Genomic DNA, 57,671 nt, shown 5'->3' with positions numbered 1-57,671 from the left:
CACGATAAAATTGGCACAACACTTGCGATGAATTCACGATCATCTTTATCACCTGCATTAGCGGATGTATGGCGTTTAACATCTGAAGCTCGCTCAGATGTAGGACAACTACCTTTAACATTAATGCCATTTAATAAAACGGAAGAATTTTTAGCGAATATCGGTGATTTCAGTTACCGTGCAGCCATTCGTGATTTAGAAAAAGAGCCGTTAAATGAGCAAGAATATAAAACGCTACAAACTTTATATTCAAATGCAGGAAATATACAAGATGAACTAAGAAAAGTACAACATCTTGTTTTGAAAAATAATTTACGCTGGATGGATGTAGAAATGGCACTTGCATCAAATCGCGATCCAGCAGATAACACAATTATTGATGGATTGAAAACTGTAGAGAAAAACGTAACATCATATTCTTCTACAAACTTCGGACCGACCTTTACAAGTGCGCAAAAAAATAAAAAAGGTGGATTTGAAGCGGAAGGAAAGGCAATTTCTAAAGATGAAGCGGCGAAAATTGCCAAATCGTTTTTGAATTTAAAAGAAAATGAAAAAGTAGATGTTGAGAAAAGCGGAAAAGGTGCGAAAGAATCCTTCTATAGTGTGAAAATTAAAGATGAAGCAACGAACAATGAGTTCTATATGGATATTACCGGAAAAGGCGGATATCCAATTTGGGTTATGAATAACCGCGAAATTAAAGAACAGAAAGTTAGTTTAAACGATGCAGGTAGTAAAGGTTTGAAATTTTTAAAGGACCATAAGTTTAATAATATGGAGCTTTATGATAGCTCTCAATATGATAATGTTGGTGTATTTACGTATGTAGTAAATGAAAATGGAGTACGAATTTATCCAGAAGCAATCCAAATGAAAATTGCTTTAGATGATGGTTCTATCGTTGGGTTCTCCGCAAAAGAATACTTAGCGTCACATCAAAAGCGAACAGTTCCATCGGCAAAACTAACTGCAGCAGAAGCAAGAAAGAAAATCAATCCGGATGTAAAAGTCATGGAAGAACGTAAAGCTTTAGTAGTCAATGATTTGCATAATGAAGTGCTTTGCTATGAATTTGTAGGCACTTTAGGAAAAGATACGTACCAAATATTCATTAATGCTAATAGCGGGGCCGAGGAAAAGGTAAAGAAAATGCAAGCTGTTGAAAAAATTTATGATTAAACCTTAATAGTGAAGTGGTGAAAATAATGAAAACTCTAATATATATATTGATGCTTTGCTTCGTTATAACTGGATGCAGTATTGGAAAAAAAGACAATCCAAACGAAAAGCCGGAACAAAAAAATGTTTCAATGAAAAATGTTAATTATACGAATAAATCAAATAAGCCAAATGAAAAAGCAGCAGATCATTTAGCATCTTTAGCAGCAAGTGTGCCAGGTGTGAATGATGCAACAGCGGTCGTTGTTGGAAAATATGCTATTGTAGGTATTGATGTAAAAGCAAAACTTGATCGAACTCGAGTTGAATCAATTAAATACTCTGTTGCAGAAAGTTTAAAAAATGACCCTGACGGTGCTAATGCAGTCGTTGTAGCAGATGTTGATACGTATGAACGCCTCAAACAAATCGGAAAGCAAATTAAAAAAGGAAAAACAGGTGAAGGTATACTAGATGAATTAGCCGCTATTGTGGGCCGAGTAATGCCACAAGTTCCAAATGATATGATAGAAAATAGAGAAACGAATCCAATTAAAGATAATGATAAACAATTACCAAAAGATGAAGAACAAGAGTTAAGAAAAGAACAGGATGATCAATCAAATAATCATTTGAATAAATGAAATTAGCCTCGTACTTAATTGTACGAGGTTTTTAAATATAATATTAAATATTCAGTTTATTTTTAAGGGAATATATGGTTTAATTATCATAGGAGGGACAACTGTTATGATGAAAAAAAGCGCATGTATATTGTTTAGTTTATGCTTAGGTTTCAGTATGACAGCGTGTGAACAGAGAAAAGAAGTGAAAAACCAAACAGCAACTTCTTCTACTGTGATGGAAAGGCAACAGAAAGAGTCTATCAATATAAATCATTTCTCAAGTATAAATGAAGGAATGACTTATACAGAAGTGAAAGATTTAATTGGTTTTGAAGGAGATTTACTTATAGAAGAAGGGGTAGAGCATTCTACACAAATTAAACAAATTTTTGCTTGGAAAGGGAACGATCCAAATTCATTTGTTGAAATTACCTTTTTAGATGGAAGAGTGCATTCAAAAGCACAGCAAGGTATAAGTTAATAAGCTAAAAAATGGGAGAGTTTAGCATGAACATACACACAGGGGAAATTCAATTAGCTCCGTATAAGGAGAAATATAAAGAAGTTATACAAACATTTACTTTACCAAGTGAACAAGTTCAGTTTACATCAGATCCAAGCGCATTACTGGAGAAAGCAAAAAGTGATTATACAAAAAATGTGATTGTTATTTTAGATCACAATGGGGTACCGGTGGGTCTTTTCGCATTGGAAACGGGAGATAGAGTAAAGGAGTTCACAGATAATGAGGATGCTTTACTTTTAACGTCATTTTCTATTAATCACAATAGACAAAGAAAAGGATTCGCTAAAAAGTCATTGTTATTATTAGAAGAGTTTGTAAAACGTTATTTTCCAATAAAAAATGAAGTTGTACTTGCTGTGAATGAAAGAAATATTCCTGCACAAAATTTATATGCAAAAGTTGGTTTCCAAGATAAAGGTTTTAGAAGAATGGGACCAATTGGCCAACAAATAATAATGCATTTACCTATAATGAAATAATGAGATAGAAAACTTACTCTTGAATATTCAAGTAGTAGGTTTTTTTATTTTAACAATATATAATATATGTATATAAAATGAAACAGGAATGAAGGATATAAAAAATGAATCAAGATAGAAAATGGAATATCGTTGGACGAAGAGTGATTAAAACTGGGATTGCAGTTTTTCTTACAGTGTTAGTTTGTGATTTTTTTAACATCCCAACTATTTTTGCTGTAATAACAGCAATTGTTACAATTGAACCAACTGCAACAGACTCAATAAAAAAAGGACTTATTCGCTTTCCGGCCTCAACAATTGGATCGGCATATGCCATGACTTTCACATTTTTCCTAGGCCACCAAGCAATTTCTTATGCATTAGCTGCAATGTTTACGATCGTTACATGTCAAAAACTAAGGTTACATGCGGGAACTTTAGTTGCAACTTTAACTGCCGTAGCAATGATTCCAATTACGGCAAATCATTATTTTACTGCATTTTTAATTCGTTTAGCTACTACATCTACTGGTATTATAGTATCTACTTTAGTGAATTTTTTCATTTTTCCACCCCACTACACGAAAATGATTTTTGGATGTACAGAGGATCTATTTGCTAAAACAGCAAATATTATGGAAGAATGGATTCCTGCATTAGTTGCAGGAAAAGGTGTGAAAAAGGAGACTGCTCAGGATTTATCTAAATTGACTTTATTATTGCATAAGGCGATACAATTTGTTCAATATGAGCAGAAAGATTGGAAATATCATCAACATACAAAGAAGGAAATGAGAAGCTTTTTAACGATGCAGAAGCAACTTCATATATTACAGCAAATCATTTACCATATAGATAATTTAGCTCGGGTATCAATTGAGACTTGTGACTGGTCACAAAGTGAAAGAGAAATATTACAACGAACAATTCATTCTATAATTGCTATATTGAGAAACCGTTGTAATGAAATTGATGAGGAACATTTCAAACTTATTGCTGAATTAGACAAGCAATTTTGGAGTTATAAAAATGATTTAAAAGATTATAAACCAAATCATTATCATCACCATTTTTCAAGTGAATCTATTATTTTATTTGAGGTATTATCTATTCATGATATGTTAGAAGAATTAAAACAAATATCCGAGAAATATGAGTGGGAAAACCGATTCAATTGATAAGTTCATTTTACTGTGGGGGGGATAATATGACACTTTATATTGCATTACTAAGAGGAATCAATGTCGGTGGCCATAAAGTAATCAAAATGGCTGATTTAAAACGAGTGTTTGAATCAATAGGGTTAAAACAAGTGAAAACATATATACAAAGTGGTAATATTGTGTTCGAATCTGAGGAAGGTATAAACTTTCTAAAGGACCAAATACAATCTGAAATAAAAAAAGAATTTGATTTCGATGTTCCAGTCATGCTAAGAACACATGATGAATTTATAAATATTATTAAACAATGTCCATATGAAGTTCATTCATTGTTAGAAGGAGAAAGTGTTCATATTGCTTTTTTAGCTAATGTACTTTCTGAAGAAGAGAGTAGTCAATTGCTTACATTTAAAAGTGAACTTGAAGATTGCTATATAGATGAGAAGGTCGTTTATTTATTTTTCAAAAATAGCATTCGAAATTCTAAATTAATGAACCAGTTTCAGAAGTTACATACACCAGCTACAGTTAGGAATTGGCGGACTGTGAATAAATTAAAAGCAATTGTAGAGAGTATGTAAATATAAAAAGATGAGGTTTTCTACATGTAGAAAACCTCATCTTTTTACTTATATTGTTTTGCAACTATGAGTTCGACAATAGGATAAATAAAGAATGAAGAGCAAATTGCGATGAACAGGGGGAGGTTTTTTACTCCATCTAAATTAGCCCCCATAGAAAATCCTTCGGAGAAGATTAATAAAAGGAACATTACAACTACAAGCACAAAATACGCAATTTTAAAGCTTTTATATGTAATTTGTTGTCCCATCTCATCTTGACTTTCTTCTGACACACCGTGGGGATCTCCCCAAGTAATGTGATTAATTAAATTACTAAGTATTAACGAAATAGCAAAAATCGTACCACCTAAAATAGAACCTTCAGTTATGTATTTATATGTGCCATGTACTAGTATTGCAATTAATGCTAAAACAATGATTATAAAAATAGTTTTTTTAGTATTCAATAAATAATTGCCCCCTCGATTGTAAAAAACTCTTTACAAATATAAGTATAAAATTGGAAAAGTGTCATGTCAAATACTTTTTACACACAATATGTAAGTATGCAATATTTTGTTTTTATGATAAATAAAAAATTACAATACATTTGAATGTAAAAGAATGGGCTCGCATATATTTGGAAGGGATGTCAGATTAATTTAGGGGGTAGTTATGTCTATACTTTTAAAAGCTGGTGCAGATGCAGGAAACAACGGTTTGAAGTTAATGGTGAAAGGGCAAGACCCTATTTTTATTCCGAGTATTTATTCTTTATATATAGGTGAGCCTACAGGACTCTTAGATGAGGTAGATGTTTCATTATCTGAATTAGAAAACCACATTGATGTGACTATAAGTTCGCCATCGTTAATGCTAAATAATGTACGATACATCGTTGGAGAAAAAGTTATTCAAGATCAATTAAAAGGTACTGAGGTAGAGAAGAAATCGAATAAGTCAACGGATGAGTTAATGGTTATTACAATACTATCAGGTTTGGCGGTAAGCGCTATGCGTCAAAGTCCAACTTCTAGCCATATTAATATTCGTTATGATTTATCTGTCGCTCTTCCTATGCAGCTTATTACACAAGAAATAGCTGCTGAAAATGCAAAACGTTATATGGGAAATCATAAGGTTATTTTCCATTATCCGAACGGACGCGATGTGACAATTAATGTTTCAATTGAGTATTGTAAATGCCTGCCTGAGGGCGCTTCTGGTACGTGGGGCATTGTATACGATGAAGAAGGAAATGTTGTGAAACATAAAATAGAATGTGAGCAAAATCAAGTTTCTGAAATTGATTTTGTAGATAAAACTCTACTCTCTTTTGATATTGGTGCAGGGACGACAGAAGAAGTCGTTTCATTAGGGGTGAATTTCCGTCCGCAACTAAGTAAAGGTTTATCTTATGGTGTAAAAGAGACGTTACTACAAATCATTACGAGATGGAACCGGAAGTATCCAACTAAAACGATTGATAGTATTACAGAATTCAATCAAATTTATTTAAATGATAAGCATCCGAGAAATACCTTATTAGTTGAGGAATCACAGCCAGCGCTATTAGGTTTAGCAGCACGTGTTGCAACAGATATTATAAATAAAATTGATGATATGAAAGACGATCCATACGTGTTTATTTATGGCGGGGGTGCAGTAATTATTAAAAACAGTTTAAAAATGATTTTAAAGCAAAAAGGACGACTCAAAAATGTAATCTTTGTAGATAATCCGTTATTTACAAATGCACGAGGATTATTAGTTTATACTTGTTCGCCAAAATATAGAGAGCATAAGCAAAAAGAGTTAGGATTTACAAACTTAACGATAAGTTAGTTGGTGGAAGTATGCGATCTAGGCGATATAAACGTGGTGATCGAGTAAAAATCAATATTCATAAATCGGTATCACCTGAAATGCTTGCGTGGCTGAATAAACAATCAAATCCAACTAATTTCTTCTTTTTTGCTGCGCAGCAACTATTTAAACAAGTTGGAGATATTGACGTTTCAAAAGCTTTACCAAGCAGCCATGTTTTCTCATTATATGTGGAGCCTTCATCCTTATTAAAAGTCGAAGTAAACCCTTTTAAAAACATGACACTAGACACAAATACATCCACCGAAAATGCAAAAAAAAAATTATGGGAATCTGTTGATCAATTAGATTGTCCATTTTTTTAAACATAGAAAAATATAAAAAGTCCCCATCACTATACATACGAATACAGTGATGGGTTTTTGTTTGTAACTAGAAGGGGGCACAATTTGTGCCCCCTTCCATTAGTTATTTATCTAAATTTTAGATGTATGTTTAGAAACAGCGTTAATTATGCTTTCCCAGTCATCTGGATGGTTTTCATGGCCTGCCCCTTTAAGAGTTAATAGTACTGAGTTTGGAATTTCATCAATTAGTGCGAGGCCATGTTCAAATGGGAGTGCTGTATCGTCTGTTCCGTGAATAACCAATGTTGGTGCTTGTATGGAGTGAAGTACACCTTCATATGCATCATCACCTTGAAGTAAAGCGTGATTAAACATACTTAATAAATTGTTTGCGCGTTCTATTTCTTGTTTTACTTGTGTATAAACTCTATTTTCATCAAATATTCGTTCTGATCCACATAATAGACGAGATCCTGAAACTAAATATTCTGCCACATCATTTTTATTTGTCCAATCTATACTTGCGCTCTTTACATGATGTGTTAAAATCCTTTCATCCATTGGGGGTAAATCGCGAGTATTATTATCAGATCCTATTACACTAGTCGCTAGTAAAGTTAGCGTCAAAATTCTTTCGGGATGTTTTACAGCGGCAATTTGAGCAATCATACCACCTAATGACATACCAAAAAGATGGGCTTTATCAATATGATAAGCGTCTAATACTCCGATTGCATCTTCAGCCATATCTGTTACTGAATAATTTGAAGTGCCAGGTTCATATGTAACAGAGCGTCCAACATCGCGATTATCAAAGCGAATAACAAATTTTCCTGTGTTCGCCAACTGTTCACAAAATTCTTCATCCCAATATATCATTGAACAAGTAGCTCCCATAATTAATAAAATAGCGGGATCATTAGAGTTACCGAAGCTTTCTGTACATATATCAATACCGTTTATTTTAAATATCTTTTCACTCATAAAGTTAGCCCCATTTCTTTTGAATTTAATTAATAATACAGTTTTGAATAATTCTAAGATGTGTGTAAGATTCTTTTTGAAATTCATCCCGCTATTTGCCGGGCAGTAAGAGCCCGATTGGTGAGGAATGATTAAAGTTTCACTTTATAATGCTTTTTGCATAATTACCCCCAAAAATAAGTATATGGTAATTCAAGGCAAAAAATTTTGAGAAATAATTGTATGTTATTAAAATAAACAGCAAGGAGGAGAGGAAATGAAAGCAATCGTTATTGATCGATATGGCAGTGTTGAAGAATTGAAAGAAAGACAAGTTTTAAAACCGGTTGTTAAGAATAACGAGGTATTAATACGTATTTATGCAACATCTGTTAATCCAGTTGATTGGAAAATAAGAAAAGGTGACTTACAAGAACAGTTACGCTTTTCATTTCCAATCACTTTAGGATTAGATGTAGCTGGAGTTATTGAAGAAGTTGGAGAAGATGTAGAGTGTTTCAATATAGGAGATAAAGTGTTTACGAAACCTGAAAATATAGGAAGCGGCTCTTATGCTGAATTCATTGCAGTACAATTAGATTTAGTATCACATATGCCTAATAATATTAGTTACGAAGAAGCAGCTTCTATTCCTCTTGCAGGACTTACAGCGTGGCAAAGTCTTGTAGATTACGCAAAAATAAAAGAGAATGACCGTGTATTCATTCATGCTGGAGCTGGTGGCGTTGGAAGTTTGGCAATCCAAATCGCAAAATCATTTGGAGCTTTTGTTGCCACGACTGCTAGTAGTAAAAATAAAGAATTTTTACAGTCTTTAGGAGCGGATCTCGTTATTGATTATAAAAAAGATAAATTTGAAGAACTAGTATCAGATTTTGATATTGTGTTAGATACAATAGGTGGCGAAGTGCAAGAAAAAAGTTTTCGAATTATTAAACCTGGTGGTGTTCTAGTTTCCATTGTTCATGAACCACTACAAAAAGTAGAAGGAATAAAATCAGGATTTTTATGGCTAAAACCAAATGGAAAACAATTAGAAGAATTATCAGCTTTAATTGTAAACGGAAAAATCAAACCAATCATAAGTAAAGTGGTGCCATTTAATGAAGCAGGAGTTCGAGAAGCTCATATTTTGAGTGAAGGACAACATGTTAGAGGAAAGATTGTAGTTAAAGTGGAATGATAATAAAGATTACAGCTTATAGAGTAACTAGATTTGAATAACGAAAAAGCTCAACAATAGATAATATCCCATACTATACATTTTCATTTGCGGGTATTATTTATTGTTGGCTAATGTGATATTGCTTCTAACAAATACTTTTTCGTATTGTATCATGTAATTTCTCTAATCCAATTTCCATATCTTTCTCGTTTAACATTGAATAGCTAATTCTTAATTGGTTATCATTTGTTTCGTAGTTTAATAGACAAGCTGTTCCTGGTAAAAAAGAGACATCTACTTCATTTGCTTTTTGTAATAAGGTAAAGGGATCTATCGAATCAGGCAGTGTCACCCATAAATTAAAACCTCCATTTGGTATTTCAAAGTGTAGTTCTTTTAATGGCGATAATATATCAATTGTTAAATCACGTCTCATTTGTAAAGCTGTACGTAATTTTTCTAAATGGTTTTTCATACGTTCTGCACGTAAAAACGGTAGAAGTGCCTTTTGTGTTAATAAAGGACTACCGATATCCATTGAACCTTTTACTGCATATAGCCATTCAAAAATAGGACCATCGGCAATAAGTGCCGCGATACGCAGTCCTGGTGCTAACGTTTTACTAAATCCTTTTATATATATTACGTGGCCATCCTTATCAAAACTTTTGATTGGGGGCGGGACTATAGCATCCTCAAAATATATTTCTCCGAAAGAATCATCTTCAATAATAAAAAATTGATATAGCTCCGCTAGTTCTATAAGTTCCATTCTTCGTTCTTTACTCATTACTGTACCTGTCGGATTCTGAAAGGTGGGATTCGTATACAATAAAACGGGATTTTTACTTTGACAAATATCATCAATTAAGTCGGAGCGAACTCCATGATTATCAAGAGAAACGGGAATGATTTGAACACCTTTATTGATGAAAACATCAAGCGCGGCACTGTAACATGGACTTTCTACTAATACGATATCTCCAGGTTTTAATAATGTTTGAGCAATTAAATCAATTCCTTGTTGTGCTCCGCTTGTAATTAATAATTGAGATGGGTCTGTCACTAAATTCTGGTGTTCATATAAGTAATTTACTATTTCAACTCGCAATTCATAATCGCCTTGAACTGGCCCATAAGTTGCTAACAACATCGGATTTTTATCCAGCAATTTATGCATTTCGTCTGCCAAAAATGGATTTGGTAACAGACGGGGATACAGAATTGCTTGTGAAAAATCATAATATTTACGGTGTTTATTCATTGCATATTGAGAACGCATAACATTAATAGATCTTGATTGTTGCCATTTATACGGTATCGGTTTGAAATCTTTCTTTACACGTTTATATATGTAAGCACCTTTTCCTTGTTCGATGCGTATATACCCTTTCGTTTCTAACTGTTTATAAGCTTTACGAACAGTTAATACATTGATTTGTAAATCTGTGGCCATACAACGTAAAGAAGGAAGGGATTCACCATGTGAAAGCATACCACTTTGTACTCTTTCAACAATTTGCATATATATTTGCTTGTAATACGGTATGTTTGATTCTTTACGCAATACAATCTTCATAGGTTCACCTATTTTTCTTTTTAATTTAATTAAAGCGAAAAATATATAGGGAATCAACTACAACTTGAAGTAACTGTTATATGTACCGATACACTGTTATACACCATAGCCTCTATACTCATTTTAAGAGTAAAAAGGAGGAAGTAAAATGGTCATTTTTAATTACATTTTAGTATGTATTATTTTCGGGACAACATTTTTAACGATTAAAATTGGAATTGAAGCAGGAGCGCCACCGTTGTTTTCAGCAGGAATTCGTTTCTTTTTAGCGGGTATAATCCTTATGATTATTTTTAAATTAAAGCGAAAAGAAATTATGCCACATATATTTTCAAAACGTATTATGTATGCTGGATTTTGTTTAACATTTATGACATTCGCAAGTTTATATTGGTCAGAACAATATATTTCTTCGGGATTAGCTGCTGTTCTTTCTGCTACGGGACCAATGATGATTTTATTAATACAAGCAAAGAGGAATAGGGAGAAATTACAAAAGGAACAACTCGTTGCTTTAGTTATTGCACTAATAGGTGTTATATTTGTTTCTTTACCAGGAATGCATCAACAAGTAAGTTTCATATGGAGTATTGCTTGTATTGTTTTAGTTATAGGGGAGCTATTTTACGGAATAGGCTCTATTCGTTCAAAAGAAATACTGTCAGATTTATCAAATGTATCACCATTTCTTATTAACGGTATTCAAATGTTTTATGGAGGGATTTTACTACTCATCGCATCTATTATTGTAGAACAACCAAATGTAACCGTATTAACTTCATGGAGTGTGCAATGGCCTATTTTATATCTCATATTTATCGGATCGATTGGTGGACACGGATTATATTACTGGCTCTTATCAAAAACAAATCCAGTATTTCCATCGACGTGGTTATATGTATCACCATTAATTGCAATAATTGTGGGATATATCATTTTAGGAGAGCCTTTAAATCCTACAATGGGAATGGGGGCTTGTCTTATATTGATTGGTGTATTTTTGGCCAATCGTTCAACACTACGGACTTATTTCAAAAAAGGGCGGTTATTAGAGAAGGAGATGTAGTTTAATAAAGCAACAGCCCTGTATATTACAGGACTGATAAAATCAAAAACACAGTTGGAAAAATAACCAACTGTGTTTTTGATAATTAATTCACTTTTTTAATAAAGCCTTTATAATGACGTTTTACAAGCTGGCTTTCTAACGTCTTCATAGTTTCTAGTGCTACACCGACAATGATAAGTAAGCTTGTACCACCAATTTGAGCAGAAGGTGGTAACGTAGCAATTTTCGTGAATACGAGCGGTAATATAGAAATTGCACCTAAGAAAATTGCACCAATAAATGTTAAACGGTATAAAATTTTAGTTACATATTGTTCAGTTGCTTTACCAGGACGAATACCAGGAACATATCCATTTTGCTTTTTCAAATTCTCAGCCATTTGTTCAGGATTTACTTGAATAAATGCGTAGAAGTATGTGAAAGCAACGATAAGACCGACATAAAGTGTCATTCCAATTGGATGTGCGAAATCAAGATTTGCAACTAACCATTTTGATACGCTTGAATCAGGGAAGAGCTGCGCAATTGTACGCGGCGTCATTAAAAATGCAGAAGCAAAGATAACTGGTATAACACCAGCACTATTTACTTTAAGCGGTAAATGAGTGTTTTTTGCTCCTTGATATTGATTGTTTCCTGAAACAGCTTTTGCATATTGGATCGGTATTTTACGTACAGCTTGTTGAATGTAAATAACACCAACAACTATCGCTAAAATTACGAGTCCAATTAAAACAATTTTTATTATGTGCATAAATAGCTGATCGCCAGCATTTTGGAATTGTTGTAAATAAATTTGATTTGCAACATTTGGAATCGCGGCAACGAGACCTGCGAAGATAATCATCGAAATACCATTACCAACTCCGTTAGCGGTAATTTGTTCGCCTAACCAAAGTAAAAATGCAGTACCTGCAGTTAAAACTGTCGCAATAAATAAGTATGTAGTCCAGCTTTGATCTGTTATTAATTGTCCACCTGCTATATTATTAAAGCCATAAGACATTCCGATGGCCTGTATGAATGCGAGAATGATTGTAAAGTATCGAGTGAATTGAGCTGATTTCTTACGGCCCATTTCTCCTTGCTTTGCCCATTCCGAAAACTTAGGTATAACATCCATTTGTAGTAATTGTACTATGATGGAAGCTGTAATATATGGTGTAATACCTACAGCAAAGATTGAGAAATGTTGCAATGCTCCTCCACCAAATACGTTTAACATACCTAGAACGTTAGCTTGATCTTGTACTTTTAATACCTCTGCGTTAGTATGAGGAACTGGAATAAACGTGCCAATTCGAAAAACGATTAACATCGCTAGTGTAAAAAGGATTTTCCTTCTTATCTCAGCTACTCTCATGAAATTTGAAATCGTACGAAACATTATGTCGCCTCCTATATTTTTATCAGTAAAAAACTGATTATTATACCCTATGAAGTAACCACAAACCTCCTTCCGCACTAAATTCATTTGACAAATGGATTTTCATACACTTTGTAGTTTTCACGGATATAAAAATATAAGGTGTTATATAAGCGACCTTTACACTTTACGTAATCATTCAATACCCATAATATATCGAATAAATTAACAAATGTACATACATACGCATTAAAAATGAATAAATAGGGTCATTTTTTACATTTATTTAATGATAAATTGATAGGACATTATTATTCAAGATTGTTATACATGTTATAAAAATAAAAGCGAGCCATTATGATTTATAACTAATATTCATTCAAATGTGTCAGCTAATAGCGTCTCCCAATCTTTAAAGGATAATTTATCAGTTATATGTTTTAGTGCGTTAGGTACAAAAATATGACAAATAAGTTCTAAGCTATTACCATCTGGATCAATAAAATAAACAGATGCATTACCTTGATGTGGACGGACAAATGGTTCAATAGATTCATTACTCCCAAACGGAACAGCTTTAATTTGAAGTGAGTGTAACCAATGTAATGATTCTTTTAAATCCTCATAGGAAACTCTAAATGCAATATGACGTAAAGAAGGATGATATTTTGTTTCGTATTCAGAGCCCGCCCATAATCCCAGCCAACTTTTCCCATCCTCAATCCAAAAGAATGCTGTTGATTCATCGCTCCAGGCTAACTTCAACCCTAGTTTTTCATAAAATTCGATAGATTGTTGTAAATTACTCACTGGTAAATGCGCTTCGTATATTCCTTTAATCAATTAAAATCCTCCACCTTTTTATTTTCTTACAATTAATATATCGATTTAAAAAGAATGTAAAATCAAATAAAAGTATGAAAGTACATACTACTTTAGTAGTAATAGTAATCAATTATATTTCAATTCAAATTCATCGCCCGCTGATTAAAGTTTCACTTTATGTGATTAGAAAATTCTTTTTGTTTAAGAAGGAATAAATATTAAAGAAAGCTAAATAAACAGTGTATATATTTATAGGGGAGAAGATGTAAATGAAAGTTGTTATAAAAAAAATACCACCATTAGAAGTAGCGTATATAAGACGAACTGGTAGCTACTTTGAACCGCAAGATCACTGGGGAAAGTTACTGAACTGGTCAATTGAAAATAAACTGTATCCACCAGAGCAATCATTTATCGGAATATCATTAGATAATCCTGAACTTGTTGCAAGTCATAAGTGCCGGCATGATGCATGTGTTACGATTCCTGAAAACTTCGATAAAGAAAAGTATCATGATGTGCAATTTAAAAGATTAGATGGAGGTACATATGGTCTATACCAGTTCTATGATGAACCTCATAAATTAAGTGAAGTGTATCAATACATGTATGTAGAGTGGCTACCAAATAGTGAGTATGATGCAGATTATGATAGAGATAATTTAGAGTTTTGCTTAAATAATGTTGCTGAAGATCTAGACGGAAAGTTAAAGGTTGATTTATTTGTGCCAATTAAAAAGATATAAAAAAACAAATAAGTTCATTTGTGGCTTTAAAATAAAATTGGAATAGTAGTGAAAGAAAAACTTTTTTTGAAGATAATATCTCTAGCGTAGAAATTTAAGTATGTAGGTTGCAATGAAAGGAGAATCCACATGGATACATTTGTAAATGACAAGTTTTATGAAACGAGAGATCAATTATTTGAGGAAATTACTTTGTTGAGTGATGCTCAATTTAATAGGAAACCAGATAAGGATAAATGGAGTATTGCACAAGTTTGTCATCATTTAGTTTTATTAGATGAGAGAGTGATAACAGTTATTTCCTCAGGGTTAAAAAAGTTAGATAGTACCCAAAATGAGCGTAAAGAAATTCACACTATTTTATTAGATAGAACGAAAAAGTTTATAGCTCCAGAAATGATTGAACCAAGTATAGAACCATTTGAAGTGGAGCAAATGCTCAATATGCTAAACGAATCAAGAAAAGAATTGATGCGTTTCCTGAGTACAATAGAAGATGAGTCTATATTAGCGAAAAAATCAGTGATGCATCCAGCTCTTGGAGAATTATCCCTTGATCAGTGGATAGAATTGATTTATTTACATGAACAGCGTCATATTTCACAAATAAAAGAGATAAAATTGCTTTGTGAAATTGAAAAGTAAAAATTATTCCCTATTTATTGATACGTATTATAAACAGGGGAAACGGTTGATTCATATTGATTCAGAAGAAAACAAAAATAGAATGAAATTAGTTGAAAGTGACCAATAAGCTTAAGAAAATATGAAACTATCCGATTTTCTGTATAAGTGTAACCCCGTCTTAAATGAAGAGCGGGGTTATTTTTTTTTGAAAGTGTTTTTATTTAGAAGGAAATAAATCAGCAACAAAATTCAAAAAATAATCATCATAACATATTGTATATGCCCGTTTTAATAAATTGAAATGGTGATGAATGATATGTCCTTATTTTGAAAGTACACTTCACATCCTTAAGGAAGGTGTATTCTGTCAGGAAATGATAAAATACCATTCTGTTAGGGGATGTATGCAATTTATTCTCTTTATTTTTGCAACAGAACCACCTTCAAAATTATCTTTTGTAGTTGAAGTTTCCTGAATAATAAGTTACATTTTTAAAGTTCAAGCAACTTTATGAAAGTACAAAAAGGGGAGAAATATTATTATTATGCAAAAAATGAAATGGAAGAACTATGTATGTTACTTTGTAATTTTATTACTGCTTGGAACGGCAGTAATAGTCAAACCATCTATCTCTAAGGCTGAGGAATCTGAAGTTAATATTACATTGTTAGGTACTGCAGATATTCATGGTAGATTTATGCCTTGGGATTATGCGCTTGATGGAGCAAATATGAGTGGAAGTTTGACGCAGCTTTATACGGTTATAAAGAAGGTCCGTCAAGAAAATCCAAATACCATATTAGTAGATGCCGGGGATACAATTCAAGGAAACTCAGTAGAATTATTCAACGATAAGCCACAATCGCCAATGATGGTAGCGATGAATACAATGGGATATGATGCCTGGGCATTTGGAAATCATGAATTCAACTTTGGATTAGATACATTGAAAAAAGTTAGTGAGCAATATAAGGGAAAAACGTTAGCAGGAAATATTTATAAGGAAAATGGAGAGCGCTTTCTTCCTGCATATACAATTGTAGAAAAAGGTGGAATTAAAGTTGGGATTATTGGTATGAATACACCAATGATTAGTGATTTTGAAAAAGGGACAGATCACTTAAATGGTTTAGTGGTGAAAAATCCGGTAGAAGAGACGAAAAAGGCAATTAAGGAATTAGAAGGTAAAGTAGATGTAATGGTAGGAGTTATGCATATGGGACTAGAAAATGAGAATGGTATCCCTGGTACTGGTGTTCAAGATATTGCAAATGCTTGTCCGGAACTAAGTGCTATTTTTGCGGCTCATATGCATAAACTTGTAAAAAAAGAAGTTGTAAATGGCGTAATTATTACAGAACCAGATAAATATGGAACACATATTTCACGTATTGACCTTACTTTTACAAAGCAAGATGGGAAGTTGGCTTTAAAAAATAAAACTGCTACCGCTATACCTGTAAAAAATGCTGATGGGACAACGATATTATCCGATCCTACACTTGAAGAAACATTAACACCTTTTCACGAATATGCGAGAGGAGATGCAAATGTTGTAGTCGCTCAATTAAAGGGTAGAAATCTTGTTCCTGAAAATGAAATAAAGGGTATTCCAAGTGTTCAGATTCAAGAAACACCTTTATCAGATTTCTTTCATGAAGTTATGCTCTACTACAGTAAAGCAGATGTAGTAGCCCATCAAATTGATAATGATTATGCCCGTTTAGATACAGGCCCTATTAAGAAAAAAGATATTGCGTACAATTACCAATATGCCTTGGGAGAAATTACAGTATATAAGATTTCTGGAAAAGATTTAAAAGACTATATGGAATGGGCAGCAGGATATTTTAACTCATCTCGTGCCGGAGATGTAACCGTTAGCTTTGATAAAACCCGCCGTGCATCTAAATACAGTACGAACGATTTCTTTGGAGGCGTAAAATACGAAATTGACTTAACAAAACCATATGGAAGCAGAATTACAAATTTACGCTCTATTCGTACAAACAAACCAATCAAAATGAGCGATGTTATGACGTTGGGAATGAATGCATATAGAATGGAGGCTCTTCAGGCAAAAGGTGGAGCTTTAGAGGGGCGTAAGTTTGAACAAATTTGGTCATCTAAACAAGAGAATGCATTTGGAGAAACAGGCGGAACCATTCGTAACCTTGCTATTACATATTTAAAAGAGGTAAAGAACGGTGTATACACACCAAAAGTTATGCATAATTGGAAAATTACTGGTGTAGATTTACATTCTTCAGTGCATAAGGCGGTAGTTGATCTTGTGAATAAAGGGATTTTAGAAATTCCAAAAACAGAAGACGGAAAATACACAAATATAGCATCTATAAATACGAAAGACTCAATTTCAAAAGAAGAGATTATATTACTCTCACAAAAAGCAAATATTAATCCAAATCAGTTTAATCATGTAAAGACAAAAGGTGAATTTTACAAAAAACTTAGTAGGATTACTAAAAAAATATAAATTATAAAATTTCTTATAGTAATTGTTATTTTAATAACATTAAACCCACTCTTACAATAGTAAAGAGTGGGTTTTTATGTTGTTATTTAGAGGTAAGTATACTTTTATTACAATGAATATAGATAATTAATAACTAACCAATTGGGTGAGCGTCTTAGGGAGCTCTTTTTTATTGAAATTAATGCATTTATATGAGTTGTTCTTTAATTGTAGCATCATCCTTAATTTATGTAATTTTGCATAATGTTACATAAATTGTGTATTTTCTCTTTTTTTAGACATTAATAGACAGTATACTTTGTACAAGCTTTCTATTTCAAAAATTATACGAGGTGAAATAATGAAAAACAAAAAGACATTAACTAAGGTAGCATTAACAACAGGATTAGCTTTAACAGCTGTGGCACCATATGGGGTAGGTCATGCAGAGGAAACAGATCAACTACAAGTTCAAATTCAGGAGGAATCGTTCCGTTCGGGTGAACTTACACAGCCGTCACAAAAGGCACCAGAAAATGTAGTAAAGGATGCACTTAAGGAGAAAACAGAACAAGCTCTGTCCCAAAAACAAGTCAATGGAGAAGCAGGAGTAGATTATAAAGTCCTTCAAAAACGTGGTTCGTATGATGGAACTACACTTGTGCGTATGCAGCAAACATACGAAGGAAAAGAAGTATATGGACATCAATTAACTGCACACGTAGATAATAAGGGTGTTATTAAAAGTGTTTCAGGCGATAGCGCGCAAAATTTAAAACAAGAAGAATTGAAAAAACCTATTAATCTATCAAAAGATGAAGCAAAACAATATATTTATACGAAATACGGGAACGATATCAAGTTTATTTCTGAGCCAGAAGTTAAAGAGGTTATTTTTGTTGATGAAAATAATGGACAAGCTAGCAATGCATACCAAGTTACCTTCGAAGCTGCAACACCAAACTATGTTTCTGGTACTTATTTAGTAAATGCACAAAATGGTGATATGTTAAAAAATATGGTAAAAGAATCTAACTTAAAAGCAAGTGAAAAACTAGTTGGAGCCTTAAAGAAAAGTAAACAAAGCAGCCTTACATCATTAACAGGAACAGGAAAAGATGATTTAGGTATTAATCGTTCATTTGGTATCTCTAAACAAAGTAATGGCAAATATGCTCTTGCTGATTATACAAGAGGGCAAGGCATTGAAACATATGATGTGAATTACAGAGATATTACTAAAGAAGAAAGCTATTATCCTGGTACATTAGCGACAAGTACTTCGGCAACATTTAACGATCCAAAAGCAGTAAGTGCTCATTACTTAGCAACAAAAGTATTTGATTTTTATAAAGATAAATACAAGCGTAATAGCTTTGATAATAAGGGACAAAAGGTAGTTTCAGTTGTACACGCTTGGGATTCTGAAGAGACGAATGATCCGAAAAATTGGCAGAATGCATTAAGTGCTAATAATGGAAGTATGCTTGTATATGGCGATCCTATTGTTAAAGCATATGACGTAGCTGGACATGAATTTACACATGCTGTTACTTCTAGCGAATCTAATCTTGAATATTACGGGGAATCCGGTGCGATTAATGAGGCGCTATCTGATATTATGGGAACATCTATTGAGAAATACGTAAATAATGGAAACTTTAACTGGACAATGGGAGAACAAACGGGATCTGTTTTCCGTGATATGGAAAACCCAGCTTCTGTGCCATCTTCACTTGGAGTGCCTTATCCAGATGATTACAGTGAATTTAACGATTTTAATGGATGGGATCAAGGCGGTGTTCATTTTAATTCAAGTATTATTAATAAAGTTGCGTATCTGATTGCAAAAGGCGGAACTCATAACGGAGTAACAGTTAAAGGAATTGGTGAAGATAAAATGTTTGATATTTTCTATTATGCAAATACAGATGAGTTAAACATGACTTCTAATTTCAAAGAATTGAGATCAGCATGTATTCGAGTGGCAACTAATAAATATGGTGCGAATACAGCTGAAGTTCAAGCAGTTCAAAAAGCATTTGATGCAGCAAAAATTAAGTAATTTAGAAATATAGTTATCATTCATATATTAATACATTATGAAAAACAGCTAATGTCATTTTAAGGATATTAGCTGTTTTTTACGTAGCAATGTATTATTGAAAATAAACTGACTAAGCAATAATGAGGCACTTTACCTGTAAGAAGTTGTGACAAATAAATAAGGTTTAAAATATATAAAAACAGAAAATTAATAATATATTGACCTCTTGATAGAAAGTCTATAAAATGAAAGCGATAACAAACGATTGCTTTAAAATGTTTTCCCTGATCTTTTAGTATTTACAAATATATGAAGGCATAAACAAATCTATTTTTTTAAGTACTAATGCAAACGTTTTCGTATTAAAAGGTCATTGAAATACATACGTGAAAATAGCCGATATGGAGGTGAAGTAAAAGAGATTTCTAGATTAATTTAAGCAGTGTTATTCAGTGTAAGCATAATAAATCGTTAGTAATATTTGAAGAAAGGGTGTATGTGATGCAAATTATAAAAAGATTAATTAACAAAACAGTTTTATTACTTACTTTAATCGTTATGTTATCATCTGTTTTCTCCTTTCAGAGTGTGAAGGCAGTTTCAAATTCGAAAACAACTGAAATTATCATTCATTACAAAGAAAAGCTTGGAAATACAAAAGACTGGAATCTTTGGTTATGGGGAGAAAATGCAAATGGTACATCTTATGAATTTACTGGTGAAGATGAATTTGGAAAATACGCTAAGATAAAAATAGACGGTGACTATAATCGTGTAGGATTTATAGTTCGAACAAATGAATGGGAAAAAGATGGTGGGGATCGTTGGATTGAAAATATAAAGGACGGTCGTGCTGAAGTATGGATCCTTTCGGGTGATGAAAAAGTATATAACTCTAAGCCTTCATCGGATCTCTCAATTCAAAAAGCAACTATTGATAGTTTCCATGAAATTACTGTAACGACTAATGTCCCGTTTAATATTAAGGAAAAGAAAATTGAAATTGAAGGCATTAAAATTAAGAATATTACTCCTTATGATATAAACAGTGGCGATATTACTAATAAGGTCAAAATAATTACGGAACAGAAAATTGATTTAAAACAAACATACAAAGTTAAAATAGAAAACTTAGCTGATACGAATACTGAAATTGGTCAAGTCATTCGTAGCGAAGAATTTGATAATTTATTTTATTATGGTGGTAACGATTTAGGAAATACATATACTCCGCAACATACAAAGTTCCGTTTATGGGCTCCTACTGCAAGCGAAGCGAAGTTAGTTACATATAAAAAATGGAGCGATAAAATAGGTGCTGAAATAAACATGCAACAAGGTGAAAAGGGAACTTGGACATCAGAACTAAAGGGGAACCAAAAAGGGCTCTTTTATACGTATAAGGTCAAAATTGGTGATAAGTGGACTGAAGCAGTTGATCCATATGTGCGTGCTGCTTCTGTAAATGGGGATAAAGGTGCAGTCGTTAATTTAGAAGAAACAAATCCGAAAAAATGGAAAGCAAACAAAAAGCCAAAATTTAAAAATCCGGAAGATGCTATTATTTATGAGTTACATGTACGCGATCTTTCCATCCAATCTGAAAGTGGTATTAAACAGAAAGGGAAGTATTTAGGTGTAACAGAAAAAGGAACAAAAGGGCCAGAAGGTGTAAAAACAGGACTTGATCATATAAAGGATCTTGGTGTTACTCACGTTCAGTTTTTACCAATATTTGATTATGCTTCTGTAAATGAAGAGACTTTAAATGAACCGCAATATAACTGGGGATATGATCCTAAAAATTTCAACGTTCCAGAAGGCTCCTATTCTACAAATCCTTATGAGCCGACTGTTCGAATAACTGAATTAAAGCAAATGGTTCAAACACTGCATGATAATAATCTTCGTGTGGTGATGGATGTAGTATATAACCATATGTATAACGCTGCTGAGTCTAATTTTCATAAGTTAGTTCCAGGTTATTATTATCGTTACAATGAAGATGGAACATTTGCAAATGGAACTGGAGTAGGAAACGATACTGCTTCAGAAAGAAAAATGATGAGGAAATTTATGATAGATTCCGTCACATATTGGGCAAAAGAATACAATTTAGATGGATTCCGTTTTGATTTAATGGGTATTCATGATTATGAAACGATGAATGAAATACGTAAAGCTGTTAATCAAATTGACCCTTCTATTATACTACACGGAGAAGGATGGGATTTAAATACACCTCTTGCAGCTGAGCTAAAAGCAAATCAAAAAAACGCAGAGAAAATGAAAGGGATTGCTCATTTTAACGATAATATACGTGATGGGTTAAAAGGTAGTGTATTTGAGGAGAAGGAAAATGGTTTTATAAATGGAAAGGAAAACATGGAAGATCGTATTAAAAAAGGTATTACGGCAGGTATTGACTACGATACAAATTCGTCTACCTATCAAGATCCGGAACAGGTATTAACTTATGTGGAAGCACATGACAATCATACATTATGGGATAAACTTGAGTTAACTAATCCAGGTGACAATGATGAAGTGCGAAAACAAATGCACAAATTGTCTTCTTCAATTTTATTAACATCACAAGGAATTCCATTTTTACATGCAGGGCAAGAGTTTATGCGGACGAAATACGGTGATCATAATAGTTACAAATCTCCAGATTCAATTAACCAGATGGATTGGTTGCGCCGTGCAACGTTTAATAATGAAGTAGATTATATGAAGGGTTTAATAGAATTACGCAAAAAGTACTCAGCTTTTCGAATGACATCTGCAGCGCAAATAAAAACACAAGTTTCATTTATAGGTGCCCCGAAAAATACGGTAGCTTATACAATAGAGGGGAATAAAAATGAATACTTTACAGTGGCTCACAATGCAAATAGAGAAGCGGTTGAAATAACACTTCCATCGAAAGGGCCTTGGAAAGTACTAGTAGACGGGAAGCAGGCGGGAAGTAAACCACTTTATGTTGTCCATGACAATAAAATTAAAGTTCCTGCATTAAGTTCCATTGTTTTAAAATCAGAAAAACCGATTAAATAAAAGCGAAGAGTGTAGAAATAAATACTGAATTGAGCAAAGTTAATAAGGATTGCAAATTTTAAAAGCGAAGTAAAAACAACCTTTACTTTGCTTTTAAAATTAATATAGCATAATTTCACATACTGTAATTAAATTACAATTCAATAAAGAACAAACAAAAAGAGAAGAACTCATCAAGGTTCTTCCCTTTTTAATGTTTCATTAGGGGATCTTTCATTTTTTTATTGTGTATGGATTAGCATGACAATGATTTATATATGTAATTGGTTAAAATGAAACATTACAAGTATAAGATTATGTGCTTAGTAATCTCGCGATTTAAGGCACGACATTAGATAAGTGCGGGGAGTTCAATCGATTTTGAATAAAATTAATAGTATCAGCTGCAATTTTTTTACGTTTAAGAACTATCCCGGCATGCCCACATGTATAAATATATCGTGTAGGTCTTTCCCAAGATTCCCACAAGTAGTCTGTATCCTCAGAATGCACATATAGATCATGCTTACCTGAAATTAATAAAATATTTTCTTTTTTTACTTTTGGTAATGCTTGACTCGGTTCAGTGATTTTCCAATAATCTATTAAATCATCATACGTTACACCATGATGTTCCAAGTCTTCTCTAATAAATTTACCTGGAGTTGTATTCCAAATTGAATAAGAGAGTCGATTTGCATAGAAAATGGATGCTAACACATCAATTTCTTCTTCAACAAGAGAGGTTAAGTTAGTAATAAATCCACCTAAACTAATTCCTATTAGAATCAGGGGACCATTTTTATTTGCTTTAATCCATTTAATCAAAGCTCGTAAATCAGCTACCGCTTGTCTAGTTGCTTGTACTGTTCGTTCAATATTTGCACTTACCATATACTCTCCACTGAAAAAGGATTGATCGGGTTTTCTTTCAAAATGATAGGGTAGAGTGAAATAATACATATTCCACTTCAGGCTGGTCATATGATCGTGGAATATTCTTTTCACACGTTCGTTAGAATCCATTCTCCAACCGTGAACAAAGATAACATGAGGTGCATTTTCATTTTTATGTAAGAATAATTCCCCAGTTACAGAGTCGTTGCGTGAATCACCGGATTGAACTGAGCTTTTATATTTGAATTGCCCAGCCATGTATTCCTTTTCCTGTTTTGAATGCTTAATGTCAAAATGAATATGTGATGGTTTTACTTTATAAAAAGATTCTATGTCCTTTATATTTAATGAAGTGTTAGAAAGGGAAGTATACTGAAACGCTACACTTCTTTTTTTGTGTAAATCATATAAGGCGTACCGATCAATGAGTTTTGAAAAAATCAAATTAACCTCCTCCAAAATACATATTGTTTAAAACATGGACAAAATTTATGTTTTAAATTAATTAGGAAATATTCTCTTTTCCTAATAGTAGGTGCTTGAATTATAAAAACAGGTGATAAATTTGTATATTATATTATAAAGCTTACAATAAATAATTTATACTAAAATTTAAGAAGCAGGTTAATATTCTTATCCATATAAAAGAATATTAACTTGCTTCTTTTCTTATTAAAAGCTGTAATTTCTATGAAGAACAACTTACAATTCCCATATAGATATTCACAAATATTAAATCAAGCTTAACCTCTCTTTTCTATAAGTCTCTTAGATTGACTAACTCCTTACCGAAATTTAAAAACGACTGTGTTTTTGAATTTGTGTTCTAGCTTTTCTGGAACAGGTAAATAACTACACATAAACTCCTTATATCTCTAGTTAAACTACCGATTAGCTCCATATAAACTCTAGATAACCTATATAGAATACAAGTTATCAAGGAGGTAAGAAAAATGAATTTTATGAAACGAGCAATTCTCAGTATGAAAAAAAGGATAGGAACATCATTAATTTTGATGGCAGTTTTTCTGATTGTTACAAATTTGGTTCTTTCAGGTTTTACAATCCAAAATGCGTCAAAAAAAGCAGCGGATGCTGCGAGAAAAAAACTTGGTGCAGATGTTACTTTAGGTCTTGATTTCGACAAATTAGGTCAAAAAGCTAAGGAAACTGGAGAAATGCCAAGTCCGCCGCAGCTCGATACAAAAGAAACAGAACAATTAGCGAAGTCCAAGTATGTAAAAGACTATAATTACATAGCTAACACTTTCGGTATTTCTGATGGACTTAAACTAGTAGGAGCTTCAGAAGGAGAAGAAGGTAAAGGTAAAGCGGGAATAGCGGCTGTGCGAGGCGGTTCAAGCTCTGGTACAGAAATAGATATGAATGCTTCTTTTATGATTGAGGGAGTCCGCAAGACTGCATTACAAGAAAGCTTTAAAAACGGAAAAAGTAAAATCATTGATGGAAAACCAATTACAGAGCAAATGAAGAATCAGAATGTAGCTTTAATGGAAAAACGATTAGCGGAATTAAACAATTTGAAAGTAGGAGACAAAGTTAAAGTGCAATCAGGGGATAAGAAGGAAACTCTTGAGGTTGAAATTATTGGTATTTACGAAACAAATGAGCAAGCAATGAGTCAACAGGCTCCTCCTATAATGGATCCGGCTAATAAACTATATATGCCACATTCAACTATGAAAAAATTAGAAGTGGATCAAGGTATAAGTAGTGTTCAAGTCGTGTATTTCTTGAATGACCCACAATATATTGATGCATTTAAAAAAGAAGCAAAAAAATCTAATATTGATTTTAATTATTATAAATTAGATGCGCATGATTCATTGTACAAGCAAATGATTGGTCCTATCGAAAATATCTCTTCGACTTCTCAAATGATTATTTATATTGTATCGATTGCAGGTGCGATTATTTTAGGATTAATCATTATGCTATCAATTAAAGGACGTCGTAAAGAAATGGGAATTCTATTGTCCATTGGAGAGAAAAAGTGGAAACTGATGGCACAGTTCGTAGTAGAAGTAGTATGTGTCGCTATTTTAGCATTTGGATTATCCATAACAACAGGAGCTAAAGTTTCTCAATATATCGGGGATAATTTACTTTCGAATGAAATAGCTACTGCAAGCGAAGAAACAGATACCTCGCAACATGGTACTGTAATGATGGCTGGATCTGGTGGTACTCTACAAAATCAAAAAGAAGATCCGATTGATAAAATTGATGTAAGTGTAACAGGAGAAGATGTAGGGAAAATGGGTGGAATTGGACTAGCTATTGCTATAATAGCAACGCTTCTTCCAGCATTATCTATTCTTCGTTTAAACCCAAAACAAATTCTTTTAAAAGATGAATGAGGAGGATCGATATGGAGACGATTTTACAGTTTAAAAATTTGGATTATTATTATGAAAGTAATGGAAAAAATGTAGCGATACTAGATAATGTTAACTTTTCTTTTCAAAAAGGACATTTCTACACGATTTTAGGACCATCTGGATCTGGTAAAACCACAACTCTAAGTTTAGGTTGTGGACTGGATGTCCCTAAAAATGGTTATGTACTGTATAATGGCAAAGATATTAGAAAAATTGGTTTGGATCGATACCGTAATCAAAATGTATCTGTAATTTTCCAATCTTATAACTTAATTACCTATATGACCGCTCTTCAAAACGTCTTAACAGCAATGGAAATTACAGGTGTTAAAGTGCAAAATAAAACAGCAAGAGCATTAGAATTATTAGAGAGGGTAGGACTCACAGAACTTGAAGCGAAACGAAACGTCCTGCAACTAAGCGGTGGACAACAACAGCGTGTAGCAATTGCTCGAGCACTATCGTGTAATGTTGATTTACTAATTGCAGATGAGCCGACAGGAAACCTCGACGAAGAAACCGCAATGGATATAATAGAACTGTTTCAAGAACTTGCACATAAAGAGAATAAATGCATTATTGTTGTGACTCACTCACAGGAGGTTGCTAAAAAATCAGATCGTGCAGTGTATTTAAGTAAGAAGAAGTTAGTCATAAATGAAATCTAATATAAACATCGTAGCTGTTTAATTCACATATTTTTCAAAAACTAGACCTTTCAAAAGCTTATATTTGATTTATAATAAAATCAAGCCATAATCAAAATGGTCTCCCTGTACTGAATGTTAAAATAGTTTGTCGTTCCCGTTTTAATAATATTTTTAAAAGAACTTGTAGGATATTCTACAAGTTCTTTTTATTATAATTGGTTACCTATATCATGGGATAATCACACATAGTTATTGCAGAATTAAACCTACAATCATAATTAAACTAAATACTATTATCCAACCAAACACACAATAGCCAAAAATTCTAATCCATTTAGGTAATTGATTCATGTTAATTTTATTTGAGGGAACTCCCTGCATAGAAAACATCATTTTTTGATCTCTATCTCTATTATTTTGCTGTTCATACATAATATCATCACCTTTCCAGATATATTGAGTTTGTAGTATATCAACCTAAAGAAATTCATGTACAGAATAAAAGGGGATAGCATATATATTATGTGGTGGACTTTATAAATAAATGCATTTAATCACCATGGTTCTAAGCACTAATCCGTTATAAATACTGAAAAAGAGCCCTACATAAATAGGACTCATTTTCTTCAAATGTTAAGTTGCTGGATATAAATCAGAACCAAGGTAACGTTCTTTTATAATTTGAAGATGATGAAGCTCATGACCAGCAATGATGTATGCTAATGCACGAACTGTAACTTCAGAATTATTCGCATTTCCTCTTTGTGACCAAGCTTCTTTATCTAAGCTTCTAAGTAAATACAGGGTAGATTGGCGAACAACTATTAAATTCTCAAGAAGATCTTGCATAGATTGCTTATCAAAAGCAGCTCTAAGAACATACATATCATCATTATAGCCTGGAAGTTCTGCTGTCTCGCCTCGAGCGATTGATAGCAATCGATACGCCATAATCCGTTCTGTATCTGCTATATGACCGATTACTTCTTTTATACTCCATTTAGTAGGAGCATACCGGAAAAGTCCCTCACTATCAGAAATTTCCTTTAATAAGAGATTCGTTTCCTTCATTTGTTGTTCTAGAATATGTATGATATTTCCGTCTGATACTAAGTTGGTATACGTTGCATAATAGGAGTTATATTCACTTACTTGTGGCCTTATTTGCATACGAATCATCCTTTATGTTTTATGTTTAATCTTTACATATAGCTTACCATAAAAGAATTTTAAATTAATCTGAAAAATGGAGGGAAATATGCATTTTTCATCTTCCTTTTCAGTTTCATAGATGAAATGCATCTCAAATAAGAGAATCTAATTTGCTGCTAAGCGGAATTTCGTTTTTGCTGTTATAGTAAAAGATAAATATGTAAATTGAATACAGTTTGTCACCACTTATGATAATTACCATTTAAGAAGCAATATATATCATTAAACGAAAAACCTGTTAATAAGTTTATACTTACCACAAAAACAAACAAACTCGTCCTATTTAAAGGAGAGTTTGTTTGTTTTTGTGTTTAGATAATGGAATACTCATGCAAAATTGTACACTATGTTCCATATTTTTTATTGAATACTTTATATCTAGCGTTTCAAGAATTTGTTTAACAATATATAACCCCAAACCACTTCCTCCAGTATTTCGATTTCTTGATTTTTCAATTCGATAAAATGGTTTGAAAATTTGTTGTAAATCTTCATCTTTAATATTGACACCTGTATTTATAATTTGCATTTCGATTTGACCTTGTTTCGAATCCTCACTTAACTTTATATAGACTTTTTCATTATGTGGTGAATACATAACCGCATTGTGAATAATATTTTTACATGCTTTTTCTAAAAGAGCACAATCTGTATAAATAGAAAGATCAGAATCAATTTCTTTTATTATTTCGATGCTCTTTTGAGAAGCAAAAAATTCGAGATCTTTTGTGATTGTACCTATTAACTTTGAAGGATTAACTTTCTCTACTTTTAGTTTGAAGGTGTGTTGTTCTAATTTCGATACGCTTAAAATTTCACGAACTAATTGTTCCATACTTTCAATAATTTGATGATTTTTCTTTAAATATTGATCGCGATTTTGATAAGGGCCAATATTATAAATCATCCCTTCTAAGTAGCCTTTCATTACAGTAAGAGGGGACTTTAATTCATGTGCTACAATCGCAAAAAACTCTCTGCGTTTTGTTTCTATTTCTCTTTCTTTTTCAATATCATTTTTTAATTGTTCATTTGCTTTTTTTAAATCAAACATAGCTTGTTGCAAGTTAATAGACATGTCATTCAAACTATTAGATAATTCTCCTAACTCATCTGTAGAGCGAACCTCAATTTTTTCGGAGAAATCTAAATTTGCCATCTTTTGTGCACCTTCATTAATATAAATAAGTGGCTTTGTAATAAACCTGGAATAAAAATAAGCACTCCCTATACCAATAACGAGCACAATGATACTAATATAGGGGAGAAAGCGTACTAAAACCTGTGAAGCTTCATCAATCGGTTGAAATGTAGCAAACACTACAAGCGTTAAACTACCATCTTGAAATTGAATTGGTTTCGTAGCGTTATATGAATTGCTAAGGGTACTTGCATTCTCGAATCGTGTTGCTTTAGTAACTACTGTTTTTTGCGTACCACTTTGAATAAAAGAAAATGAAGGAGAGTAAATAATTACTCCTTCTTTATTTTGAAGATAAAGCATCGCATTATTTTTTTTTGCGTATTCATCAAAAAGTGGTATCGCATCTTGAAACGTAAGATTTTTAGATTTATCAATGATTTCGTTTATCCCTGTTTGAAGTTGATCTGTTTTATATTGCTCATAAAACGTAGGGAGAAAGAAGTATAAAGTTAAATAAATCAATACTGCAAAGGATAACAAAATGAGAGATGTAGTCATAAAGAGTTTGTAAGTAATTTGCTTCATCTTCATGAGTTTCACAATACTATTCATCAATTTTATAACCAATACCCTTTATTGTTTTAATATAAGGGATAGCTAATTTTTTACGTAGATTTTTAATATGTGTATCAATTATTCGTGTTTCTCCAAAATAATCGTACCCCCAAACCTTCTCTACGATATTTTCTCTTGTAAGTACTTTTCTCTCATTTTGAAATAGTAGTTGTAGAATTTCAAACTCTTTTGTCGTTAATATAATCTCAACGTCATTTACATATACTCTATATGCATCCACATCGATACGCACTTCTTTAAATATCAAATGATTATTTACATTTTTATCATAACTTCTTCTAAGTACAGCTTCGACTCGTCTAATCAAAACATGAAATGAAAAGGGCTTTGTTATATAATCATCGATCCCAAGGTCGAATCCTTTCATTTGATCTTCCTCTTCTTCCAACGCAGTTAGCATAATAATTGGTACGTTTGACTGACTTCGAATCATTTTAGAAACTTCAAACCCATTAAGATTGGGCATCATGACATCTAGAAGAATTAAATCAAATGATTGCTTATTAAATTGTGTCATACCCTCTAGTCCATCTGAAGCGACTACCACTGTATAATGCTGTGTCATTAAAAATTGTTTAATTAATTCCTGAATTTCTTGATCGTCCTCTACCACGAGAATATGATAGTTTTTCATAATATCACCTCTGGTAGTCATTATAGCCGTACTATCTGGAGTTTATGTGGAGATACAGTAGTAAACTTCATAGGACGTTTACTACTAAAAAATATTATTAGCTATATTACTTTTTTATGGAGAAATAATTGTTTTAAAAAACTTATCGTATGAATTGATGTACGATTAATATTTACGAAAAACTAATGTATAATAACGTGAAATGTATGTAGTTTCTTAAAATTCGCAAAAATATACTTTTGCTTCTTTACCAAAAGAGGAAAAGGAATTTCAATATAAAAGAAGCTACCGTAATACTAGAGTGTGTGCCAAGAACTTTGGATTTCTTTCATCTAGTTTCTATTTAATCGTTAATCACTACATAACAATGTTCTTGCTAAACCAAAAGTTTAAAGGTACAAACTTGGAGAGATTTATATAATGCTAGAAAGGTTGTGAAATGATTTGATGGGTTATAAAGCGATGCTGTTTGATTTAGATGATACATTACTTGATAGGGATAAAGCAGTAGAGGCATTATTTTTAATTGTTTTAGAAAAGTGTTATGAAAATGTAGATGGTTCGGCTAAAAGCAACATGTTACAGAAATTCAAAGAATACGATAAAAGAGAATATGGCATAAGTAATAAAACGACAGTTTTAGAATCATTGTTTGATGAATTCACGCCGAAGTATAGATTGCCACGCAATTACATCCAAGATTTTTGGAATAATAATTTCCCTAGATGTTTTTCAATAGACCAAAATACTATTCATTTCTTAAATCAAATAAAGAAGCACTTTAAAGTTGGAATTATAACAAATGGCTCAACTCAGAGGCAAAAAGCTAAAATATTTAACACGAATTTAAATAGGTATTTTGAAACAATCATTATTTCTGAAGAAGTGGGATTTAGTAAACCTGATAAACGTATATTCGAACTAGCATTAAATAAGTTAAATTTACAACCGGAAAATACTTTATTTGTTGGGGATGACTTAGAAAAGGATATTGCTGGTCCTCAAAATGTAAATATAAAAGGTGTGTGGTTTAACCCTCAGAAGATCAAGAATACTACCAAAATACAACCGTATGCCGAGATTAACACTTTGGATAGTTTGTTAAGTTATGTTACTCCACAATATTTTTATAACAAGTAAAAGTAATTCCATATATATATATTCAAAAATACAAAAAAAGAGAAACTATCATTAATTTCATTGACCGTATTAGTAATAAAAAATAGATATTTACAACAAAAAATAGAGGCCATTTTAATAGCTGTGGCTAATTTAACCTATGATTAATACGAAGTTTTGTAAAACAATTTTACTCATACTGTGTAAATTATAAAGGGGGAGGACTATGGAAATAAAGAAAGTAGTAATCGATGGAATCAATATTGCGGTCATTAGGAACGATAAGGTATTAATATCGGATGTTCAGTCTGCATTAGATACTATGGCAACAGTTCAATATGAGGTAGATGCGAAACATATTATTATCCATAAATCTTTAATAAGTGAAGATTTCTTTGACCTAAAAACACGGCTTGCGGGCGATATCCTTCAAAAGTTTATAAACTACAAGGTAAAGATTGCTATTGTTGGAGATTTCTCTATGTATACTAGTAAAAGCTTAAAAGATTTTATTTATGAATGTAATAAAGGGAATGACATTTTTTACTTAGCAACTGAACAACAAGCAATTGAAAAACTAAGTACATTAAAGTAATAATTATATCCTGCTAAATTCCCCCATTTCACTTAGTTCATAATTATATACGATATAGAAGAACTGATGTTTGTGGTAAACTAAGAGATGAATAAAGGGGGAGTTTTTTTGAACAATTTTAATAATATAATCCAAAATTTAAATAATATAGTTTACAAACCTAACAACTTAATGATTACGAATCTAAAAGAAGAAAAGCAAAACGCAGAATATGCCGGATGTTTATTCCACTTAAATAACAAAACCATTCGTTTTAGAAAATCAAAAGTTACACCTAATAAAATTGGTCAATTTGTTTCTTTTTGGGAGAAAGATGAAAATATGCGAAATAGAGCTTTCTCTTATGAAGCTGCTCCTGATTTATTAGTAATCACTTGTATTGCTGATAATAAACTAGGGCAATTTATTTTTCCTAAAGAGATTCTTCTTAAAGAAAAAATATTGAGAACACAAAGTCAAACAGGGAAAATGGCAACGAGAATTTATCCTGTTTGGGATACCACTGTTAGTAATCAAGCTAAAAAGAGCCAAACGTGGCAACTTCAATATTTTGTTGATTTAAGTGATAGTAATAATTTGCCTATAGATAAACTATTAAATTTATATTCGTAGCTTTTGATTTGCCCCAAAAAGAAGTGATTACAAAAAACATGTGTAATGACACCTCCTATGTGAATCGTAATTTTTGTACCGGTACAGTTAAATGAAATGTACATTGTTACAGTGCCCCTTAAAATTTACAATCAGCATATATTATTTAAACTTATAAATTTTTAAGGGGTGCTAAATATGACAAGTTTACAAGATCAGCTTTTCACAAGATTAAATCTTAAAAAACGTAATGATGTAACGTTTGAAGAATTACCTACCATACTCTTTTCGTTTGCGCATACTATACCATTTGAGAATTTAGATGTTATAGCACGAAATACGAATCAAATCTCTCTGGAAAACTTACGAGAGAAAATTTTAACTAGTTCCCGTGGTGGACTTTGCTACGAATTAAATACTCTTTTTTACTATTTCTTAAGAGACTGTGGCTATGATGTACAACTGGCATTAGGTACGGTTTATAAAAACGATATAAATGCATGGGCACTTGAGGATGGCCATATAACAATTATTTTAACTTATGATAATGTACAGTATTTAATTGATGTAGGTATAGCTTCGTTAGTACCTCTTGTTCCTGTACCTTTTACTGGCGAGTCGGTTTCTTCAAAAAATGGTTCGTACCGGGTGAGACGGAAAGATACGAATAAAGGAAATTATGTTTTAGAAAGAATAGATGCTGCTGGAGAATGGAAAGTTTGTCATGCTTTTTATAAACATATTATTGATGAGATAGTAGTAAATGATGTTCAAAGAAGAGTGATAGAAGATGAGAAGTCTATTTTTAATAAAGGACCAATTGCAGTAAAGTTGACGAACTCTGGCCATATTTCATTAACGAATACAAGTTTAACCGAAATTATTCATGGGGAAAAAACTAAGCGTGAAATTACAGAAGATCAATATAAAGAGTTTTTATATACTTTATTTGCTATTAAGTTATGAATAATAAAGATAGCGGGTTCTTATTCAGAAGCGGCTATCTTTATTATTTTTGGTGTAAATGGTTTTCTTCTAATATGTTTCGGAAACTGCGGTATAGTTAATGTTTTTAATGTTTCCTCAGCTTCTTCATATGTATGAAAAATTGGTTCTTTTCCATCATCCCCTTGTAAAACTAGCCCTTCATCTCGGATTACATATGGCATAAAACCACCCCATCTAGTAAAGAATTATGTTCTTTTGCAGCAGAATAATACGATTTAAAGTTTGATTTTCTTAATACATATAATACACTAGAACAGTACGAAAAAGTATGTACAATGAATTTTGAATGTAAAGGAAGATTATTATGTCAGTTATTGATAAATTGAAACTTAATAAGTATACAAATATGGTCGTTATTAACGAACCAAGTGATTATGACATTTTTACAGGTAAAGAAACTGCATTCTCAAAAGAACACGATGCTATCTTTATATTTGTAGAAACGCTTGATGAAATGGTGAAACAAACGAATTTTATTATTAGTAATGAAGAATTACTAATTGAAAAAGGTTACGTATTCTTCGCATATCCGAAAAAAGGTAATGCTCGTTATAGTACGTTTATTCACCGTGATGAGATGTTTCCGGCATTAAACGTTGGAGAAGATGGTTATGTGGGAGAAAGCGATATTAAATTTGCACGAATGGTAAGTATGGATGAAGTCTTTACTGTTGTTGGTTTAAAACGTGAAAAGAAAAAAACAACAAAAACATCTGCTATGAGTCAATGTGTTGCCGATTATGCAGATCGAATTAAAGATGTTGAAGCATTATTAGCTAATCATCCGAATGAACTTAAGTTTTATCAAAGTTTAACGCCTGGATACCAAAAAGATTGGGCACGTAATCTTTTTTCTGTGAAACAAGAAAAAACACGTGAAAAACGTCTAGAGAAAATGATAGAAATCCTTTCACAAGGCTACAAAACAATTGAATTATTCCGTAAGAAGAAAAAATAATGATTAAGGAAGTCACAATGCTGCAACAATTAATTGTGATGAGTACATTGAAAAAAGCATTCCTTCCATTATACTATGGAATGTTCTTATATTTATATAATTAGCAAAAGAGAAAAGGTGTTTGAAATGAAATCGTATATTGTAGTTGGATCAGGAATTTTAGGAGCGTCTACTGCTTATCATCTTGCTAAGGCAGGTGCGAATGTTACTATCGTGGATCGCCAACAATTAGGGCAAGCAACCGATGCAGGAGCAGGTATTGTATGTCCCTGGCTATCACAGCGCCGTAATAAAGCATGGTATAAAATCGTTAAAGGCGGTGCACGTTACTATTCTTCGTTAATTCAGCAATTAGAAGAAGACGGTGAAACTGACACAGGATATAATCGTGTAGGTGCAATTAGTTTACATACTGACGAGAAAAAGTTAGATCAAATGGAAGAGCGAGCTTATAAACGACGTGAAGATGCCCCGGAGATTGGTGAAATAACTCGCTTATCAGCTGAAGAAACAAAAAAATTATTCCCAGCATTATCAGACGAATATAGTTCTGTTCATATTAGTGGTGCTGCACGAGTAAATGGAAGATTATTACGCAATGCATTAATAAGTGCTGCGAAAAAACATGGTGCAACTTTCATAAAAGGCGATGCTATATTAGTCCGTGAAGGAAATCATATTACGGGAGTTACAGTAAACGATGAAACAATTTTAGCGGAAAAGGTTATTGTAACTGCAGGCGCATGGGCGAATGAAATCTTGAAACCATTAGGAATTAATTTCTTAGTTACATTCCAAAAAGGACAAATTGTTCATCTGCAAATTGAAAATACAGCAACAGAAAATATGCCAGTTGTTATGCCACCAAACGATCAATATATTTTAACGTTTGACAATGGTCATGTCGTAATTGGTGCAACACATGAGAATGATACTGGTTTCGATCATCGTGTAACAGCAGGTGGTTTACATGAAGTATTCCATAAGGCATTAGCAGTTGCACCTGGCTTAGAAAATGCTACAATGCTTGAAACGAGAGTTGGATTCAGACCATTCACACCAGGATTCTTACCTGTTATCGGACCACTACCTAAATTTGAAGGGATTCTCGTTGCGAATGGATTAGGGGCTTCGGGTTTAACAGCTGGTCCATACTTAGGAGCGGAACTTGCTAAACTAGCGCTCGGACAACCGATTGAATTAGATTTAAATGATTATGACGTTGCTGGCGCAATTGAATAATATGGAGTACTGCTAACATTTATGAAAAACCATGCTAAACAAATTCGACAGAGAATAAGTAGTTTTTCCTCTATTAAGAGTAAGCCTGTTTATGAAAAATAAAATTATTTAAAAATAGAGGGCCGACATTATAAACCTGCATTAATAATGTAGAATTGTGATGGCGGCTCTTTATTCATATTGATTTAAAACTTATTTTCGAGAGGAGGTTAAGTAATGAGAGCGCCATATCAAGTATTGATATTTCCTTATATAAAAACTGCCGATTCTATTCAATATGCCATTTTTAACCGAAGTGATTATGGTTATTGGCAAGGAATAGCTGGTGGCGGAGAAGACGGTGAGATTCCTATTGAATCAGCAAAACGGGAAGCGTTTGAAGAGGCTGGTATTACAAGAGAATGTCCATATATACAATTAGATTCTGTGTCTTCGCTACCAGTAGAGGATGTAGTTGGAGGATTCCTTTGGGGAGAAGAGGTTTATGTAATAAAAGAATTTTCTTTTGGAGTTAAAGTCCCTACAAAAAACATATCATTATCTAAAGAACACTTTAATTATAAATGGTTATGCTTTGAGGAAGCAGTAACGCTTTTGAAATGGGATAGCAATAAAACAGCATTGTGGGAATTAAACAAAAGACTATTAAAACAATAAAAGTTTTTGCTAACAAAAATAGTTGTGGAAGAAGAATTGAACCATTAACAAACCCTTGCTACACTTCTAAACAATGTTTTATAGATTTGGCATGGGTAATGAACGAAGAGAACTTGTACTAAGAAAATCCCTATACAGTTGACTCTGAAAAAATGAAAATAATTAGAAATATTTTTATATCGTACGGTTTTTGGCTATGAATAACGGAATAAATATTAAGTATTCAACAGTTTAAATAAAACGAGTTAGCTTTTTATTTTAAGAAGAAAAATGACTCGTTTTATGCTAAAATTCGCTTAGTGTATATTTTCGTTAAAATGTGGGTGGGCCCCCTTTTAGCAAAAGCGGAGTGGGAATGATGAGTATAAATAGTTTTGTGGGATTGATAAATGACGAATTATTAAAAGAGGTAAGTATCAGAAGTGAGGATGAATTCGAGCCTGTAGTAGTTAAAGATATTCCTAGACTTTGGAAGTGTTTAGGAACAGGTAATTATGCCGCAGTATTCATGCACAAAGAATACAAAGATTGGGTAGTGAAAGTTTACGTGCGAGAAGGAGAAGGAATTGAAAAAGAGTCAGAAGTATACCGAAGAATTGGAGATCATCCTTCTTATTCAAAGCTTATATATAAAGGAGAAAATTTCATAGTATTGAAACGTTTAAAAGAAATTACCTTATACGATGCTATTCATAAGGGGATTAAAATTCCTAAGCAAGTAATACTTGATATTAATGAGGCTTTAGAGTATGCGAGGGAACAAGGGTTAACTCCTTGTGATGTTCACGGGAAAAATGTGATGATGGAAAAAGGAAGGGGATATGTAGTCGATGTATCTGATTTCTTAAAAACAAAAGAAGATAGTAAGTGGAGAGACCTAGAAAAGGCATATTTCACCTTTTATTTTCCTTTCATATATAAATTGCCTTTCCCGGTTAAAATACCGTATTTTATGTTAAACATTGTTAGACGTTCGTACAGAAAATATAAGAAACTTAAAAAGAAATTCAAATTGTAAAAGGACCACATATGTTCCTGAAAACGATTTGAATTCACATAAATAACTTTAGAAAAATTTAAAATTTTGTTTAGGGGCTACTTCAAGACCTTAGCTTGCTGGGCATGTGGTGCTATCCCAAAAAATAAAAAGATTAGGAGTGAATCCTAATCTTTTTATTTATACATATTTTTGTTAGTTATATCACTATCAATTCCAAAACGGGATATTTTGAATAAATGAAACCGTCAAAATAAGTGTTGATGCGGAACCAGCAGTTACTAAAGTTACTATTTTTCGTCCATTCTGTTCTTTTGAAGGTTTTATAAGTTCTGTAATTAACAAAATCCATATTATGATAGAGATTATTGAAATAATATTTATAGACATATGTAACACATCCCTTCGTGTTTTTACATAAATATTTCTGCTTTTATAAAATAAAAGCAATTTAACAAGAAAATATGTAACGCATTAAAAATCAATATTTCCTTGTTAAACCACCTTTTTTAAATAGAAATACGACTGATAAAACGATAACAACAGCCTTCAAACTGCCCCAATATGGATAAATAGCATGATTTGTTAGACTAGCATATTGAAAGATATTCTCTAAACCGAAAATTCCTATCATGACTGCTAAAATGAATGAAGCTGATCCATACGTCCCTTTATGATAGAGGGTAAATAAGTATACTGCACATATAAGTGGTAAGATGATTTGTAATAAGAGCGTCATAATTGATTCCCCTAATATATTGATACTTATATTATATACAAAATTGTAATAAAAAGGAATACAACTTATTTGATACTAACAAAACTACTCTAATCATATTCTTCTATAAAAAGAAGAAAAAGGGGTGTACAGTTAATTGACAAAAGTTAAAGTTAGTTTACGACCCATTGTTCATAACGTAAATTTACCAACCGTATTGAAAACAACGATACTTCCAGGTGAATCGACCGAAAGACTATTTATCGCAACCCAATTAGGAGAGATTTTTTACATAGGGGACGGAGTTATAAAGACATTTTTAGATATTCGTCAACAAATTATTAAATTAGGTACATTTGAAGAAGGTGTTTCTAGTAGCGGTTATGATGAACGCGGATTGCTAGGACTTGCGTTCCATCCACAATTTTATCAAAATGGGTTATTTTATCTTCATTATTCAGTAGCTGGAACTCAAGGACCAGGTGCATTTTCTGAGCAATTTAAACCGAATCCTTGTGACCCTAAAACGTTAAATTTAAAGTGGGTTAATAGAAATACACAATATGATCACATTGATACAGTGGAAGAATGGACTTTACAACCTAATGGTCAAGCTCAAAAGCGACGAACATTACTGAATGTAAGAAGACCATTTTTTAATCATAACGGAGTCAATAGTTTAAACTTTTCACCTGAGACTGGAAAACTTGTTTTTACAAATGGAGATGGCGGATCAGGTTATGATCCATTTAACTTAAGCCAAGATGATTTAGAAATAGCAGGAAAAATAATTGAAATCGATGTAAGTAAAAATACATTTATAAATAACCCTCCTGTAGTTACACGCTTTAATGAACTTCCTTTATCTATACAAGAAACACTTACAGTAATTGCAAAAGGAGTACGTAATATAACCGGCATTTCATTTCAAAGGTTTTATAATCAATATATCAAATACGCTGGAAATGTCGGACAAGATATTGTAGAGTCTATTTTTTCATTTGTTCAATATAAACCTATACCGGTTACAGAACTTGTTCAAATGCATTTTATGAGATTAACTCCCAATCAAGATGGGTTTATCAATTTTGGGTGGCGAGGATGGGAAGGGGATTTACCTACTTCTTTTATACGACATTGTTCCGAAAATCAGACTTTGGATGAGAGAACAATGGTTTATTATGATGAAACAATACAAACTTCAGTGAAGCGTATTCTGCCTCTACTTAGTTATTTTCATAAAGATTCTAGAACAGATAAGTTTGGAGGAACTTCACTTACAGGAGTTCAGCCATATATGGGAAATTCAATTCCAAATTTAACAGGTAACGTAGTGTTTACTGACCTTGCTAAGAAAGAAGATTCTCGACCGCCAGTTAAGGGTGTTTTAGCGTATACTAGAGCAGGTATAGACGGTAAACATGCTGACTTTCATGCTATTGAAACCAATTATGATTTTGGTACGCAAGCAGCTTATTATATGAGTTTAGGAACAAATTTGAATCAAACTAGATTATATTTAGGAGTTTACGGTTCTATGAAAGTAACTGATTTTAACAAAGGTACCATTTTTGAAATTATCCCTTAATACGATACAAATTATCAGTCTAAAAATATAATATAAGGAATTCATTCTGTTCCCAAAACGCACGACTTAACTTATCCCCCTAAAAATCTTCAATGTATGAGCATCTATTAACTTGCAGAAAGTAACTCATAAACCGTATGTGTACGAATAATATAGAAAGTAATGAATGAGGTGTCTTTAGGGGGGATTTTAATGAATCGGTTTGTACGTTATTGGTATCAACTGATGATAGAGCATGATATAAGCTTTGTTCATAAAAGAAAATTGTCCCTTGCGAATAAGTTAGTACTTACAGCTTTGATGAGTGCATTAGCCACCATGTTTCAAGCAGCGGGTAACTTAGTTCCTGGTATAGGTTTGCTCATTAGTCCATTTTCGACATTACCGATTTTTTTTGCTATTTTCTATTCTATTCTTGAGGGAATACTTTCTTATATTCTTACTATTTTTCTATTATTTATTATTGAGCCAAGTGAACTAATTATCTTTCCTTTTACTACAGGCTTATTAGGTCTATCCTTAGGACTAGCCTTTTTAAAATTCAAGAGGAGAATTTGGATTGTTTCCTTTTCTGCGACTTGTCTACTTATAGGGATTATGATCGTTCTCGATGTTTTCCGTTTTCCGGTACTTGGTCCTACTGTTCATACAACTATGGACATAAAAATTATTTTATTAATATTTATACTGAGCTTTCTATATTGCTGGATTTATGCAGGTTTTTGCAGAATAATGATGAATAGATTATGTAAAGTGTTGTATTGACAATGGCATAATGAAGATTGGAGAATGTATTCATGACTAACGTTGCAGTTAGAAGACCGAATTTGAATGATGTAGATGAACTATATTTATTTTTCCGTATCGTTATTACGAATACATACAAAAATGAAGGATTATCACAACTATTGGATGACATAGAAAATGAAATTAACATGAAAAAGCAATATTTGAAAACAGATTTTGATAGTAATGGAGAAAAACGTTACTTTTTATTAGCAATTGATACAAATAACAATAAAATCATTGGAACAATTGAAGTTGGTCCAGCAAGTACATTGATTAATAGTTGTACAGGTGGTGTACTTAAGGATTTGTATGAAATAGGAACTGTATTTATACTTCCAGAGTATCAAAGAAAGGGTATCGGGAGTTTACTGCTACATACAATGTTTCTTACGTTACTTAGCAGAGGAATAACAGAATATTGTTTAGATAGTGGCTACAAAAATGCGCAAAGTATATGGACAAAGAAGTTTGGAGAGCCTAGTTATGTATTGAAAGATTACTGGGGAGAATCCAGCGATCATATGATTTGGAAGAAAAGTTTACATGATACACCTATAATATTTGAATTATAAAATGAAATATGCCTCTGAACATAGCTTTTCTTACTTATGTATGCTATTATTTATCTTTATAATAAAAGAGGACGTGAATGAACTTGATTAAAATTAATATTCCTGAAGCTGATGTTTCAATTACTGAACGTAAACAAGTTATTAAAGGAGACGAGCCAATCATTACTCCAATTAATGGATTTATCGATTTCCACTTGTTCCCTAGAGATAAAGGCGGCATTTTTATGTTTTACAATATTAATGACGAACTTCTTTTCGTAGGTAAAGCTCGTAAAATTAGACAACGTATTAAGAAGCATTTTGAAGATAATGTTTCACCAATTAAAAATCACCGTGATGAAGTATACCGCATTGATGCATGTATCGTAGAAGATCCAACAGAAAGAGAAATTTACGAAACATATATCATTAATGAATACAAAGCGAAATATAACGTTGATAAAGTATTTTACAAATAATCAACATTAATAAAAAGCAATCCTAGCTAATATGCCAGGATTGTTTTTTATTTAGATTTATTCTTCATATCTTTCTCCTTTTTTCAAATGATTAGCAGCAACAAAACAGATTACACCTATAAATATAAGTACAATACCAACCGTTTTATGTTTTCCCTCAAAGAAAGGAATATCTGAAATAACATTTGTCATACATAGTCCTAAAAATACAAGGATAGGGCCCACCCAAAGTAATACATTACCGAATTTTGTGTGCTTCCACATAATAACCCTCCTTAACCCTCTTTACATATATATCCATAAATGAAAAGTAAATTCATAGAGAAATATAGTTTTTTTCATATCGAAAATTTAACCCTCATATATTGGTACAAGCAAAAGAGAAAGGAGACCATCATGAATTGGTTAGAAGCTTTCATACTAGGTATAATTCAAGGTTTAACAGAATTTTTACCAATCAGTAGTACCGGACATCTTTATTTAGGAAGGCATTTGTTCCGATTAGATGAGGCTGGCTTATTTTTAGATACGATGCTGCATATTGGGACTTTACTTGCGGTTTTTATTTATTACAAAAAAGAATTTATATATTTAATTAAAAACCCATTTTCAAAGCTCATGTTATTACTTATCGTTGGGACAATACCCGCAGTTGTTATTGGTTTATTGTTTAAAGACTTCTTTGAAGATATTTCAAAAACAGGAATCACGATCGGTTGGGAGTTTTTAGTGACCGGATTCTTTCTCTACATGGCAGATAAACAAAAGAATGGTCGTAAAAAAATGGATGACATAACATATAAAGACGCATTAATTATCGGTTCATTTCAAGCTGCTGCTATTTTTCCAGCCATTTCCCGTTCTGGAATGACAATTGTCGCTGCATTATGGAGAAAATTAGACCGTGAAACTGCTGCTTACTTTTCTTTTTTACTGTCGACACCAGCTATTGTTGGAGCTATCATTTTGCAATTTGCAGACGTTTTTCAAGGGAAAGCAGAATCTATTTCTAGTACATCTTTAATTGTCGGAACGTTATCAGCAGCGTTTTTTGGATACATAGCCGTTTCATGGATGATTCAATATTTAAAACGTCACTCCTTAAAAGTATTCGCGTATTACGTATGGGGATTAGGTATTTTAATTTTAACGTTGCAATTTACTGATGTATTTTAAGTATAATGATAAAGAAGTTAATTAGTTTAAGATCCTGTTTCATTCATACAAGGCAGGATCTCTTTTTATTAAGGGGGAAAATATGTTTAATAAGGCTATCGTTATTGGTGGAAGTATGGCAGGAAAGTTTGCAGCAAAAGCATTATCAACTTTTTTTAAAGAAGTAATCATTTTAGAAGTCGGTGAAAAATGGGATGGAAAAGCTTCAAGAAAAAGAGTTCCACAAAGTAATCATCCTCACGTGTTATTAAAAGGTGGAGAAAAAGCAATTGAAGAATTGTTTCCTACTATTACGAATGAATTAATAGAAGCGGGTAGTATTATAAACAACTTTACACGTGATTTGAAATGGCATCAATTCGGTCTATGGAAACAACCGTTCATAGGGGAAGTACATATGATTCAACAAAGTCGTCCTTTACTAGAATGGCATATTCAAAAACGAATACATCAAATTTCAAATATTACTATTAAATATGAAACATTGGTTAAAGGGTTATTGGTAGATGAAAAGCTTAACAAAGTGTGTGGAGTAAAAGTTAAATATTTAGAGACAGACATACAAGAAGAAGTTCATGCAGACCTTGTAGTTGATGCGAGTGGATTTGGCTCAAAAAGTATAGAGTGGTTACGAGAATACGAAATTGAAGTACAAGAAGAGAAAGTTCGTATTGATTTATTTTACGCAACGAAAATGTTCAAACTTAAAGAAAATGAGAAATTAGACTGTTGTAATATGTTAATGTCTCCGAGTTTCCCTGATAACCCTTATGGCGTTCTTATTCAAACGATAGAAGATAATCGTTATTTTGTTACTTTCAGTGGATACGCAAACGAGAAAGCACCACAAACAGATGATGAGTTTTATGATTTTGCTGAAAACCTATCAATTTCTAATGTTACAGACTTCCTAAACAAGGCTGAGGGAATTACTGATATAAAGACATACAAAATTCCCTATCAAGTACGCCGGCGATTTGATTTAGTGAATAATGTACCAGAAGGCTTATTAGTTGTTGGAGATGCGCAATGTCGTTTTGATCCCGTTTTCGGCCAAGGCGTATCAGTTGCTGCTATGGAGGCTCACCAGTTGCAATTACTTCTGCAAGGTAGAAAACAACTTGATAAAACATTTACACAACAATTTTATAAAAAGGCAGCTAATATAATAGAAACCCCATGGGATATGACAACAACGGAAATATCACGTCATCCGCAACTAAAGAGAGAATTAACTACAAAACAAAAATTTCAGCTATGGTATACGAAACAAATATATCGACTATCCGCAAGTAATTCTGATGTTTATATTCGGTTAGTACGAGTGATGAATTTAATTCGTAGTCCATTTCATCTTTTTCATCCGAAAGTGCTACTATCTGTATTACTTAATCGAAAGTAATAGCAGGAATATAATTGATTAAAAAAGAATGTATAACAGTTAGTAAATCTAGAAGGAGAATACGGGATGGAAATATACATAGAGCAACTAAAGAAACAAGATGCTAAGGATTTATTTACGTTTGAACTTACGAATAAATCTTTTTTTGAAACAATGGTGCCAAATCGTGGCTCAAAATATTTTGAATTTGAATATTTCCAAAAACTACTAGACGATTTATTAATAGAACAAGCAGATGGAGATTCTTATTTTTATTTAATTCGTAATGAAGAAAAAGAAATTGTAGGGCGAATTAATTTAGTAGATATAGATACGGAAACTCAAATTAGTTCGCTAGGGTATCGGGTCGGAGAAAAATTTACTAAAAAAGGAGTTGCTACAGCAGCCGTAAAATTAATTTTAGATGTAGCGAAAAATAATGAAATTACTGAAGTTCATGCTAAAACAACGACTAATAATCTCGCATCACAAATTGTACTAGAAAAAAGCGGATTTTCTTCTTATCAAAACGAATCAGATACAACTTCTGTAGAATTAAATGGAGAACATGTGAAGTTTGTACACTATATTTGGAGAAATACTTCACGCTTATAATAAGGAGGACTTATTCATGAATGATTTACGTTATCCAATTGGCCAATTTACATACAAACGTCCTATAACTGAAGAAATGATTGATACATGGATTCAAGAAATTGAAGATTTACCAAATGAACTAACAAAGGCAATTAAAGATTTAGATCAGAAGCAGTTAGATACACCATATCGCGTTGGAGGTTGGACTGTACGTCAAGTAGTTCATCACGTCGTTGATAGTCATATGAATAGCTACATACGCTTTAAATTAGCACTGACAGAAAAGAATCCCACTATTAAGCCGTATAAAGAAGAGAAGTGGGCAGAGTTACCCGATTCAAAATTACCGGTAGATGTTTCACTAGTAATGCTAGATTCATTACATAAAAGATGGGTTAACCTTTTATATTCTCTAGAAATTGAAGATCTAGAAAAGACATTTAACCATCCTGAAACTGGTGAAACAAAACTTGCTGCTGCAATAGGACTATACGCATGGCACGGACGGCATCATACAGCTCATATAACTTCATTAAGAAAGCGACTAAATTGGTAACATGGAGATTACATTAGAGAAGGCGACAGAAACTGATGCAGAAGTTATATTTCAAATGCAAATAGACTCATTTAGCTCTTTATTACATAAATATAAAGACTATGAAACAAATCCAGCAAATAAAACTATTGAAAAAACTATTTTTAGAATAAATAATCCCAGCAGTAATTTTTATAAGGTGATAATAGATTCGAAACTTGTTGGAGCGATATGTATATCCGCAAAAGAACTACCTTATAAATTTTGGATTAGTCCAATGTTTATTCATCCAATCTATCAAGGGAAAGGAATTGCTCAGAAGGTACTTATTTTAATTGAAGAAATGTTTCCAGAAGCACGAAGTTTTGAACTTGCTACGATTTTAGAAGAAGAAAGAAATTGTTTTCTATACGAGAAAATGGGGTATAAAAGAACAGAAGTAATAAAGAAATTAAATGATAAAACTACACTTGTTTATTACAAAAAAGAAAGGTAAAGCATTTAAAATACGCTTTACCTTTTTATGTTATTTTAGATTAAATATACAAAAATAATGTATGTTCTTCCAAAATACTCGGGTTAGTAATTTCGAAAATGAATAAAGATACAAAAAACACTATTTTGTCGTAAAGGTTACTAGCGCTTTTTGAATGCTTAAAATACTATCGTCACCTTTAAATTCTTTCGTAATTGGTTCCTCCATACTAGACACCCAAATTTTAAGTTCTGCATCTAAATCAAAATGCCCAGCCGTTTCGATGCTATATTGTGTAATACTTTTATAAGGAATAGAATGGTATTCTGTTTTTTTGCCAGTTACTCCTTGTTTATCTACTAATATAAGACGACGATTTGTAAATACGATTAGATCACGAATTAATTTATAAGCATGCTCTACTTTTTCATCGTCTAGCATAATCTTCTCTAAATCACGTTCTACACTTTCAGAACTCGTATTTGATGCATTTCCTAAAATACCGCTAAATAAACCCATCTTAAATTCCTCCTTTAATATATGTGGAATGAATTACTTATATTGTAACATGTTACTCACAAAGATATTATGACATTACTTTAGTAGTTTCTGGTTATTGTTGTAATTCATTTATATAACTTCATCCTAATATCTTATGCTAATATGAAATTAAGAAAAGAGAAGCAGAGGGATATAGTATGAAAAATATCGGTTTAGTATTAGAAGGCGGAGGAATGAAAGGTTTATATACTGCAGGCGTACTCGAATATTTCATGGAAAAGAACTTATTCTTCCCTTATGTAGTTGGCGTATCCGCTGGAGCTTGTATGGGAGCAACCTATTTGTCGCGTCAACAAGGGAGAAATAAGAAAGTAAATACAGAGCTAGTATCAGATTACAGGTATATATCTTATCGAAACTTAATTCGAAAACGTGAATTATTCGGAATGGATTTTTTATTTGATGAAGTACCTAATAAAATTGTACCATTTGATTTTCAAACTTTCTTAAACTGTAATGAACAGTTTGTTATAGGGACAACTGATTGCGAATCAGGACAAGCCATTTATTATAATAAAGCAGAACACGGAAATGATATTTTAAAAATCATTCGTGCATCTAGCTCTGTGCCGTTTATAGCACCTGCTGTAGAATATAATAATCGAAAATTATTAGATGGAGGGATTATAGACCCTATACCTGTTTTGAAAGCCCAAAAGGATGGTTATGAAAAGAACGTTGTAATTATGACAAAGCCAGAAGGATATGAGAAGCAGCGAAATAAATTTTCAGGCCTGGCTAAAATTTTATATAGAAAATATCCGAAAATCGCAGAGAATTTAGTAAACCATTATCGTTTTTATAATGAGACGATATCTTATATGAATCAAGAAGAACAAAAAGATAATTTTTATGTAATTCAGCCAAGTGTACAGCTTCCTATAAGCGGAATAGAAAGAAATAAGGAAAAGCTTGTTAATCTATATAATCTTGGGTATATCGATGCTCAATATCATTATGAAAACTTATTAAATTGGATAGAGAAATAAAGGAGGAGAAAGTTGAAGTTAGGAAAACAAATTATTTTTAAGGAATTGCAGAAAATGCATAGTCCACTTCATAAACCGTTTCCTTATCGTGCTACAGCAAAATTGCAACGAGACCTAAAAAGTAAATTTACCGAAGATGACTGTATAAACGCTGATTTTAATCATTATTGGATGCATACAGCAGCTACTTTAAATTCTATACTAAATGGAAACGAACAGAACATTACGTTTCAACAAATAAAGTGGTTAAGAAAATCGTTTTTTGAGTGGTTTCCGCAATATCGTTTTCTAGAAACAGAAATTGTGAATTATCCCATTTTGTATAGAGATTTCATAAGTTATGAGAAGACCAGGAAGCTATTACTTTATTATCTTACTGAATAAAAGCGAAAACGTACAGGTTACATTACTTGTACGTTTTTTTGTTCATAAAACATTCAATATTAACAACTAGTTTATATAGGAATTCTAATGAGAAGAAAGAAGTACATATAATAGAATGATACAGGGAGGAGAGAGGAATAGCTGTTTTACTTTAAGTTATTGTCCAACTCGAATACAGTTAGTTATTTATGTTAAAATATTTCGAGTGAAATCAAGCTTTAAACAAAATAAGTCAACAATGCAGAAGGGACAACATTAACATGGAAAACGTATCAAAAATAGATAAATTGGAATCAATAAAATCTTTACAGTCAACAATCCGTAAACTTGAAAATGCCTTATCACAGATGACTCAAAAGGGCTCAAATACTACTTTAGTGAAAAAAAGACTCAAAGCAGCTAGTATCGGCTTAGCTATGTTAGAAAGTGTTTGGAAGCAAGAAACTCATCATTATACTCAGGAAGATTTAGCAGAAGCTCGTAATGTTCTGATTGGTTTGCTTCCATCAATTGAAAAGATTTACGATAAGTCAAAGCTTGGGAGTCCTCAAAGAACACTTTTAGAAAGAAGAATAAAATCATTGGAACTTTCTATTCAAGCGATTGATCATTTCTCTAATCAATAACTTCTCTAAACACATTACTTACGACTACTTTTATATAGGGATTCTAATGAAAAAACTACATATAGAGTACTACAAAAGAGGAAGAGAGGTGACTTCAATCATTAGTCATAAGTTAGAGCAGCTTAAAAATCAATTAAAGAATGGAAACGAAAAAGCTCTTTATACTTTTTTGCATGAAATCAAATCATACACTACTAATAGAACTATGCCCTATAGATAATCAGTATAAACTTATAACGTATATATGGTTAGGCAATCAAAATACTGAAAATGTTTATGTATTCGGTAGTTTTCCTGGTTGGGATCTGTCTGTAAATCAATTACAACGATTGTTACAGACAGATATTTGGTATGTTACGTTTAGAACAAATAAGAGTTTTATTTCAACTTATTATTTTACAGTAAATGATTTTTTCGAAAATAATTGGATAAAGCGTAGTGAACAGTATCGATTAGACCCATTTAATAAAAATACATTTGGAGAAGGTACCAATAAAGCGTCTGTGTTAAAAATAAGTATGGACATGCAGTATAGCAGTCGTTTCCCTTCAAATCATTATCCATCTGGGAGAATTGAAACATATTCTTTTCATAGTTCGATTTTAAATAACACACGTAAAATTCATATTTATACGCCTCATGATTATTCTCACACTCCACATCTTCAAGAACTTCTCATTGTATTTGATGGGAATTCATTCATTCAGAGCCTTTTAATTGAAAAAACACTTAATTATTTAATTTACGAAAAAGAAATCCCATCTTGCATTGCTGTTGCTATAGATCCTGTCGATCGATTAGAAGAGCTAACTTATAACGATAAAATGAATACATTTTTAACAAAGGAATTACTTCCGTGGATTCAATCTAAGTATCACGTTTATCAAGAAAGGAATCATACAACAATTGCTGGTTTCAGTCTTGGTGGCTTAGCAGCTTTTTATGCAGCACTTCAAAATCCACATGTTTTCGGAAATGTGTTGTCAATGTCTGGATCCGTACATTGGAAAAAGGATAATTATGAAAATACAATTCCTTGGATTGAAAATCAAATTTTATCAATAAATTCTAATACGACTCATCTACATTCTTACATAGCAGTAGGTGAACTCGAAAACGAACCTCTTTTAACGGCTAATAGACGGCTATATAAAGCTTTAGAAGAAATGAAACACCACAAACCACTTAAGAAGAGTTTCAAGGCGGACATGATAGCGTATGGTGGCGAGAAAAGCTATTCGATGGATTAAGGGCATTAGAATTTACAAAAACGACATTAGAAAATAAAAAGGAGAGAGAATCTATGAATCAAGAAGAACTAGATAAAAAACTAAAAAAGCAAGAGATTTTAGTAAAAGATGAGAAAGTTTGGTCCTATACGTATGAAGATCATATTAGTTCTATCGTTAAAGAAGCAGAAAAGAAAGGGTCTTTTGATCATTTACCTGGTAAAGGGAAACCTCTTAATCTTGATAAAGATCTTTCGTACAATCCTGAAAAGCAACTTTATAGAACTTTAGCAAATAATCATGTTTTACCTAGGTGGATTGAGCTTTCAAAAGAAATTGATGATTTAAAAGAAAAGCTAAAAGAAAATACAAATACTGCAGAAGCAGCGGATTTAATTCGAACTATTAATAAAAAGGTATTAGAACATAATCTACTTTGTCCACCAAGCGCGCAAAAAATGAGGGTGAAAATGGATTTTTAACGATTTTCAATTAAGTTATCGCTTACTATATAATTAAGTTAGGCATTTTCAATTCATTACTAAAAGGAGGCAAATATAGTGAAGAATACGTATCAACTTCAAATTCCGAAAGAACTAGAACAGTATCGTAGTATTTTAGAAGAAAGTGTGAAACCGTATGTTAAAGTGTCTGGAACATTAGCAGAGACAACGCTTTTTGAAAGTAAGTTTGGTGGATATCCGTATTTACCTATAGATCAAGAGCATCCTAAAGACTCAAACGGACAACCTATGATGCTACTTGCGCAGTTAAACCTTGAAGAAATACCAAACATTGAACATATGCCTCAACATGGAATGTTACAGTTTTTCATAAGTGCTGAAGAAGATCTTTTTGGAGCAGATTTTGATCATCCCACAAGCCAAAAAGACTTTCGAATTGTTTATCATTCTACAATCACAGCGGATTTAACTAAGGTGATTACTGATTTTAGTTATTTAAACACTTTAGATTTAGAGAATTTTATCATACCCAAAGCAGCAAAACTAAAGTTTGAGTTAACATATCAACCAGTAACACCAAGAGATTATCGATTTGAAATGATTTTTAATGATAACATTGATTGGGAAGAAATTGTTGATGAAGAAAATAATACAGAATTAGGCGAACTGTATGATGATTTATGTAAGGATCAAGGACATAAAATTGGTGGTTATCCATTTTTCACACAGACAGATCCAAGGGAATGGGAAGAAAAATACCAGCAACATGACATATTATTGATGCAAATCGATACAGACGATTCATTAAATATTATGTGGGGCGATTCTGGGGTTGCTAATTTCTTTATACGTAAGGAAGATTTGTTGAATCTAGATTTTTCCAATGTCATTTACAATTGGGATTGTTACTAGAAGATATAAATAAAATAATAGCAAACAAAAAATCTTCCTGAAGGTGAGGAGGATTTTTTTATGTTAAAAATAAGCGTTATGTTAACTAGAATAAAAAACAATGAGTGTAATGAAAGTCAAGTCTAAATAACAGAAATAACAACAAATAATGTAAAGTTGTAAAACATGTGCAAATAGCAATAAATTCATTAAGTAAAACATAAAATAAAATTACTAATTTATATTTTGTATAGAAATAATTTTTCTGTATAAAAATTTCTTGCCAATCAAAAATGTTTTTAATTCGTTAAATCTTAAGCGATTATTGATTAAGATTTGCTGTGATGAATTTATAACAAATAAAAACGATAAAAACTGAAGAAATTTGTTTAGATAAGATTTAATGTAAATCTCACCAAAAATCTCCGCTTCGTCTCATTAAGTATAGTTTACTTGGGTTTTGATACCTGGTATTGCTTTGTTTCTATAACTGCCTATAATATATATTATGTTAACTAACTTTAAATAATAAACTTATTATAGGTAAGTTAGTTTTTGTGATTAGCCTCCCCTCGTTCTTTTTAATCATTCTGTGTGATGGATTGTTTAGTTGTTTGTTTTATAAGTTGTTGATGAAAATGTCTCCAGATATAAATTATATTTAAGACAATAAAAAATGCAATTCGTTTTAACTGAACGCATTAAACGAATTGCATTGATATGATTCATAATAAGTTTTTAAAATTAGTTTGCTACAGCAATTGCTTCGATTTCAATTAAAAAGTTATCGTTAATTAACTTTCTAACTTCTACAGCTGAACTTGCTGGTGGATTTTTAGTATCAATGTATTGATCTCGTATATCTCTAACAGTGGCCATTTGAGAAATATCTGTTAAGAAAAATGTTAATTTTACTACATCATTAAATCTTAATTCCGAAGTTTCTAATGCACTTTTAATATTTTCGAAAACTTGTCGCGTTTGTGTAGCTAAATCACCAATACCAACTATTTGACCATCAGTGTTAATCGCTACTTGTCCAGATATGTAAATTGTTCGTTTAGCGTTACTAACTTCCACTACATGTGAATATCCAAAAGTTGGTGGCATCGTTTCTGGATTGATAAATTTCTTTTGCAAGGTGTCTCTCTCCTTTTTTATCAAGACAATTGTAAAATCTATGTATTTACTATATTCAATCAGTAAAATTAAGAATCCTTTATGATTTAAAAATAAAAAACCTTAGAATAGCTATCTTCATACCTATTCTAAGGTTTTTTAGGATTTTATATTTAGTTATCGCTAGTGGACATTGTTAAATTAATCTTTTCATAATCTCTTTTAAATTGATTATCATTTTTTAGCCAACGTTTGAAAGCCGATTCGCTTATTTCTAAATTTGAACAAGTTGTAGCATTACATTTATTTTTCATATATTCTTCAAGGAAACTTTGTTTTCTTTGTTTAACGGCAGTTTGAGTTTGTTTTAATTTTCGATCTTGTAATTGATCTAAACTCAGACTTTCTTTCTGAAACACTTCATATTTTCTATGCAAATAAATATCTTTGTCTTTATAAATCCAATTTGAAAATAGTTGTATTGATTTTCTTCCAGATAAAATAACGCGATAATGTTTGTTTTGATTTAGTAAATCGGCTCGTAAATTGCGATTCTGAAGAATTTGATGTAAAGAATTCATAAAGTTATATGATCCACCTACGAAATTAACTGTATAAGTTTCATACTTGACGTAACCATCCCCATCAAAATACCCACGAACAAAATGATGCAAATATTCTTCTGGTACAAAAGGAAATTCGATGTTAAATGATTTACATGGCGTAATTCCGTGTATGTTCATAAGGTCGTCTTTTATTGTTTTGCTATTAATATTTAGCATATATACGCCTGTTTTTTTGTTTTGATAAAGTGGCTGGTTTGTTTTTAGTTCTTTTTTTATATCTTCTAAAATATAACTTTCTTTTTGAGATATACTGACACATTGATTTTCTTTCTGTATAACACCATCTGCTGCTATAAACCCTAAAATATAAGCCATATTGTTTGACCACGTTTTAAAATAATCTTCTGTTATGTCATACTTTCTCTTCCAACTCCCTATAGCGCGTCTTGGTACGTTATTGTCTGATAAAACCATACGAATATACCTTGCAGACACATTAGCAAGCATGGCGATTTCTGAGGTGCTCTTCCCTTCAGTATACAAATGCATGATTTCAGATTTTGATAGTTTACATTTTGATTTCTTTTTTCGCTCTATGTGCACTTACATCCTCTCCTTCCTTTCTTTTATTAGAGACATATTTTCTTCTATAACATACAACGAAACATATGTTCTTTGTTGCGTATAAGAAGGAATTTACTAAATAAAAACAATTTACATGTACTTAATATTTGTTTTAACTGCCACTGTGCAATTTGTACTTTATAGATACAAATAATGAATTTGACGAATTTATGAAATACAAGGCAATTTAGATGAAAGGTAAAATAATATAGTTTAAACTACAAATAGCTACAATAACAACATACATAAATTGTTAATCGTAAAAAGGAGAACGAATGAATAAGAAATATACAAATCAAATTCATACTGATATGAGTTTTAAACCGACAGATATTATAAGTTTAATGACGGATTACTTTAAAATAAAATCAAAGCTGCGTCCTATAAAGGATTTGCCTATCGTTTTATCAAATAAAGATAATGAATCGTTAGAGAGTGTTACATGGTTTGGCCATTCTGCTTCTCTTTTGAAAATAGAAGGTAAAAAACTATTATTAGACCCTATGTTTGGAGATGCCTCTTCCCCATTTCCTTTGTTTAATAGTAAACGCTATAGTGGTACTTTTTCTTTAGAACGTGATGACCTTCAAGAAATTGATGCGATTATCATTTCTCATAATCACTATGATCATTTGAATTACAAAAGTATTATGCAGTTAAAAGATCGCGCAAAGCACTTTTATGTTCCAACTGGAGTTGCACAATATCTTATTAAATGGGGTGTTTCGCCTAGTAAAATTAGTGAACATAATTGGTGGGACGAAATTACGTTTGATAATATTAAGTTAGTATGTGCGCCTGCAAGGCATTTCTCGGGACGTGGTATGACAGATAGAGATCGTTCATTATGGTGTTCATGGCTTATTCTTGGTCAAGAGACTAAAATTTTCTTTAGTGGTGATAGCGGTTATGCCCCTCACTTTAAGGAAATTGGTGATAAATACGGTCCATTCGATCTTACATTAATGGAATGCGGGCAATATGATCCGAGGTGGTCTGCTATTCATATGTTGCCTGAAGAAACGGTACAAGCTCATATTGATGTTAAAGGAGAATTACTTCTTCCGATTCATTGGGGTGCTTTTACATTAGCATTACACGAATGGAGTGATCCGATAGAGCGTGTTACGAAAGAAGCTAACCGTTTAGGAGTTAAAATTACAACGCCTCAAATTGGTGAATCTATTACGTTAAAATCTACAAATTATCCTTCATCCGCTTGGTGGAAGGAAATTTAATTATAAATAGAAAAAGAGCGAATCCTCTTATAAAGAATTCGCTCTTTTTTCTGTATTTAAACTTATTTCACAATATTGGATTTCCCACTATCTAAAACTCTATTTGCTGGTACACTGGACATTTCAACCACTGTATTCATACTCTTATCAGTCAGTTCAATGAGTTCGGTTTCATGTTTTATTTTATTTAAATCCCACACCATCCCATGAAATTCATTATGCTGACCACTTACCTGTATAATGCTTTTTGTTTTATTTGAAGGCTGTATTTGAAGATTTGTAAATTGATTCCCACTAATTTCATTTGGCGTAGTTACTTGACTATCCATATAAATCATATTTACACAGTCTTCTAAAGAAAAGTTCATAAAACGATTGGCATTTATCCAAGCTTGTCCGGTGCTCGGTTTTTTTGCTACTAATTTTAGTCCGGTTTCCATTCCTACAATTTTAATGTTTTCGAAGTTAACAAACGAAATTTCATTTTCTTTTCCAGCAGAGTATAAAGAAATTCCGGTACCTTTATTCGTTTCCGTCCAATTAATAATATTTATATCTTTTATTTGTGTTTTGTTCCAAGTGTTATAATATTTATTTTTACCGTCTAAATAAATAACTTCAGAGTTAAATTTAGGATCGTCAATAGCTATATACGCTCCTTCAATGGATGCGTTGTTCTCCAGTTCTAGAACTCTAAAGTTTCCCTCAACTACAAATTGGGATCCATAACCAAATAATAATTTCACACCTTTTTTAACAATGATTGGTGACGTAATTTTATACTTCTTATCATCAAGTAATACCGTTTTAATTTTACTAGATTCTGCTTTATTAATAGCAGATTGTATTTTTATTGAGTCATTTTCCCCTTTAAAGTTTTCTACATACAAGTTAGTACTTTTAGCTGCATAGTCTTTTTTATTGTATTGATAAAAAGCAAAAGTAATTAAAACTATACCAATGAGTAAAACAATTATTTTCTTCATCATACTCACCCCATATCGATTAATCTATGGCTTTTATATTGAGGTTATTATTATTTTGCTTTGTATTTCAGATTACCATTGCTGCTTTGTCTATGATTGAATTATATTATGTAGGATTTAGTAAACTGTTTGCTTTACTAATACATCATTCTTATAATGTATTGATTTATGATTTCATAAATCAATAGTCTGCTTGTACATAATGTAATTCCTTCCTCTATCCCTAATACGCTCTTACTGGTGATATAAGATGTACTGCTGCAGATTGCTCTCCTGCTTCAATCAATATCGGTCTCATAGAACCGCCAAAGCTTAAAGTAATCGTTTCTTCTTTTATTGCTCTTAAAGCATCAACCATAAAACGCCCATCGAAAGATATATTTAATTGTTTTTCACCTTGAATCGCATCTATTTGTTGCGTTTCGGATATTTGCCCAATTTGAGAAGCGTTTGAAGAAATTTTAATTGTAGATTCGTTTATGATTTCTAAGTTAACATTGTTATTGGCCCATTCACTTGCTAATAAACTTGATCGGTCTACACCTTGTAATATCTTTTTTCTATCTACGTTAATAATCGTTTTAAAATCATTTGGAATAAGGTTAGAAATATTAGGATATTTCCCTTCAATTAGTCTTGAATATAATGTAGTTGTTCCGAGCGTAAATATAATATGACTCTCTGAAAGGTAGATATATACGAATTTCGAATTGCTGTTCATTAATTTTAGAAGTTCATTAATGGTTGCGCTTGGTACAATACAATTTGCTTTTACATCTGAGGAAAGTCGCGTTTCACGTATCGCTAGTCTATGTGAGTCAGTTGCAGCACAAATAAACTTATTATTAGATAACTCTATATGCACCCCAGTAAGAACAGGTCTAGATTCATTTTTTGCTACCGCAAAGACTGTTTGTTTAAATACTTCAATCAATTGCTCTGTTTCTACTTTGATTTCTGCATGATTGTCTATAAGCGGTACATTCGGAAACTCATCTGCAGGAAATCCATTTAAACTTAATGTGATTTCTTCTGATTGTATCTTAATAATTTGCTCATTCTTACTTTTTATTGCTATATCACTTGGCATTTTCTTTATTATTTCAATAAAATACTTTGCAGGTACAACAATAGTTCCTGCCTTTAAAATAGTTGCAATCTTTTCGTCTTCAATTAAAACAGGAATGAATTTTTCAATAAAAATATTCGAGTTACTTGCAATTAAAGTAATTCCAGATTGATCTGCAGTTATTTTTATACCAGATAATATAGGAATTAAAGATTTTGTTGATATTGCTTTGTTGACTTCTGAAAGTGCTTGAGTGAATTGTTTGTGATTAACGATAAACTCCATTTTTTCCCCGCCTTACATGAGATAATATTTTTATGAAGATTGATGAACGATTGTTCCGTTAAAAAAGTACGGTACTGTTTCTTTCCTTTGTAATAAATCTAGTAAATGTTCTGGTATGCGTAAATATGGAGCTGCTATATGTAATTCCATCCAAGTAATTTCTTCGATTTCTTTTGGTCTTGATATATATGTCTCCCCGCCAATTATTTCGCCTAGAAAATTAAAGAAAATTGCATGATGATCTCTTTCCTCGAAAAAGGCTTCGCTGATAGAACAAATCCCTTTTACGTTTATATGTAACCCTGTTTCTTCTTTTACTTCTCGAATTACTGCTTCTTCCAATGTTTCTCCTAATTTAACTGCGCCACCTGGTAATGTATAATAAGAACCATTTTCCCCTTTGTTTTTTACCATTAAAATCTTTTCATTAGTTTTATCGTACAAAATCGCGTATGTAACATTAACTTTTTTCATATGTACCTCCTCTATTTTTAATAAAAGGAATTTTCTGTCTTCTATTCATTCTACCATTAACTCCTTTTAATATATATAAGTTAGTTAAGTCTTGCCTTTACCACTATTGGTGGAGTTAATAAGAATAGGCTACTGATATAAAAAAAGAACGTACCTTAGGAAGATTATCCAAAGTACGTTCTTGCAGTTTTAGAATAAAGTATCTAAATTAATTAACCTACACCCTTTTTCAATTGCAAATTCTTCAATAAGTTTTATTAACTTGGTTCCATAACCTTCGTGTCTATATTCTTCAGAAACCCACAGGAAATCAACATGTACGTGGTGCCAAAATGTAATTGCAGTTATTCCACCTACAATTTTTCCCTTTTCATTTCTCACTATAAAACTAATTTTTTCTGAAGGCTTTTTCTCTTCATCTGAAATATGTTTTTGGTTATATTCAATTACTTTTTCTCTTATGTAATCACTATCTTCTTGGACCCATTGTTTTACTATTTTCATTTTAATTATCACGCTCCTTTTAAAGTATCTATT

General features: G+C 32.0%; 59 protein-coding genes and 2 pseudogenes (1 of these 61 running past the window's edge). 40 read left to right on the top strand and 21 right to left on the bottom strand.

Translation table 11 applies throughout. From position 1 onward, the window contains the following. The 6 genes from ypeB to MR107_RS01335 all read left to right on the top strand — a co-directional run. Positions 1-1,182: the 3' portion of a germination protein YpeB gene (gene ypeB / locus MR107_RS01360; protein WP_242292011.1), read on the top strand. It extends 159 nt beyond the left edge of the window; only the last 1,182 of its 1,341 coding nucleotides appear in the window; its start codon lies beyond the left edge, outside the window; its stop codon occupies positions 1,180-1,182. A 26-nt stretch (positions 1,183-1,208) separates the two neighbouring features. After that, a complete protein-coding gene (locus MR107_RS01355) occupies positions 1,209-1,805 on the top strand; it encodes a YhcN/YlaJ family sporulation lipoprotein (protein ID WP_000854053.1) in 597 nt (198 codons plus the stop codon). 106 nt (positions 1,806-1,911) lie between these two features. After that, a complete protein-coding gene (locus MR107_RS01350) occupies positions 1,912-2,268 on the top strand; it encodes a hypothetical protein (RefSeq protein WP_000976446.1) in 357 nt (118 codons plus the stop codon). 11 nt (positions 2,269-2,279) lie between these two features. Then, the gene (locus MR107_RS01345; protein WP_002025890.1) at positions 2,280-2,792 is read left to right on the top strand and encodes a GNAT family N-acetyltransferase; all 513 of its coding nucleotides are present in this window, start codon (positions 2,280-2,282) and stop codon (positions 2,790-2,792) included. A 104-nt stretch (positions 2,793-2,896) separates the two neighbouring features. Further along, positions 2,897-3,952, top strand: coding sequence for an aromatic acid exporter family protein (locus MR107_RS01340; RefSeq protein ID WP_242292010.1), 1,056 nt, complete (start codon positions 2,897-2,899; stop codon positions 3,950-3,952). A 29-nt stretch (positions 3,953-3,981) separates the two neighbouring features. Next, positions 3,982-4,518, top strand: a complete 537-nt coding sequence (locus tag MR107_RS01335; protein ID WP_000177387.1) for a DUF1697 domain-containing protein — start codon at positions 3,982-3,984, stop codon at positions 4,516-4,518. Positions 4,519-4,562: 44 nt separating this feature from the next. On the opposite strand, the gene MR107_RS01330 is transcribed toward MR107_RS01335, so the two are convergent. Next, entirely contained in the window at positions 4,563-4,967 is a 405-nt protein-coding gene (locus tag MR107_RS01330; protein WP_001093141.1) for a hypothetical protein, read from the bottom strand. A gap of 208 nt (positions 4,968-5,175) precedes the next feature. On the opposite strand from MR107_RS01330, the gene MR107_RS01325 reads away from it, so the two are divergent. Both MR107_RS01325 and MR107_RS01320 read left to right on the top strand, forming a co-directional pair. Then, entirely contained in the window at positions 5,176-6,345 is a 1,170-nt protein-coding gene (locus MR107_RS01325; RefSeq protein WP_000025622.1) for a ParM/StbA family protein, read from the top strand. 11 nt (positions 6,346-6,356) lie between these two features. Next, the gene (locus MR107_RS01320) at positions 6,357-6,692 is read left to right on the top strand and encodes a hypothetical protein (RefSeq protein WP_001257760.1); all 336 of its coding nucleotides are present in this window, start codon (positions 6,357-6,359) and stop codon (positions 6,690-6,692) included. Positions 6,693-6,803: 111 nt separating this feature from the next. On the opposite strand, the gene mle is transcribed toward MR107_RS01320, so the two are convergent. Next, positions 6,804-7,658: a BCA family alpha/beta fold macrolide esterase gene (gene mle / locus MR107_RS01315; RefSeq protein ID WP_001290785.1), complete on the bottom strand. Its 855-nt coding sequence runs from the start codon at positions 7,656-7,658 to the stop codon at positions 6,804-6,806. A gap of 256 nt (positions 7,659-7,914) precedes the next feature. Between mle and MR107_RS01310 the strand changes: the two genes are divergently transcribed. After that, positions 7,915-8,841 (top strand): NADP-dependent oxidoreductase, encoded by a 927-nt coding sequence (locus MR107_RS01310; protein WP_000644580.1) that lies wholly within the window; start codon positions 7,915-7,917, stop codon positions 8,839-8,841. Between the two features lie 127 nt (positions 8,842-8,968). On the opposite strand, the gene pdxR is transcribed toward MR107_RS01310, so the two are convergent. Further along, positions 8,969-10,402: a MocR-like pyridoxine biosynthesis transcription factor PdxR gene (pdxR, locus tag MR107_RS01305; RefSeq protein ID WP_088344313.1), complete on the bottom strand. Its 1,434-nt coding sequence runs from the start codon at positions 10,400-10,402 to the stop codon at positions 8,969-8,971. A gap of 148 nt (positions 10,403-10,550) precedes the next feature. On the opposite strand from pdxR, the gene MR107_RS01300 reads away from it, so the two are divergent. Beyond that, a complete protein-coding gene (locus tag MR107_RS01300; protein ID WP_000234337.1) occupies positions 10,551-11,468 on the top strand; it encodes a DMT family transporter in 918 nt (305 codons plus the stop codon). 85 nt (positions 11,469-11,553) lie between these two features. On the opposite strand, the gene secY is transcribed toward MR107_RS01300, so the two are convergent. Then, the gene (gene secY / locus MR107_RS01295; RefSeq protein WP_000490135.1) at positions 11,554-12,858 is read right to left on the bottom strand and encodes a preprotein translocase subunit SecY; all 1,305 of its coding nucleotides are present in this window, start codon (positions 12,856-12,858) and stop codon (positions 11,554-11,556) included. A 354-nt stretch (positions 12,859-13,212) separates the two neighbouring features. Beyond that, on the bottom strand, positions 13,213-13,680 hold the full coding sequence (locus MR107_RS01290) for a VOC family protein (RefSeq protein ID WP_242245042.1): 468 nt from the start codon (positions 13,678-13,680) through the stop codon (positions 13,213-13,215). A 251-nt stretch (positions 13,681-13,931) separates the two neighbouring features. On the opposite strand from MR107_RS01290, the gene MR107_RS01285 reads away from it, so the two are divergent. From MR107_RS01285 to pulA, 5 genes are all read left to right on the top strand, one after another. Continuing rightward, positions 13,932-14,408, top strand: coding sequence for an AraC family transcriptional regulator (locus MR107_RS01285; RefSeq protein WP_242292009.1), 477 nt, complete (start codon positions 13,932-13,934; stop codon positions 14,406-14,408). A gap of 129 nt (positions 14,409-14,537) precedes the next feature. Continuing rightward, entirely contained in the window at positions 14,538-15,053 is a 516-nt protein-coding gene (locus tag MR107_RS01280) for a DinB family protein (protein WP_000379366.1), read from the top strand. A gap of 527 nt (positions 15,054-15,580) precedes the next feature. Then, positions 15,581-17,533: a bifunctional metallophosphatase/5'-nucleotidase gene (locus MR107_RS01275; protein ID WP_048656487.1), complete on the top strand. Its 1,953-nt coding sequence runs from the start codon at positions 15,581-15,583 to the stop codon at positions 17,531-17,533. Between the two features lie 340 nt (positions 17,534-17,873). Then, positions 17,874-19,577, top strand: a complete 1,704-nt coding sequence (locus tag MR107_RS01270) for a M4 family metallopeptidase (RefSeq protein WP_061457318.1) — start codon at positions 17,874-17,876, stop codon at positions 19,575-19,577. A gap of 483 nt (positions 19,578-20,060) precedes the next feature. Continuing rightward, positions 20,061-22,619, top strand: a complete 2,559-nt coding sequence (gene pulA / locus MR107_RS01265) for a type I pullulanase (RefSeq protein WP_242292008.1) — start codon at positions 20,061-20,063, stop codon at positions 22,617-22,619. 318 nt (positions 22,620-22,937) lie between these two features. On the opposite strand, the gene MR107_RS01260 is transcribed toward pulA, so the two are convergent. Next, positions 22,938-23,939, bottom strand: coding sequence for an alpha/beta hydrolase (locus MR107_RS01260; protein WP_227899870.1), 1,002 nt, complete (start codon positions 23,937-23,939; stop codon positions 22,938-22,940). A 509-nt stretch (positions 23,940-24,448) separates the two neighbouring features. Here MR107_RS01260 and MR107_RS01255 point away from each other — a divergent pair. Both MR107_RS01255 and MR107_RS01250 read left to right on the top strand, forming a co-directional pair. Continuing rightward, positions 24,449-25,876, top strand: a complete 1,428-nt coding sequence (locus tag MR107_RS01255; RefSeq protein WP_001010223.1) for an ABC transporter permease — start codon at positions 24,449-24,451, stop codon at positions 25,874-25,876. An 11-nt stretch (positions 25,877-25,887) separates the two neighbouring features. Continuing rightward, positions 25,888-26,565, top strand: coding sequence for an ABC transporter ATP-binding protein (locus tag MR107_RS01250; RefSeq protein WP_053564280.1), 678 nt, complete (start codon positions 25,888-25,890; stop codon positions 26,563-26,565). Between the two features lie 231 nt (positions 26,566-26,796). Here the strand turns inward: MR107_RS01250 and MR107_RS01245 are convergent, their stop codons facing one another. The 4 genes from MR107_RS01245 to MR107_RS01230 form a co-directional block, all read right to left on the bottom strand. Beyond that, entirely contained in the window at positions 26,797-26,979 is a 183-nt protein-coding gene (locus tag MR107_RS01245) for a hypothetical protein (protein WP_000273230.1), read from the bottom strand. Positions 26,980-27,180: 201 nt separating this feature from the next. Next, positions 27,181-27,717 carry a DinB family protein gene (locus tag MR107_RS01240; RefSeq protein ID WP_227899868.1) on the bottom strand — a complete coding sequence of 179 codons (537 nt, stop codon included), beginning with the start codon at positions 27,715-27,717 and terminating at the stop codon, positions 27,181-27,183. A gap of 325 nt (positions 27,718-28,042) precedes the next feature. Beyond that, a complete protein-coding gene (locus MR107_RS01235) occupies positions 28,043-29,494 on the bottom strand; it encodes a sensor histidine kinase (protein WP_227899904.1) in 1,452 nt (483 codons plus the stop codon). 13 nt (positions 29,495-29,507) lie between these two features. Continuing rightward, complete coding sequence (locus tag MR107_RS01230; protein ID WP_000800727.1) at positions 29,508-30,173, bottom strand: response regulator transcription factor; 666 nt, start codon at positions 30,171-30,173, stop codon at positions 29,508-29,510. A gap of 447 nt (positions 30,174-30,620) precedes the next feature. Between MR107_RS01230 and MR107_RS01225 the strand changes: the two genes are divergently transcribed. From MR107_RS01225 to MR107_RS01210, 4 genes are all read left to right on the top strand, one after another. Next, on the top strand, positions 30,621-31,313 hold the full coding sequence (locus MR107_RS01225; RefSeq protein ID WP_227899903.1) for an HAD family hydrolase: 693 nt from the start codon (positions 30,621-30,623) through the stop codon (positions 31,311-31,313). A gap of 205 nt (positions 31,314-31,518) precedes the next feature. After that, positions 31,519-31,887, top strand: a complete 369-nt coding sequence (locus MR107_RS01220) for a DUF4180 domain-containing protein (protein WP_000403464.1) — start codon at positions 31,519-31,521, stop codon at positions 31,885-31,887. 108 nt (positions 31,888-31,995) lie between these two features. Further along, positions 31,996-32,499, top strand: coding sequence for a MepB family protein (locus MR107_RS01215; RefSeq protein WP_001058866.1), 504 nt, complete (start codon positions 31,996-31,998; stop codon positions 32,497-32,499). 177 nt (positions 32,500-32,676) lie between these two features. Next, complete coding sequence (locus tag MR107_RS01210) at positions 32,677-33,444, top strand: arylamine N-acetyltransferase family protein (protein ID WP_000202749.1); 768 nt, start codon at positions 32,677-32,679, stop codon at positions 33,442-33,444. Between the two features lie 20 nt (positions 33,445-33,464). Here MR107_RS01210 and MR107_RS01205 read toward each other — a convergent pair whose 3' ends face one another. Next, entirely contained in the window at positions 33,465-33,647 is a 183-nt protein-coding gene (locus tag MR107_RS01205) for a hypothetical protein (RefSeq protein ID WP_001147158.1), read from the bottom strand. A gap of 143 nt (positions 33,648-33,790) precedes the next feature. Between MR107_RS01205 and MR107_RS01200 the strand changes: the two genes are divergently transcribed. From MR107_RS01200 to MR107_RS01185, 4 genes are all read left to right on the top strand, one after another. Then, positions 33,791-34,444 carry a YdeI/OmpD-associated family protein gene (locus MR107_RS01200; protein ID WP_000110844.1) on the top strand — a complete coding sequence of 218 codons (654 nt, stop codon included), beginning with the start codon at positions 33,791-33,793 and terminating at the stop codon, positions 34,442-34,444. A gap of 126 nt (positions 34,445-34,570) precedes the next feature. Further along, on the top strand, positions 34,571-35,686 hold the full coding sequence (locus tag MR107_RS01195; protein WP_000844380.1) for an NAD(P)/FAD-dependent oxidoreductase: 1,116 nt from the start codon (positions 34,571-34,573) through the stop codon (positions 35,684-35,686). A 216-nt stretch (positions 35,687-35,902) separates the two neighbouring features. Beyond that, positions 35,903-36,343, top strand: coding sequence for an NUDIX hydrolase (locus MR107_RS01190; protein ID WP_001202586.1), 441 nt, complete (start codon positions 35,903-35,905; stop codon positions 36,341-36,343). 358 nt (positions 36,344-36,701) lie between these two features. Continuing rightward, on the top strand, positions 36,702-37,361 hold the full coding sequence (locus MR107_RS01185; protein ID WP_074047543.1) for a protein kinase family protein: 660 nt from the start codon (positions 36,702-36,704) through the stop codon (positions 37,359-37,361). Between the two features lie 189 nt (positions 37,362-37,550). Here the strand turns inward: MR107_RS01185 and MR107_RS01180 are convergent, their stop codons facing one another. Then, positions 37,551-37,730, bottom strand: a complete 180-nt coding sequence (locus MR107_RS01180; protein WP_025709432.1) for a hypothetical protein — start codon at positions 37,728-37,730, stop codon at positions 37,551-37,553. A 91-nt stretch (positions 37,731-37,821) separates the two neighbouring features. Next, complete coding sequence (locus tag MR107_RS01175) at positions 37,822-38,079, bottom strand: hypothetical protein (protein ID WP_242292007.1); 258 nt, start codon at positions 38,077-38,079, stop codon at positions 37,822-37,824. A gap of 136 nt (positions 38,080-38,215) precedes the next feature. Between MR107_RS01175 and MR107_RS01170 the strand changes: the two genes are divergently transcribed. From MR107_RS01170 to MR107_RS01155, 4 genes are all read left to right on the top strand, one after another. Continuing rightward, positions 38,216-39,646, top strand: coding sequence for a PQQ-dependent sugar dehydrogenase (locus MR107_RS01170; protein WP_242292006.1), 1,431 nt, complete (start codon positions 38,216-38,218; stop codon positions 39,644-39,646). 192 nt (positions 39,647-39,838) lie between these two features. Continuing rightward, positions 39,839-40,411 (top strand): hypothetical protein, encoded by a 573-nt coding sequence (locus MR107_RS01165; protein WP_242292005.1) that lies wholly within the window; start codon positions 39,839-39,841, stop codon positions 40,409-40,411. Between the two features lie 32 nt (positions 40,412-40,443). Then, positions 40,444-41,007 carry a GNAT family N-acetyltransferase gene (locus MR107_RS01160; protein ID WP_098213692.1) on the top strand — a complete coding sequence of 188 codons (564 nt, stop codon included), beginning with the start codon at positions 40,444-40,446 and terminating at the stop codon, positions 41,005-41,007. A gap of 77 nt (positions 41,008-41,084) precedes the next feature. Next, on the top strand, positions 41,085-41,465 hold the full coding sequence (locus tag MR107_RS01155) for a nucleotide excision repair endonuclease (RefSeq protein ID WP_001048941.1): 381 nt from the start codon (positions 41,085-41,087) through the stop codon (positions 41,463-41,465). Positions 41,466-41,522: 57 nt separating this feature from the next. Here MR107_RS01155 and MR107_RS01150 read toward each other — a convergent pair whose 3' ends face one another. Continuing rightward, positions 41,523-41,729: a hypothetical protein gene (locus MR107_RS01150; protein WP_000265477.1), complete on the bottom strand. Its 207-nt coding sequence runs from the start codon at positions 41,727-41,729 to the stop codon at positions 41,523-41,525. Positions 41,730-41,861: 132 nt separating this feature from the next. Between MR107_RS01150 and MR107_RS01145 the strand changes: the two genes are divergently transcribed. The 5 genes and pseudogenes from MR107_RS01145 to MR107_RS01125 all read left to right on the top strand — a co-directional run. After that, entirely contained in the window at positions 41,862-42,641 is a 780-nt protein-coding gene (locus MR107_RS01145) for an undecaprenyl-diphosphate phosphatase (RefSeq protein WP_226368749.1), read from the top strand. Between the two features lie 82 nt (positions 42,642-42,723). Further along, on the top strand, positions 42,724-44,043 hold the full coding sequence (locus MR107_RS01140; RefSeq protein WP_137396759.1) for an FAD-dependent monooxygenase: 1,320 nt from the start codon (positions 42,724-42,726) through the stop codon (positions 44,041-44,043). Between the two features lie 66 nt (positions 44,044-44,109). Then, the gene (locus MR107_RS01135) at positions 44,110-44,637 is read left to right on the top strand and encodes a GNAT family N-acetyltransferase (RefSeq protein ID WP_000409236.1); all 528 of its coding nucleotides are present in this window, start codon (positions 44,110-44,112) and stop codon (positions 44,635-44,637) included. A 16-nt stretch (positions 44,638-44,653) separates the two neighbouring features. Further along, the gene (locus MR107_RS01130; protein ID WP_000999069.1) at positions 44,654-45,175 is read left to right on the top strand and encodes a YfiT family bacillithiol transferase; all 522 of its coding nucleotides are present in this window, start codon (positions 44,654-44,656) and stop codon (positions 45,173-45,175) included. A 1-nt stretch (position 45,176) separates the two neighbouring features. Then, positions 45,177-45,650 (top strand): annotated as a pseudogene (locus MR107_RS01125) (GNAT family N-acetyltransferase); the annotation flags it as partial. A gap of 120 nt (positions 45,651-45,770) precedes the next feature. On the opposite strand, the gene MR107_RS01120 reads toward MR107_RS01125, so the two are convergent. After that, positions 45,771-46,148 (bottom strand): PH domain-containing protein, encoded by a 378-nt coding sequence (locus MR107_RS01120; RefSeq protein WP_000522476.1) that lies wholly within the window; start codon positions 46,146-46,148, stop codon positions 45,771-45,773. A gap of 179 nt (positions 46,149-46,327) precedes the next feature. Between MR107_RS01120 and MR107_RS01115 the strand changes: the two genes are divergently transcribed. From MR107_RS01115 to MR107_RS01090, 5 genes and pseudogenes are all read left to right on the top strand, one after another. Beyond that, positions 46,328-47,179: a patatin-like phospholipase family protein gene (locus MR107_RS01115; protein WP_088344344.1), complete on the top strand. Its 852-nt coding sequence runs from the start codon at positions 46,328-46,330 to the stop codon at positions 47,177-47,179. 12 nt (positions 47,180-47,191) lie between these two features. Continuing rightward, positions 47,192-47,563 carry a YxiJ-like family protein gene (locus tag MR107_RS01110; protein ID WP_242292004.1) on the top strand — a complete coding sequence of 124 codons (372 nt, stop codon included), beginning with the start codon at positions 47,192-47,194 and terminating at the stop codon, positions 47,561-47,563. 260 nt (positions 47,564-47,823) lie between these two features. Further along, on the top strand, positions 47,824-48,189 hold the full coding sequence (locus MR107_RS01105; protein ID WP_000432659.1) for a hypothetical protein: 366 nt from the start codon (positions 47,824-47,826) through the stop codon (positions 48,187-48,189). 88 nt (positions 48,190-48,277) lie between these two features. Further along, a pseudogene (locus MR107_RS31650) lies at positions 48,278-49,900 on the top strand (DnaJ family domain-containing protein). A gap of 78 nt (positions 49,901-49,978) precedes the next feature. Continuing rightward, positions 49,979-50,794 carry a YwqG family protein gene (locus tag MR107_RS01090; protein WP_242292002.1) on the top strand — a complete coding sequence of 272 codons (816 nt, stop codon included), beginning with the start codon at positions 49,979-49,981 and terminating at the stop codon, positions 50,792-50,794. A gap of 723 nt (positions 50,795-51,517) precedes the next feature. On the opposite strand, the gene MR107_RS01085 is transcribed toward MR107_RS01090, so the two are convergent. Both MR107_RS01085 and MR107_RS01080 read right to left on the bottom strand, forming a co-directional pair. Continuing rightward, complete coding sequence (locus tag MR107_RS01085) at positions 51,518-51,913, bottom strand: RidA family protein (RefSeq protein WP_001169707.1); 396 nt, start codon at positions 51,911-51,913, stop codon at positions 51,518-51,520. A gap of 152 nt (positions 51,914-52,065) precedes the next feature. Then, the gene (locus MR107_RS01080; RefSeq protein WP_242292001.1) at positions 52,066-53,061 is read right to left on the bottom strand and encodes an LAGLIDADG family homing endonuclease; all 996 of its coding nucleotides are present in this window, start codon (positions 53,059-53,061) and stop codon (positions 52,066-52,068) included. Between the two features lie 296 nt (positions 53,062-53,357). Between MR107_RS01080 and MR107_RS01075 the strand changes: the two genes are divergently transcribed. Beyond that, positions 53,358-54,320: an MBL fold metallo-hydrolase gene (locus MR107_RS01075; protein ID WP_071739423.1), complete on the top strand. Its 963-nt coding sequence runs from the start codon at positions 53,358-53,360 to the stop codon at positions 54,318-54,320. Positions 54,321-54,382: 62 nt separating this feature from the next. Here the strand turns inward: MR107_RS01075 and MR107_RS01070 are convergent, their stop codons facing one another. The 4 genes from MR107_RS01070 to MR107_RS01055 all read right to left on the bottom strand — a co-directional run bounded on the left by MR107_RS01070 (position 54,383) and on the right by MR107_RS01055 (position 57,638). Next, a complete protein-coding gene (locus tag MR107_RS01070; protein ID WP_000721081.1) occupies positions 54,383-55,306 on the bottom strand; it encodes a hypothetical protein in 924 nt (307 codons plus the stop codon). 223 nt (positions 55,307-55,529) lie between these two features. Beyond that, positions 55,530-56,660 (bottom strand): DNA polymerase III subunit beta, encoded by a 1,131-nt coding sequence (gene dnaN, locus MR107_RS01065; RefSeq protein WP_242292000.1) that lies wholly within the window; start codon positions 56,658-56,660, stop codon positions 55,530-55,532. A gap of 30 nt (positions 56,661-56,690) precedes the next feature. Beyond that, positions 56,691-57,134 carry an NUDIX hydrolase gene (locus MR107_RS01060; protein WP_048656831.1) on the bottom strand — a complete coding sequence of 148 codons (444 nt, stop codon included), beginning with the start codon at positions 57,132-57,134 and terminating at the stop codon, positions 56,691-56,693. Between the two features lie 189 nt (positions 57,135-57,323). Next, entirely contained in the window at positions 57,324-57,638 is a 315-nt protein-coding gene (locus tag MR107_RS01055) for a GNAT family N-acetyltransferase (RefSeq protein WP_075677086.1), read from the bottom strand. Between the last annotated feature and the right edge of the window lie 33 nt (positions 57,639-57,671).

This window comes from Bacillus cereus group sp. BfR-BA-01441, from assembly GCF_022663075.1.
Lineage (GTDB): Bacteria > Bacillota > Bacilli > Bacillales > Bacillaceae_G > Bacillus_A > Bacillus_A cereus.
Note: the sequence above shows the minus strand (reverse complement) of the source record. Positions and strands in the feature narration are given on the sequence as shown.

Excerpts from the sequence above, each read along its gene's own strand:
- MR107_RS01135 (WP_000409236.1), top strand. The coding sequence starts at position 44,110 with ATGGAAATATACATAGAGCAACTAAAGAAACAAGATGCTAAGGATTTA.
- MR107_RS01185 (WP_074047543.1), top strand. The coding sequence starts at position 36,702 with ATGAGTATAAATAGTTTTGTGGGATTGATAAATGACGAATTATTAAAA.
- MR107_RS01150 (WP_000265477.1), bottom strand. The coding sequence starts at position 41,729 with ATGTGGAAGCACACAAAATTCGGTAATGTATTACTTTGGGTGGGCCCT.
- MR107_RS01160 (WP_098213692.1), top strand. The coding sequence starts at position 40,444 with ATGACTAACGTTGCAGTTAGAAGACCGAATTTGAATGATGTAGATGAA.
- MR107_RS01060 (WP_048656831.1), bottom strand. The coding sequence starts at position 57,134 with ATGAAAAAAGTTAATGTTACATACGCGATTTTGTACGATAAAACTAAT.
- MR107_RS01235 (WP_227899904.1), bottom strand. The coding sequence starts at position 29,494 with ATGAAGATGAAGCAAATTACTTACAAACTCTTTATGACTACATCTCTC.
- MR107_RS01325 (WP_000025622.1), top strand. The coding sequence starts at position 5,176 with ATGTCTATACTTTTAAAAGCTGGTGCAGATGCAGGAAACAACGGTTTG.
- MR107_RS01195 (WP_000844380.1), top strand. The coding sequence starts at position 34,571 with ATGAAATCGTATATTGTAGTTGGATCAGGAATTTTAGGAGCGTCTACT.
- MR107_RS01165 (WP_242292005.1), top strand. The coding sequence starts at position 39,839 with ATGAATCGGTTTGTACGTTATTGGTATCAACTGATGATAGAGCATGAT.
- MR107_RS01205 (WP_001147158.1), bottom strand. The coding sequence starts at position 33,647 with ATGCCATATGTAATCCGAGATGAAGGGCTAGTTTTACAAGGGGATGAT.
- MR107_RS01270 (WP_061457318.1), top strand. The coding sequence starts at position 17,874 with ATGAAAAACAAAAAGACATTAACTAAGGTAGCATTAACAACAGGATTA.
- pulA (WP_242292008.1), top strand. The coding sequence starts at position 20,061 with ATGCAAATTATAAAAAGATTAATTAACAAAACAGTTTTATTACTTACT.
- MR107_RS01355 (WP_000854053.1), top strand. The coding sequence starts at position 1,209 with ATGAAAACTCTAATATATATATTGATGCTTTGCTTCGTTATAACTGGA.
- MR107_RS01340 (WP_242292010.1), top strand. The coding sequence starts at position 2,897 with ATGAATCAAGATAGAAAATGGAATATCGTTGGACGAAGAGTGATTAAA.
- MR107_RS01335 (WP_000177387.1), top strand. The coding sequence starts at position 3,982 with ATGACACTTTATATTGCATTACTAAGAGGAATCAATGTCGGTGGCCAT.
- MR107_RS01300 (WP_000234337.1), top strand. The coding sequence starts at position 10,551 with ATGGTCATTTTTAATTACATTTTAGTATGTATTATTTTCGGGACAACA.
- MR107_RS01180 (WP_025709432.1), bottom strand. The coding sequence starts at position 37,730 with ATGTCTATAAATATTATTTCAATAATCTCTATCATAATATGGATTTTG.
- pdxR (WP_088344313.1), bottom strand. The coding sequence starts at position 10,402 with ATGAAGATTGTATTGCGTAAAGAATCAAACATACCGTATTACAAGCAA.
- MR107_RS01130 (WP_000999069.1), top strand. The coding sequence starts at position 44,654 with ATGAATGATTTACGTTATCCAATTGGCCAATTTACATACAAACGTCCT.
- MR107_RS01310 (WP_000644580.1), top strand. The coding sequence starts at position 7,915 with ATGAAAGCAATCGTTATTGATCGATATGGCAGTGTTGAAGAATTGAAA.
- MR107_RS01075 (WP_071739423.1), top strand. The coding sequence starts at position 53,358 with ATGAATAAGAAATATACAAATCAAATTCATACTGATATGAGTTTTAAA.
- MR107_RS01250 (WP_053564280.1), top strand. The coding sequence starts at position 25,888 with ATGGAGACGATTTTACAGTTTAAAAATTTGGATTATTATTATGAAAGT.
- MR107_RS01225 (WP_227899903.1), top strand. The coding sequence starts at position 30,621 with ATGGGTTATAAAGCGATGCTGTTTGATTTAGATGATACATTACTTGAT.
- dnaN (WP_242292000.1), bottom strand. The coding sequence starts at position 56,660 with ATGGAGTTTATCGTTAATCACAAACAATTCACTCAAGCACTTTCAGAA.
- MR107_RS01320 (WP_001257760.1), top strand. The coding sequence starts at position 6,357 with ATGCGATCTAGGCGATATAAACGTGGTGATCGAGTAAAAATCAATATT.
- MR107_RS01220 (WP_000403464.1), top strand. The coding sequence starts at position 31,519 with ATGGAAATAAAGAAAGTAGTAATCGATGGAATCAATATTGCGGTCATT.
- MR107_RS01230 (WP_000800727.1), bottom strand. The coding sequence starts at position 30,173 with ATGAAAAACTATCATATTCTCGTGGTAGAGGACGATCAAGAAATTCAG.
- MR107_RS01070 (WP_000721081.1), bottom strand. The coding sequence starts at position 55,306 with ATGAAGAAAATAATTGTTTTACTCATTGGTATAGTTTTAATTACTTTT.
- MR107_RS01285 (WP_242292009.1), top strand. The coding sequence starts at position 13,932 with ATGAAAGTTGTTATAAAAAAAATACCACCATTAGAAGTAGCGTATATA.
- MR107_RS01245 (WP_000273230.1), bottom strand. The coding sequence starts at position 26,979 with ATGTATGAACAGCAAAATAATAGAGATAGAGATCAAAAAATGATGTTT.
- secY (WP_000490135.1), bottom strand. The coding sequence starts at position 12,858 with ATGTTTCGTACGATTTCAAATTTCATGAGAGTAGCTGAGATAAGAAGG.
- MR107_RS01345 (WP_002025890.1), top strand. The coding sequence starts at position 2,280 with ATGGGAGAGTTTAGCATGAACATACACACAGGGGAAATTCAATTAGCT.
- MR107_RS01350 (WP_000976446.1), top strand. The coding sequence starts at position 1,912 with ATGATGAAAAAAAGCGCATGTATATTGTTTAGTTTATGCTTAGGTTTC.
- MR107_RS01240 (WP_227899868.1), bottom strand. The coding sequence starts at position 27,717 with ATGCAAATAAGGCCACAAGTAAGTGAATATAACTCCTATTATGCAACG.
- MR107_RS01115 (WP_088344344.1), top strand. The coding sequence starts at position 46,328 with ATGAAAAATATCGGTTTAGTATTAGAAGGCGGAGGAATGAAAGGTTTA.
- MR107_RS01145 (WP_226368749.1), top strand. The coding sequence starts at position 41,862 with ATGAATTGGTTAGAAGCTTTCATACTAGGTATAATTCAAGGTTTAACA.
- MR107_RS01275 (WP_048656487.1), top strand. The coding sequence starts at position 15,581 with ATGCAAAAAATGAAATGGAAGAACTATGTATGTTACTTTGTAATTTTA.
- MR107_RS01120 (WP_000522476.1), bottom strand. The coding sequence starts at position 46,148 with ATGGGTTTATTTAGCGGTATTTTAGGAAATGCATCAAATACGAGTTCT.
- MR107_RS01140 (WP_137396759.1), top strand. The coding sequence starts at position 42,724 with ATGTTTAATAAGGCTATCGTTATTGGTGGAAGTATGGCAGGAAAGTTT.
- MR107_RS01055 (WP_075677086.1), bottom strand. The coding sequence starts at position 57,638 with ATGAAAATAGTAAAACAATGGGTCCAAGAAGATAGTGATTACATAAGA.
- MR107_RS01190 (WP_001202586.1), top strand. The coding sequence starts at position 35,903 with ATGAGAGCGCCATATCAAGTATTGATATTTCCTTATATAAAAACTGCC.
- mle (WP_001290785.1), bottom strand. The coding sequence starts at position 7,658 with ATGAGTGAAAAGATATTTAAAATAAACGGTATTGATATATGTACAGAA.
- MR107_RS01175 (WP_242292007.1), bottom strand. The coding sequence starts at position 38,079 with ATGACGCTCTTATTACAAATCATCTTACCACTTATATGTGCAGTATAC.
- MR107_RS01200 (WP_000110844.1), top strand. The coding sequence starts at position 33,791 with ATGTCAGTTATTGATAAATTGAAACTTAATAAGTATACAAATATGGTC.
- MR107_RS01210 (WP_000202749.1), top strand. The coding sequence starts at position 32,677 with ATGACAAGTTTACAAGATCAGCTTTTCACAAGATTAAATCTTAAAAAA.
- MR107_RS01280 (WP_000379366.1), top strand. The coding sequence starts at position 14,538 with ATGGATACATTTGTAAATGACAAGTTTTATGAAACGAGAGATCAATTA.
- MR107_RS01255 (WP_001010223.1), top strand. The coding sequence starts at position 24,449 with ATGAATTTTATGAAACGAGCAATTCTCAGTATGAAAAAAAGGATAGGA.
- MR107_RS01155 (WP_001048941.1), top strand. The coding sequence starts at position 41,085 with ATGAACTTGATTAAAATTAATATTCCTGAAGCTGATGTTTCAATTACT.
- MR107_RS01105 (WP_000432659.1), top strand. The coding sequence starts at position 47,824 with ATGGAAAACGTATCAAAAATAGATAAATTGGAATCAATAAAATCTTTA.